The sequence below is a fragment of the Tianweitania sediminis genome (assembly GCF_017813335.1).
GTDB classification, from domain to species: domain Bacteria; phylum Pseudomonadota; class Alphaproteobacteria; order Rhizobiales; family Rhizobiaceae; genus Tianweitania; species Tianweitania sediminis.
In genome coordinates, this window is sequence record NZ_JAGIYY010000001.1 from 337,818 (window position 1) to 394,167 (window position 56,350).

The window sequence follows — 56,350 nt, forward strand, 5'->3', positions numbered from 1 at the left end:
ACGGGGCATGACCCGCATCGGCAATGTCAGCCGGTTCGTCAGTCCACTGTGTCAGCTTTAAGTCCCTGAAGTACTGATGGTTCAGGAACGGATCCTGTGCGCCGTTGAGGATCGCAAACGGCACGCTTGCGGTTCTAAGGAACCGCATCTGGCGAGGCCAATCGACGATCTGTAGCTTCCCCAATGCATAAGCACGTGCGCGGCCATCAGTGCGGGAAACCGCAGCATGAAGATGCGCTGTTCTCGGGTCCTTTGCGCCGGTGGTGGAAGTTGCAAAGTCGCGGGCTTCGGCAGCCGACAGGAAGCGCTTGCTGGCTAAAACGAAGTGGCTCGTTGCATCATAGGCCTTGCCAACATCCTCCGGCACGAGGCGGAGCGGGGGTGTTCCCGAAATGGCGAGCGCATTGATCGGATTGCCGCGGGCGGCGAGCTCGATCGCGATATAGCCGCCGAGCGACCAGCCGAACACCGACGGGTGGGATACCGCCAGCGCTTTCAGGACATCTTCGGCAACATCAGCGAAAGCCTCCACGGAGTAGTCGCGATCCGGATCGGCATTGTCCGAAACACCATGACCGGGCAAGTCAAAGGAGATTACCCGGTAGCGGTCGCTAAACGCCTTGAACTGGGCCGAGAAAGCCTCTTTCGCGGAGGAGTTCCCATGGATGAGGAGCAGCGCCGGCTTCGCCCCGCCGCTGTCCGCGACGGCAATCCTGCCATGGCGGGTTTCAACCATGCGCTCGCTCGCACCTGTCAACGCCTCACGCGCGGTCTTACCCGTCCGTCGACGGAAACGCGCCAGCGCCTGGGTGCGAAACACATCGAAGCCTTCGCGGGCGGTTTGTACCAGTGCCCAGAGGCCCCCCGGATAGAAGACGAGGATCACGATCAACAGCAGCGACATGATAATGTTGCGCCAGGCGCCATAATCGGCGAGCGCCTCAGACACCATCGTGACGAAGAAGGCGGCAAGGATCGGCCCCCAGATGGTACCGGCGCCGCCAAGCAGAAGCATGCTCAACAGCAGGCCAAGCAGGCCCAGCCCAAAATTGTCGGGTGAGGCCACGCGCATGTAGGAGCCATACAGGCCGCCGGCGACGCCGCTGATCGCCGCGCTAACGGTCAGCGTGTAAAGTCGGATACGTGTCTCGGACATGCCACGGGACACGGCGTAATATTTGTTGTCCCGCATTGCCACGATGGCGCGTCCCCAGCGCGAGCGGGTTATCTTGTACAGAAGTACGGTTGAACCGATCAAAAGGGTCAAAGCCAGGTAATAGTAACCGATCTTGCCGTCGCGGCTCATGCGGTAGCCGAACAGTTCAAGGCCTGGCAGGCTCACCATGCCTGATGTTCCGCCCGTGATCTGCGATTGGCTGATGACGATCTGGTAAAGCACCTGCGAGGCTGCGATCGTCACCAGGATGATGTAGATGCCGGACAGGCGCATGATCGGGAGCGTGATCAGCGCCGCAATCAACCCCGCCGATCCTCCAGCTGCAAGGAGGCCAAGCCAGGGTGACAGGCCGAGTGTCCTAGCGACAACGCCATAAGCATAGATGCCGACGGCAAACAGCGCCACATGGGCGAAGTTGAACAACCCGCCGAAGCCGAGGCTCAAATCCCAGCTTGCCGCGACAATTGCGAAGATGAATGTGAGCACCAAGAGGTGGTTGAGGTAGTTGCTGCCGGCAAGGAAAGGCAACACCGCCAGTGCAACTACCGAGACGAGCGCTGGGACGAGGCCGGATGAGCGGTTGAAGGACGGGCTGTAGCGCATCAGACCGACTTCCTGTGCTTGCCGAATAGTCCCTCCGGCTTGGCAACCAGAACGACGATCATGATGACGAAGAGCACGGTCGGGCTCCAGTAAAGGCCGACTGCGTAGGTCATGAATGCTTCAAGCAGGCCAACGATGAAGGCGGCATAGATTGGCCCGGTGAAGCGGGCGATGCCGCCAAAGATGACGACGATCAGCGCCTTCATCAGAGGATCCGACCCCATCAACGGGTTCATGAAGCGGATCGACCCAATCAATATACCGGCGATGGCGGCGAGCGCCGCGGAAAGGCCGAAGGCCACGGCATAAAGGCGGACGACGTCGATGCCCATCAGCTGTGCTGCTTCACGGTTCTGGGCGACCGCCCGCATGGCGCGCCCAAGCGGCGCTCGCTGCAGGAAGATGCCGAGCGCGGCGAGGATGAGAAGCGACACGGCGACTGCGGCAGCCTCATTGCGCGAAATCACGAGACCTATGATTTGGATATCTCCGGTGAGAACTGCTCCCAATTGCTTGTTGCGCGGCCCCCAGGCAATGTTGATCAGGTTCTCCAAAATAGTGGCGCCCGCGAGCGTGGTAATGACGGACTTCACCACGATATCCGGACTGCGCTCGAAGGGCTTGATCAGCAAGTAATAAACGGCCGTCCCAATCAGGAACATGCCGATCACGGAAACCAGCGAACCGACAACAAAGCCCGCGCCGAAGGCGTCGGTGCTCGCAATCTGCCAAGCGATGTAAGCGCCCAGCGCAATGAAAGTGCCGTGAGCGAAGTTGAAGATACCGAGCGTGGTCCAGACAAGAGCAAGGCCGGTCGCCATCAGCGCGTAAAGCGCACCCAGGACGACACCCCCGAGCAGGATCAGAGCGATTGTGTCGAGGGTCACTGGTGATCCTCCCCGAACATGAGCTTCATGATTTCCTCGTGGGTCGGCATGTCCGCCTTTTCTATGCGCCGCGAAATGCGCCCATGGTCGAACAGGTACAGCACGTCGATCAACGACTCCAGGAAAGCGATGTCCTGATCGACGACGATTAGCGGAACACCGGACTGGCGAATGGTCAGGATAGCTTCCGACAATTCGCCGCGCAGCTTCGGTGAAAGGCCAAGAGTTGGTTCATCGAGGATTAGGAGCTTGGGTGCGGCCATCAGACCCACACCTATCGCAACCATCTGGCGCTCGCCGCCGGACAGGAAGCGGATCTTGGATGTGCGCCGCTCCTTCACGCGCGGGAACAAGTGAAAAACGTAGTCGAGCCTTTCAGACGCTGAGGCACGGCCCGAGGAGGCATAAGGGGCGATCGACAGCGTTTCGGCCACGGTCATATCTGGGAACAGAAGGTTGCCCTGCGGCACGTGGATCAGTCCTGCCCGCGCAACGGCCTTGGCGTCCATACGCCGGCGCGTAACCGCGTCATAATTGAAGTTGCGCCAGCGGCGGCTGCCGCGTGGACCAGGACGATTGAGCTGCACGCCCTCGAAGAAGATGTTGCCGTCCCACGGATCGATGATGCCGCTCAATGTGCGCAGGAAAGTCGTCTTGCCATGACCGTTCGGGCCGAACAGGCCAACGGCGCCCCCCTGCGCCAGTTGAAGGTCGATCTTGCGGAAGATCTGCAGCGGCTCGTAGCCGCCGTCGAGGCCGCGAACATCGAGAAGAAGCGGTTGGGTCATTTCGCAGCTTGTCCCAGGTAAGCCTCGACAACTTTCGGATCAGCCACGACCTCCGTCGGTAGCCCTTGCGCGATGACTTTGCCTTGATCGAGCACGACAAGGCGGTCGCAGACAGTCATCAGAAGGGGCAGAACGTGCTCGATTAGCAGGATCGATATGCCGGCCTCGCGCAGCTTCAGGATCAACGCCTTCATGTGTTCGATCTCGCCAGGCGTGAGACTGGAGGCGGGTTCATCGAGAAGAAGCACGCGCGGCGACATGGCCAGCGCACTCGCCATCATCAGCGTTTTCCGGAAAAAGATCGGCAGCGTTGCGGTGGGAGCATTGTGCAGCGTCTGCGGGAAGCCTACCGCGTCCAGCGCCGCAATTGCGGCAGCTTCGTTTTCGCGGTCGCTGCCACGTCGGCCACTATGCTCCACCGACACAAGCACGTTGTCGACCGCGCTCAGCGACGGAAAGATGCTTTCGCGCTGAAAGGTTCGGGCTATGCCTGAACGGCTGAGCGCCTCGGGAGCGACACTCTGAATCTCATTGCCTTCGAAAACAACGCGGCCGCTGTCCGGACCAAAGGGGATGCCTGTCAGGATGTTGAAGAGCGTGCTCTTGCCACTGCCGTTGGGCCCGGCGATGCCAAGGATTTCCCTTGCTTCCAGCGTGAAGCTAACGCCGCCCACCGCGCGTAAACCGCCGAAGGACTTGGTGAGATTTTCTGCCTGTAAGATCATTGTCCGCCACATGGAAAGGGTGGGCGTCAGCCGACGATGCTCGCGATCGAGCGTCTTCGCTACGCAATCACAATCCGGCGGGCGTCACAAACGCCCGCCGGAAAGCTCTTACTGCTTGATCCAGGGCGGCAGCTTGAACTCGCCGGTAGCGTATTTGGCAGGCGAGATCAGCGTGCGCTGACCATCCCAAATCTGCCAGAAGGTGACCGGGATATGATCGTCGTCCTGCACCGCAAGATGGGTAGCGGGATCAAAGGCGACAGGACCGGGCGCAGCATCGAACGTAACCTCACCGATCGCTTGCCCGATCGCATCGTGGTCGGTGGGGTCACCGACTTTCTCCAGCGCCTGGAAATAGATCATCGCTTCTTCGTAAAGCGCGGAACCATAAACGCCGGGCTTCACGCCGAACTTGTCGGTCAGCTTCTTGTTGACCTCCTGCCCTCGTGGCCAGTTCGGAGAGTCGATGGCGCCGCCGATCAGGTTGTAGAGCACCCCGTTTGACTGCTCCTTTGTCAGATCGACGAACTCGGGCACCGAAGGTGCATACTGGAGGAAAACGAGACTCTGCGTCGGCTGGTCGAGGAACTGCTTCAAGAACAGCGCTGAGTTGGCTGGCTGATAGTCTGTGTTGACAACCAGGGCGGGTGGATCCTGCTGCACCTTGGCGAGGCTCGCGCGCCAATCGTTGACGGGACCGAACGGCACCATCTCGTCAACGGTGACAGTCCATCCTGCCGCGGTGAAGGACGTCTTCATGCCTTCGGAAATCGCCTTGGAATAGGGATTGTCCGAGGAAATCATTGCGATCTTCTTGTTGGCCGCCTTGAACGTGCCATCGGCAATCAGCTTTTCGACAAGCGGCAGAACATCCGTCTCATAGCCCTTGTAAGATGGCGAAAGCGACCAGCAGCAGCCATAGTTGTCTGGATCCTTCGCAACGATCTCCGCGAATGGACCCGCAGGACCGGACGACAGGTAAGGCAGATTGGCGTCGGCGAAGAGATCTACTTCGAAAAGCGACAGGCTGGCATAGCCGGTCAGCACGACTTCGATGCCGTCCGTATTGATCAAGCGTTGCGCGGCATTGCTGACGTTGTCGGGCGATCCGTCCTTGACGTCGGCTGTAACGATTTCAAAGGTATGGCCTGCGACGCCGCCCTTGGCATTCTGTTCCTCCACCGCGAGTTCGACTCCACGGATAAAGTCTGCACCGTCGGAAGCCGATGGTCCGGTCAGTGGCGCCAGAACACCGATCTTGACGACGTCGGCGGCTGCCGCATTCAACCCTGCGAATGATGCCGCCACACTGACCGCTCCCGCTGCCAGGTAGGTCCTTAGATTGCGCGTCTGCATGATGTGTCAGTTCCCCTCATTGTTGATGATGTTGTTTGGCAGGATTGCAAAAGAACGAAGCCTCCGCTCGGCTAGACTGACGCTTCGCAAACGAGGACCCGCTATGACCAAGACCCCCTCTGAGATCGAGCTGCTTGATCGGCTTGTTGGCTTCAACACAGTTAGCAGCCGCTCCAACCTCGATTTGATCGACTTCGTGCGGTTCTATCTCGAAGGTCTGGGTGTTTCGAGCACGATCCTTCCAGATGCGAGCGGCAAGAAAGCAAATCTTCTGGCCAGCATCGGACCGGTCGATGTGCCCGGCTATGTGCTCAGCGGTCACACCGACGTTGTGCCCGTGGAAGGTCAGGAATGGTCTCGCGATCCCTTTATGATGTGGCGCGAAAACGATCGACTTTATGGTCGCGGGACCACCGACATGAAGGGTTTCGTCGCCTGCATGCTGGCGCGGGTCCCCGCAATGCTGGCGGAGCCGCTCGCAGCGCCATTCCATCTGGCGCTTTCCTACGATGAGGAGGTCGGCTGCCTCGGCGCCTATGGTCTTGTCGATCACATGGTCGAGACGCTGCCTGAGCAGCTCGCCGTGTTTGTCGGCGAACCCACCGAGATGGGTGTCGTTGGCGGTCATAAGGGTAGCACAGGGCTTTTGACGACCATTGCTGGCAAGGCGTGCCATTCCTCGCGTCCTGATCTTGGCGTGAACGCCATTTTCCACGCAATGGACTTGATCGGGGAACTTCGCCACTACGCCCAGGAGCTTCGTGCGACGCCGGACGCGGGTTCGCCTTTCGAACTGCCCTACACAACGGTAGGCGTCGGCGTGATCCAAGGTGGCACGGCGCGTAACGCCATCCCCGGCGATGTGCGATTCCAGTGGGACATTCGTGCCACGAAGGCTGGTATCGTTGAGACCCTCGTCGATCGCTTCCGGGCTTATAGCGATGCCAAGGTGTTGCCTGTCATGAAGGCGGGCTTCGAGGGCTCGTCCATCAGCACTGAGTTCGCCTATGACGTACCGCCGCTCGTGCCGAGCGAAGGCTCGCTTGCGGAGACACTGGCGAAGCGCTTTGCCGGCACCAACCATGTGGGCACCGTGAACTACGGGTCGGAAGCCGGCATCTTTCAGCGTGCCGGAATGCCAACCATCGTTTGTGGTCCGGGCCGCGACAGCGAAGCGCACATCACTGATGAGTGGATCGCGGTTGAGCAGATGCAGCGCTGCACAGCTTTTCTGGATGGCCTGATCGGCCATGCCCGCAGGTCCTGAAAAAACTATGACAGCGCCTGAGTTCATTTCTAGAGCCGATAAAAGCGCTTGGCGTTGTCATGAAACAGCGCCGCCTGCTCCTCCAGATCGAAGCTCGCTGCGATCGCCTTGAAGGTGTCGTAGATCTGATCGTAGCTCATCTGGATTCTCGAAACCGGATAATCGGTTCCGAACATTGATCGCTCGGTGCCGAAGCAGTCGATGCAGTGCAGAGCCACGTCCCGCACGCTCTCCAACGTCCAGTCGTGATCGTAGGCGCCAGGATTCGAGATCTTGATTGCGATGTTCGGGCAAGTCGCGATCAACTTCAGTCCGTCACGCCAGCGCTGCATGCCTTCGGCATCGCGATCGATGGGGCTGCCACAGTGATTGATGATGATCTGCAGGCCGGGCAGATCGCTGGCAATCTCCCGAACAATTTCGGCCTGGTAGGGATACATCATCAGTTCAAGGTTCAGCCCGTGCGACTGCAGAGCTGCTACGTCGCGCCGCCAAGCAGCGTTACGGCCAAGCTCCGGATCTGTCACGAAGCACTTCTTGGGATCCGGATGCCAGCTGAGGATGCCGCGAATGCCTGTGACGCGATCGAAGGAGGCCTGTTCGGCGATGACGCTCAGGGCGTTTTCCTGGCCGAGGGAAGCACCCCCGACATAACGGACGGCAACGCCGTTCGACTTATCGAGAGTTTCGAGCCAACGGGTTTCGCCGACCGGATCACCCGCCCAGAGCGCCTCGATGTGTACGGTCGCCACCACATTGTGCTTGCTGGCGTCGCGCGAATAATCGGCCGGCAGATAATCATGTGCGATCTGCTCAAGTCCGGGAAGCGCTTGGACCGTAGGGTCGGACGGCAGCAGCCACGGGTGCTTGCCCATCGAAAGATCCCACAGGTGATGATGCGGATCGATAACGGGTCCCGAATACATGTGCCTCACCCCTCAGTTCGGCTTCATTTGCTGGTTGGTCCAGGTGTTCGCGATCTTCGCCGCAACTGCCTCTAACCGGCCCAAACTTGTATCTGCTTGGCCTCTTCAGGCTTCGTATTGTGAAAATCGGCCATCAACGAGGTTGTTTGATCAGATCACACTTGCGCACGCCTCCACCGCAGTGGCGTGAAACCAGTCAGCTTGCGAAACGACGTCGTGAAGTGGCTTTGATCAGCGAAGCCACAGCACAAGGCGATTTCGGCCAGTGAGAGGTCCCTCTCGCCCAACAAAGCCTTGGCGCGGTCCACACGCTTGGCGACGATCCAGTCATGTGGCGTTTGCCCCTTCGATTGCCGGAAGATCCGGGCGAAGTGCCGTTGGCTCCAGCCCGTGACGCCTGCCAGGTCAAGAACCGGAAGATTACCGTGAAGATGTGCGTCTACATAGGCTTCGAGCGTAAGCCAGTCCCGCGCTGAGAACGCGCTGACCGTCCCCGTGGGCTGAACGGGCGCTGCCCGCTCGAGAAGATGAAAAATCAGCGCCTGGATCAGATCGTCAGAGGTAGACCGCCGCTGCGACTTACCCGGACTGCTGATCTCCCAAAGCCGATGCAGTATCCCAGCGACATACGGGTCCTCGCCAGAAGCGCCTGCCAAAGGTGCGAAGCTTGAAGCCAAGTCCGAGGGGCAATCCGGCCCTACAAGTTTCTGAACCAGAGGTACGGGTATCGCCAGGATTATCAGCCGACGATCACCCCCTGCCCGCCAGCGGCTGCCTGTTCCGGGCGGCACCACGATGAGGTCCCCCGTCCGGGATGATCCGGTTTGCCAGCCGAGCCCCATGTTCCATTCGTAGCTACAGGCAGAGCGCAAGGGTGTGGAAACCACCAGTTCATCGATCGGCGGATCGGCAAGTTCGTGGCGTTCCTGTTCAACCAGGATGAGGCTGGACTGCAGGGTGCCCCTGACGGAACGATGCTGCTGCGGAAACAAACCGTATGCGGATTGCTGGTAGAAGTCCGCGTAGGTGCGGTAGGTCTCTTCGCAGTTCTTTCGCACGGCGTTCGAGAACAGCGCCGTCTGTGAAGCATGGATGTGGGTGGGCCGCATCGTCTAACCAGTCACTTTGAGCTGAGCCTTGCAACGGCCTTTGCAAGACGCTTGATACCCTCGACGATCCGCTCCGGCGAATTGAAGGTGAAATTGATGCGCATAGCGCCATGGTTCCGGCCAGTGACGTCAAAAACGCTGCTGGGCGTGATGCACACGCCTTCTTCCAGTCCCACTCGCATCAAAGCGTCCGTATCGAGGTCCGGGTCGCGCGCAACAGCCCAGACGAACATGCCGCCCTGCGGCTTTTGCCAGGTGAAGGACGCCGCAAGATGGTCACTTAGCGCCTGGCACAGGGCGTCCCGGCGCTCGCGGTACAACGCAAGGATGCGGGGCTGCATCCGCTCCGCCAGGCCCGCCTCCATCGCCATCAAAGCTATTCTTTGCGTCAGGCCGCTGGTGCACATATCGGAACCCTGCTTGGCCATGACCATGGCAGCGATCATTTCCGGCGCGGCGATCACCCATCCAATCCGCAAACCTGGGGCAACTTCTTTCGACAACGTCCCGGTATAGATCACCGGGCCCCGATAGGGGTTGTTCCCGACAGGGCCTTGCCGTTCGCCTGACAGCGACAACAAGCGCGGCAAAGGTTCGCCCTCATAGTAAAGTCCGCCGTATGGATCGTCCTCCACCAACCATGTGCCCGTGAGATGCGCCGCCTCCACCATTGTCCGTCTCTGGTCGACATCCACCAGGCGGCCGCTCGGATTGGAAAAGTTGGGCACGGTGTAAACGAACTGCGCGCCGGAGAAGACTTGGTTGTAATCCTCTGAACCATCTGGCGTGAAGGGCCGGTACTGCGGTCGGTAAGGCTTCCAAGCGTCGATTGCGCCCAGGTAGGTCGGAGAATGTGCGGTGATCCGGCCGCTGGGCTCCAGCAGCACCTTTCCTACAAGGTCGAGGGCCTGCATCCCTGCCGTGGTGACCAATACGTTCTCACGCGTCAGTTGCACATGCGCGTCGCTGAAGCGCGCGGCCAAGCGATCTCGCAGTGCCGGCAGTCCGTCGATACGACTATAACCAAGCACTTCAGGACCATGATCGCGTACCGCACGAGCCGCAATGTCGGCCAGCTCTTCAGCCGGATAGGTGGCAGGATCCGGCAACCCGCCGGCCAGGTTCACGATATCCGGTCGCCCCGCAACCGATAAAAACGTTTTGGTGACTTCGTTAGTCGTCGAAAGCCACCCTGCGAACGGGGGCCGTGGGGCGGAGGCAGCTTGGTCCTCCGAGGCAAAAGCGGAGCTGCTGATCACGGCTGACCTCACCTTGTCAGACGAGTGGATCGGGTGCTGCGGAATGCGGACGCCCTTCCTGGAGGATCATGCGGCCGTCCGAAGCTGCTGCGCGCCTGAACTCCGAAACGCGCTGATATTCAGGATCGTTGTACCAGGCTTCAGCTGACGCGCGGTCAGGGAACTCAAGTATCACCATGCGCTGTTCAAACGGATCACCCTCAGACGTGGTTACCGGCTCGCCGCGAGTGAGAAACTTGCCACCATGTCGTGCAAGCGTGCTTGGCGTCACATCGGTATACTTCTTGTAGGTCTCGGGATCGTGCACCGTCATGGTGCAGATCATGTAGGCCGCCATCGCTGTCCTCCTCGAAGTGCCTTCCCAGATTACCGCCTTGTTTGGAGCAAATCCCGCTAAACATGCGCGCCAAAATTGCGGTTCGTGGCATTTTCCTCTATGCTTGAGCCGACGGAGAGAGGATGCCGCCAATGGATGCGTTGGATGCGATTGATCATCGGATTCTGCGTGAGTTGCGCGCTGATGGACGCATCTCGACCGTTGATCTTGCAAGCCGCGTAGGCCTTTCCCCAACACCTTGCGCACGACGCGTAAAGCGCTTGGAGGATGCCGGCGTGATCCAAGGCTACACCGCCAAGATCAATCCCGCGGCACTGGGCCTTGCAATCTGTGTAATGGTTTCTGTCCGGCTCGGTAAACAAGGTCCCGAGGGCGCAGGGGAGTTTCTCCGGGAGGTCAGCAAGCACCCGGAAATCACGGAATGCCTGCTGGTGACCGGAAACATCGACTATCTATTGCGGGTCTGGGTGAAGGACATCCCGGCCCTCCGCGACTTCATCAGCAATGTGCTGCAGTCAATCCCCTCCGTCGCCGAGACGTCCACCATGGTGGTGCTGAATCTGAGTTAGTACGGCCGCTTTTTACTAGCTGACGATCCGGAGATCTAGTTCAGGGTCTGCGACAGGATGTGTAAGCTGCCGTTTGCACCTGCTAAGTGCTACCAATCGATGATGCCGTCATTGCCGGGCGGCAGCGGCCATCAGGCGGTCTGGCCTCTGAAGGGGCGGCACTCCCGATCTGCGTGATGGCTACAATCAGTTGAAAGCAACGGAACTCATAGGGTTCCCAGGCTGCCCCGGTGGAAAATCAGCGGAGCCTCTTCGCGCAGGATCTGCACACCGAGTACAGATCCGAGCACAAAGTCGTGGTCGCCCGCTTCGAAGACACGATGAAGATCGCAATCGATGGCAGCCAGTGCGCCATCCAACACAAAGCCGCCTGTCGGCGCTTCCGTCCAGTTGATCCCGTCCAGCCGCCCTGGTCCGCGCTTCGACACTTGCTGGCATAGCGCAGCCTGATCAGCAGCCAGAACGTTCACGCAAAACCGGCTGGCCTCGCGGATGGTCGGCCAAGTGGTGGAACTGCGCGCCGGCAGGAAGCCAACCAGCGGCGGATCAAGCGAGACGGAGGTGAAACTCCCCACGACCATCGCGACTGGCGATCCGTCGAGATCACGCGCAGCGACAACGCACACGCCGGTCGGGTAGTGCCCCAGAACGTTGCGAAACTGGCTCTGATTGATCACGCCCATTTCGTCTCCTCATCTTGCCGTGTAGCCGCCATCAACCAAATGGTGGCTTCCGGTCACAAAGCTTGCCTCGTCGGACAAAAGCCAAAGAACGAGGGCTGCAACTTCATCAGCCCGCCCCAGGCGAGACAACAAATGTCGTGCACCGATGTCCTGTCGGCGGGCTTCGTCGAGCCGCCCAGCCTGCAAAGGCGTGTCGATATAGCCGGGACCAACCGTGTTGACCCGAATTCCCTGCGGCGCACCGTCGATGGCGGCCGCACAAGCGAGGCCAAGAAGTGCATGTTTGGAAGCGGTGTAGTGCGCGAAGCCACCAACACCAACGCTCCCCATAACGGAAGACACAAGAACTGCCGCGCCGCCCCCGTTCGCGGCCATTCCCTTGAAGGCGGCATTCAAGGCGTAGAACACGCCGTCCAGACTGACCGCCATGACGCGGCGCCAGTCTTCCACGGGCATGGACCCGACCGGATGCTTGGAGCCGGTGATCCCGGCAGATGCAACAAGCAAACCCGGCGCTCCGAACACGCGCTCGGCCTTGTTGAATGCGGCTTCTACCGCCGCTGGATCGCTCACATCCAAGGTTAGTGCAAGCGCCCGCTCCGTTCCGAGTTCGGCGGCGAGGGCCGAAGCGCGGGGAGCATCGGCGTCGGCGATCACCACGAGCGCGTCCTCGCCCGCCAGGCGACGCACGCAGGCTTCGCCAATGCCGGAAGCTCCACCCGTGATCAACGCGACCTTCTGCGCAAAACGCCCCGCCATGCTCAGCCCTGCAGGTCGCCCATGGTAGGGTTGTAGCCGATGCAGTCATATCGCGCGAAGCCACCGGAGGTGAACGGATCACCTTCTAGGAACCTGTGTGCGCTCGCGGCGTCCGCGGCTCGCAGCACAATCACGCCTCCGGTGGCGGGGTCTCGCCGGCCCGCGGAAATCACGTCGGCGGACGAAACGGCCGCGCGCAACCAACTGCGGTGCGCATCCAACGCATCGGCAGTGATCTCCTTTAGGTACTCACTTGGACAAACAAAAATCATCGGCAGCTCCTTCTTCAAATCGCCACGCGACCGCCGTCGCAGGCAATAATCTGGCCGGTGACGAATGCGGAATGATCGGACGCCAAGAAAAGGGCCAGTCCTGCGATGTCTTCCGGCGTGCCAAGGCGGCCGAGCGGTGTTGCTTCGAGGCGCTGCACCACGCCCGCATTGCCAAGCGCGGGCGCCAGCATCGGCGTGTCAATGGCGCCCGGTGCGATCGCGTTGACGCGGATGTTGTGCTCGCCCAAGGAGGCCGCCAGTGCCCGCGTCAGCGCCACGAGCCCGCCCTTGGAGGCGGTGTAGGCGTCGATGTTCTTCTGCCCCACGATGCCTGCGATAGATGCGTTGAAGATTATGGACCCACGCTTGGCATCCACCATCTCCCGGCCGAGAAAGCGCGTCATGAGAAAGGCGCCCGTCAGATTGATGCGTATGATATCGTTCCACGCCTCAAGCGTAGTTTCGAAGATGGACACCATCGGATATCGCGCCGTTTCCGAGTAGCCGATACCCGCGTTGTTGAAGAGGATGTCCGGCACGCCGTGCTCGGCCAGGATGCGGCTGCAAGCCGCTTCCACCTGGCTGGCGTCGCCGAGATCACACACGATGAAGGTTGCCGAGCCGAGGTGCGACAGCTCCGCCGCGGCGGCCTCGCCCTTTTCCGCGTTCCAGTCCACGATCACCACCCGCGCACCTTCCCGCAGGAAAAGACGCGCGGAGGCAAGACCCTGTCCGCTCGCACCACCGGTTATCACAGCAAGCTTGTTTGTGAGCTGCATGCTTTTTCCTCCCGCGCCGATCTACGGCCGCTCAGGCGGCATTACGGTGTGACGCGCGATCCATGGCAAAATCGTCCGCAGCACCTCATGCGGATAGTCGAGCACCATGGAGTGGCCGCCCCTTCCCAGTACCACCAGATCGCTGGCTGGGATCAGGCTTGCTATCTCGGCCGACTGAGCCACCGGTGTGAGGATGTCTTCTGCGCCAACTAGCACTAAAGTCGGCACCGAAACCTTAGGCAGTCCGGCCCGGGAGTCATAAACCCGGATGCCTTCCCCTTGCGCTTCATAACCCGCATAGCTTGTTGGCCAAGGGTTTCGCACCATTGCGTCCACCAGCGCGGCTGTGCGGTCGTGATCGGATAAAATCAGCGGCGACAGGGCCCATGGAAGTGTCATTGTCATCAGTGCTTCCGCCGGTGCGCCGCTGCGCCGCAGCGCCAGTTGCGCGTCAAGCCACCGCTTCTGCACCGTGGTGTAGGCAGGCAGCGTGTTGAGGAGCACTGCGCAGCCGACACTGTGTTCATAGCGGATAAGCAGCGATTGCAGAACTGAGCCGCCGAGCGACCATCCCACCACGGCAGGCGCTACCAGGCCCAGATGCGCGATCAGCCCGGCCACATCGTCGGCCATAGCATCCATCGTGTAGGGCCCTGGCGGCACGCTGCTGCGGCCCGTGCCTCGGTTGTCGAAAACGACGGTGCGGTGATGCTTGCGAAATTCGCCTATGACCCCCGCCCAGGCCAGCATGTTCTGACCCAGGCCGGAGATCAGCAAGAGCGGCGGCCCTTCGCCTCCAATCTCAAATTGAAGTTCGATGCCGTTCACCTTGGCGCGGTCGGAGATGGTGTCAGGGGTCATGGCAGGTTTCCTCAGTCGAGGAACTCCCGCAGCGCTTCAAGGAATGCGTCTTCCGTCTCCACCATGGGCAGGTGCCCGGCTCCCCGGAGGATCTTTACCTCAGCGCCCGGGATCGCCGCACCCCATGCTTCAGCATAGACTGGCGGAACAAGTCCGTCGTCGGATCCATGCAGAACAAGTGTCGGAACGCGCAGATGTTTCAGCCGACGGGCCAATCCGCGATCCGGGATTGGCCACATGAATTTGGACGCGGAGCCCAGGTTCTGGCTGCGGTAAAAGATGTAGTGCTTGGCATCACCCTCGAAGCTGTTGGTTTCTCTCGGCGCCCGGGCTGGATCGGCCCATTTCGCTTCGTCGAAGGCCTTTTGCGGGATCGCGAAAGGATCGGGCATGGGATGGTCGTCGAGCCATAAACCGTAGGCATCCACCAGCACCAACCGCCGCACCAGATCCGGGCAGGCGACCGCGACTTCGGCGGCAAACATCCCGCCCAGTGAGTGGCCAACCAGATCAACCGCTCCATGCTCTGCCACGATCGGGGTCAGCCAGGTGCGATAGTGTAGGATGAGATCCAGGATGTCGGTCAGATCCGTGAAACCGCCGGACTGACCGAAGCCCGGATGCTCTGGCGCCAGAACCGTGCGTCCCTGCGCCAATCGCTTCAGAAAGGATGCGGCTCCCGGATGCTGCTCGAAGCCGTGGAAGAAAACCAGCGGCGAGCCTGAACCGCCCATGAAGACGCGGTAAGAGGCATCGCCCAGATCTTCCATGCGGGAATGGATGGTCGCGTCCATCATGCCGCCTCCTGAACGGGCGCTGCATTGCGCACCGCTTCTGGCGTCCATCGGTCTTCGTAGTTGTTCCAAAGGTTACGAAGAAAGGGCTGCACCTTGGTGGCCAGAAGATGGGTGTTCATCGAGGCTGTCTCTTCATCGAGATTGCCCATATGAAGACAGCCAATGAGTTGACCAACGCGAAGTTGCTTGACCATTTCTTCCAGCCTTTGGCGGACGCGCTCTGGGGAGCCGGCGATAATAAAGCCGTGCTTGTCGTAGTCCCAAAAATCCATCTCACCGCGATTAGCGCGGGCCTTTTCTTCCGGTGGCAATTTCTCGTTGGTTTGCGCGGCAAAGCGGCCCATGGCTTCAACCGACTTCTGCGTGCGGTAGCCTGGTCCGGTTTCGAACCCCGGATGCACGTACCGGTTGCGATAGAAATACTTCACGGCTTCCGAATACTTCGCCTCGGCTTCCGCATCGGTCTCGGCGCAGCAAATTAGCTGCGTGAAGGCCAGTTGGAAAGGATTGGTGTCATAGCCCGACTTGGCGGCGTGTTCCCACCACGCATCCACCAGCGGCTTTGCGGAATGGAGCCCGGAGAAGGAAAGCTGGCCGTAGCAGTAATCGTTCTTGAGCGCCAAATCCCAGGTTTCGACGCTGCCTTGCCCCGGCACCCAAACCGGAGGGCGCTTCTGCACCGGCCGCGGCCAAAGATTTACATATCGCAGCTTGGTGTACTTGCCGTTGAAGGCAAATGGTTCGTCGGCGGCCCACGCCCTTTGAATAAGGTCGCGCGCTTCATGAAAGCGCTCCCGCAGCTCAACGGGCGACACCCCATAGCAGTACAACGTGTCCATCGGAGTGCCGAATACGAAGCCCGAAATCAGACGGCCGTTCGACAGGCAGTCAATCCAAGCCATCTCCTCCGCAACCCGGATGGGCGGATTATAGAGGGCGAGGGAGTCGCCGATGATCAGGATGGCTGCCCGACTGGTTGTGTTCGCCAGAGCTGAAGCGAGCAAGTTGGGCGAAGGGGTCAGCGCGAACGGCGTTTGATGGTGCTCGTTCATCGCAAGGCCATCGAAGCCCTGCCGGTCTGCCTGCTGCATCAGGCGAATGAACATACGGGTCATGTCGCCGACGACCGCAGGGTCGCACCGGCTGATCGGCGTGGTGACCCAGCTCGACTCCCCGGTTTGGCGGAAGTTCGTGGGCAGGTCCGGGTAACTCGCTTCTGCGAACCAATGAAGTTTCATGATCGACTCCTCCGTTCTGCGACCAGGTGAGGCGGTTCTCCCGTTCCGCGGCATGGCCGGCGCCACTTTGTGGCGAGCTGGCTGCGATGGTCTCTCCGATCAGGTCCTAAGTCAAGCCACATATTCCATAATGTGTAGAGTTATCGGGCTTGGCACCTTTCTCGCGCTAGTTACTTCCACATTATGGAATATTTAACCGGTAAGGCTCGGTAGAAACAAGATGATCAGCGGAAAGGTCACCAGAAGGCAGAGGATCAACAGGTCCACGGCGATGAACCAGGTGACACCTCGGAAGACGGTTCCGAGGGAGATACTCTTGTCGACCACGCTTTTGATGACGAAGACATTCATGCCGATTGGCGGCGTCAACATGCCGATTTCGAGGATCTTGGTGAGGAACACGCCGAACCAGATCGCGTCGTAGCCGGACTCTCCCACAATCGGCAAAACCACCGGCAGGGTCAGCATCATCGCCCCGATCGGCTCCAGAAACATGCCGAGTATGAGGTAGATCATAGTGATGCCGAGGATGATCAGGATCGGATCGGCGCCGAGGCTGAGGATGAGCTGTGTCAGGGCTTCGCCTGAGCCAGAAAGGGCAAGAAACCGGGTCAACATGCTTGCGCCGATCGCGATGATCATCAGCGAGGCAGTCGTGACGAGCGTATCGGTAGTCGCCGCGCGGATTGCGCTGAAGGTGAGCCGCCCCGTCACCATAGCGACCAGGGTCGATAGAAGCGCACCCATCGCGCCCGCTTCCGTCGGCGTGAAGAAGCCGCTGAACAGGCCGCCAAACACGCCAGCCATGATCACGAGCACAGGTGCGGTTTGGCCGAGAGCGCTAAGACGTTCCGCAAAGGTGAAGCGCTCAGCCACCGGGGGTGCCAGCTTTGGATTGAGCGTGGCGCGCACCATGATGAGCGCTGAATAGGCAAACAGGGTCAGCACCCCAACAACTAGTCCGCCCATGAAGAGCTTTCCGACGGGCGCTTGAGCAATCACCGAGTAGAGGATCATGATCAAGGAAGGCGGAATGAGCGCTCCGATCGTGCCACCTGCCGCAACCGAACCAGTGGCTAGCGCCGCATCGTAGTTGTACCGAGTCATCTCCGGCACGGCGATCTTGCCCATGGCGGCCGAACAGGCCACCGACGAACCCGTTACAGCGGCAAACCCCCCGCAACCGAATACCGAAGCCACTGCGAGGCCGCCTGGAAGTCCAGAAAGCCAGACACGCGCAGCGGTAAAGAGACCTTCCGTCAGCCGGGCGTGATAACAAATGAAGCCCATGAACAGAAAAGCTGGAATTGAGCTCAGGACCCAGTTGGCCGAGAAGTGAAAGGGAATGATGCCCAACGATCCCCAAGCGATGCGCCAACCGAGCAGGGCCCAAATTCCACAATAAGACACAGCTATGAGCGCAAGTCCGATCGGCACGCGCAACAAGATCAGCGACAGGAGGCCGGCGACGAAGTAGATGCCGATCTCGACTTCAGACATTTTCGATGTCCTCTCGCACGGTCACTGAAGCGGCCTCGAGCTTTTCTTCGAAGGGTTTTCCGGTCAGCAGGCAAAGGAGCTTGTAGACACTGGCAAGTGTGGCGACGCCGAAACCGATTGGCAGCATGAAATAGCTTGGCCACACGGGGAGCTGATCACCGCCGGCGATGATCAAAGCGGAACCGCGCCTGAAGTTTGACATGGCTTCGATCCAGCTGCGCCAGCACATTAACGCCAGCACAATGATCGCCAGCACGGTCGCTAAAACGATCAGCACGTGAACCACGCGCTTCGGCAACAGTTCGGTCACGACCTCAACCGAGATATGCGCGTCGCGACGCTCCACCATGGCAAGCGCAAGGAAGGTGATCCCGATCATGTAGAAGTAGGACACCAGCTCGATGGTACCCTTGATGGGCGCGTTGAATAGTCCGCGCATCACCACGTCTGCTGAAACATGCAGGATGAGAAGCATCACCAGAATGGATGCGACGAAGCTGAGTGCGCTGGAGGTGCCGCGCATCACACTGGAGAGGAACTTCATGGTTTTCTCCGAGATCGGGCTTGAATGAGGCCCGAAGGGCACGCAAGTCGAAACGCCCCGGCCATAATAGCCGGGGCGGATGCCTCACATACCGTGCTGCGCGACATCGACCTTCTGGAAGATCCGATCCCAGAACAGCGTGCGCAGGTCTTCACGCGAGTCCACGCCATCAACAAGGCCAAGCCACTCATCGTAGAGCGCGGTGAATTCCTTGGCGATTTCATCGGCTTCCTGGACACCGAAGTCGGTGCGATAAGTTTCGATCGTGCGTGGAAGGTCTTCTTCCGTGAAGGTGCGCATCTTTGCGAGCACCTCGGGGTCACCCTTGATCAACTGGATGTTGCGGTCGGCGGCCACCTTTTCATTGGTGACCGCGTCAGCGTAATAGCCCCAGGTGATATCCGCCGAGATCTGGCTTGCACCCCACAGCGCTGCTGCGCGCTGCTTTTCGTCCAAAGCCTGCCAGCTGTCGCGGTTGTAGTTGTTGATCGCAACATTGGACGATAACCCGCCCGGTACGTCGACAGTCACCGCCTTGGCTACGTCTGCAAGGCTCATATTGGTGAGCTCTGGCAGAGAAAGCTGGGTGCAGTCCGCAACGCCCTGGCTCAAAGCTTCATAGGACTCATTTGGCGGAAAGGACACAGGTGCGGCCCCCAAATAGGTAAACATGCGTCCGACCACCGGATGACTGACCCGGATCTTCATGCCCTGTAGGTCGGCCATGGTTTTGATTGGCTTGTTGCAGATCGCCATATTGATGGAGCTTGTCGCGCCGCCCATGTAAACTTGGTTCTGGCCAGCGAAGTCCTCCAGGCAGCCCGGGCAATGCAGCATCGTGTATTCAGTCACGGCGCCTGCATAGGCAACGCTTTCCTTGCCCTTCGTTTCCCGCAGATTCACCATAAGCTGCATGTCCTGCATCAGCATGTAGCGGGGGTAGTCGCGCGGTGACAGTGAGGCCACAACATAGGCGATGTCCGCGAGACCGTCGCGCAGGCCGGGACCGGCCTCTGCGAGGCTGAGAAGCGAAAGCGCGAAATTGCGGATGGTGAGTTCGCCTTCAGAGCGTTCTTTGATCGCAGCCGCGTAGTCGTCGGCTGCGCGCCCGACCGTTGAAGCGGCCGGGTATCCGAACGCGTAGTTCAGTTCGGTTGCACTGGCGGTTCCCGCGGTGAGTGTCGCGGCAAGCAGGCTCGCGATGAGTGGCGAGACCTTCATTTTGATTCCCATGGTTTCCTCCCTGAATTGGTTTATCGGATCGGGTTGCAGACGGTCCTCCTCGACCAGTCCACCAGCCCCGCTCGCACGAGGCAAGCTCCTGCCTAAACTCCACATAGTGACACATCAAGATTGCAACTTGTTGTGCCTCGACTGTCAAGCGGGATTTTCAATCTCCAGCTGTCCTTACTGATTGTCACAGCGGAACTTTGCTGTTGCCGGCCTCTGAACGGTGTTTATTGGATCGGATCCGCCTAGCAAAGGTGGGATCGCTTTTTGAACTTTGTTGTCGCATAGTGGAAATTCTCCTCTTGGAGGGCGTTCCGTGGAGGACAGGGATGCTGTTGAATTTTCACGATTATCGCGCCCAAGCGAGGAAGCGCCTCCCGCGCTTCCTTTTCGATTACATCGATCGTGGTGCGGAGGACGAAACAGCCCCGCGCCAACACCGGGCGGATCTCGATGCCTTGCGATTTCGGCCCGACATGCTGACTGGTCACGCCACGCGCGACCTTTCGGTCGTGGTTTTCAACAAGCAACTTCCCTTTCCCTTGATCGTGGCTCCGACGGCTCTGGCCGGCCTTGTGCTGCACAATGGCGAAATCGCCTTGGCGCGTGGCGCGGAAACCTTGTCGTTGCCTTACTGCGTGTCCACTCAAGCCATCACCTCGATTGAGGCGATCCGCGCGGGGGCGCCCGAAGCAGACCTTTGGTTCCAGCTGTATGTTTGGAAGAACCGGGAACAGATGCGAAGCCTGCTGCAGCGCGTCGCCGGTTGCGGCATCGACACGCTCGTGGTGACGGCGGACACGCCGGTCCTGCCGAACCGAGAATATAACCTGCGCAATGGTCTCACCACGCCGCTCCAGCCAAGCTTCCGCGTCGCGCTTGATCTGGCGCTTCACCCTCGCTGGTCGTTGCAAGTCCTTACGACTTATCTTCGACAGGGTGGCCTGCCTCAGCTCGGAAATTATCCGCCGGCATTTCGCACAAGGGTGGGGCGCGCAGCCATGGCCGCGGATTTCACGATCGACCACTGCTTGAGCTGGCGGGACATTGCCGAATTGCGTCGTGCCTGGTCTGGACGCCTGCTTGTGAAGGGGATTCTGACCGTCAACAACGCTGAGCAAGCCTTCCGTGAAGGAGCGGATGGAATTGTCGTATCGACGCACGGGGCGCGCAACTTGGACAGCGTGGTGTCGACCGCCCGCGCCTTGCCGCCCATCGCGGACGCTGTGGGGGACAAGCTGACGCTTCTTGCCGACAGTTGCATCCAGCGCGGCAGTGATGTCATCAAGTACTTGGCTTTGGGTGCGCGTGCCGTGATGCTTGGCCGTGCGCCTCTTTGGGGCTTGACCGCAGGCGGACAAAAGGGTGCGGAGGCAATGCTGACGCTGCTGGGACGCGAAATCGACCTCACGCTGGCGTTGCTTGGCCGCGAAGCACTGAGTGACTTGGAAGGCTGCATCGACAAGGAGGATGGCGGTGATGCAAACCCACGATCAAACTGCAGCTTGGCTGCTCGATCAGCACTCGAACAAGTCTGATTTCATTCCCTTTGCGCAATCGCACGGCATCATGGATGTCGACAGCGCGTATGCGGTGCAGGATGCTTATGTCCGTAAGATGCAGCAATCAGGGCTCGGAGCAATCCGCGGCTGGAAGATTGGGCTGACGTCGAAGCGCATGCAGGCGATGTGCGGGATCGACCAACCGGTAGCTGGTGCAATCCTGGCAAGCCGCGTTTACCCATCGAACTCGCAGGTCTCCCACGCGCGGTTCGGCCGTCTCGGGCTCGAGTTCGAAATATGCACGCGGCTTGGCGCTGATTTGCCGCCTCGCAACGGTCCCTGGAGTTTCGCTGAGGTTCAGGCCGCTGTGGATGGGGTGGCTGCGGCGGTGGAATTGATTGACGATCGCAAGGCAGACTACACCCTGCTGGAGGTCCAGGCGCTGATTGCCGACAACTCTTGGAACGCAGGCGTCATTCTCGGGAACTGGACCTCGCCTCCAGCCGATCTAAACGCGCTCGAGGGCGTCGTCACGCTAAACGGCGCCGAGCTTGACCGTGGCTTCGGCCGGGACGTCCTCGACGGTCCGCTGCACGTGCTTCACTGGCTCGCCAATCACCTTCGAGCCCGCAAGAAGGGCCTTTTCGCAGGTGAGATCGTGATGACGGGCAGCCTCATTACGACCTCCTTTCCGGAGGCGGGGAGCCACTATTGCTTTGAGCTCGGCGACTTGAGCCGCGTGGAGCTTCAGGTAGGCGTTTGAGGAGCGTTTCTCAGCGCAGATCGAGCGCCGCTCCAATCCGATCGGCGGTCATGCGCAGAATGCTCACGGTTTGGCTGAGCTTTTCGTTGCGCAGTCGTTCCCGCGTTGACACGAGAGCCAAGTAGAGGCTGGGACTGGCCTTGTGGGTGGCGACCACCACCGCGATACCCCGCAGCCCTTGCAAAGGCTTGTCGACGATATCGGCATAGCCATGGGCGCGAGCGAACGCCACGCGTGCCAGGATCTCCTCGCGGCTGATTGGCCAAAGCGCATATTGTGGTGCCGAAAGGATTTCGTCGATCTCGGCATCGCTTAAGGCGGCAAGGAGTGCGACGCCACCCGTCCCCACCCCGAGCGGCAGGCGTTCGCCTGCATCCACGATGCGGGAGAGGATCTTTTCCTCACCTTCCGCATGGCTGAGTGCGACGGCCTCCCACCGGGCACGCATGCCCAAGATCGCAGTCATGCCAGTGTCCGCGGAAAGCGCCCGCACATGGGGCAAGCAAAGCTCAACGACTTCGCCATGGAAGTTCGAGGCGAGCCCCAGTTCGTAAGCCAGCGGCCCTAGTCGGTACAGCCGCCCCTGGGCATCCTGAACAACGAACCCTTCGTAGATGAGCGCCATCAGAATGCGACGCGTCGTTGGCTCCGCGAGCCCCGTTGAAAGAGCAATGTCGCGCAAGCGTCGTCCGCCGGGCATGCCGCGCGGGATTGCCCGCAGCACATCGGCGGCTCGGGATATAAGTTGCGTACCCTGAGGAGGGTCTTGTCGGGTCATCGAGGCTAATACCAAGGCTCTTCTAGAACGTGGAAGCCATAGGTCTTCTTGAGCTGAAATGCCAAGGGATTGGAAGGGCTTTGCTTCGCTTGATGAAGGTCGACGGCTTTTCTTCAGCTCTCTTTCTCGCAACGTCGAGGTATCCCGCCGAAGTGAATAGGCCGGCCTGTGTTGTCAGGACAGTTATCTTTAAGCGAGAATGGTCCTCCTCAAGCACAGCCGCACATGTCAGAGCCCGACATCGGGTTGGTTCAAAATCTAGCTCTCCCGGACAGCGACTAATTGCGCTACCAGATCGACCCTCAGGGGGTGCCGATGAGATCAAGACCTTCATGGACCGCAGAATGCGACGATCTTGCGCGTTTCGCTCCGGCACCCCTGTATGAGCGGATCAAGCGCTTGATCTCTGAACGGATCACGCTGGGTCACTGGCAGCCTGAGGAACGCATTCCGTCTGAAAACGAACTCGTGCGAGATTTGCTCGTTTCGCGCATGACTGTCCATCGGGCTCTGCAGGAACTGACCCGTGAAGGGTTGTTGATGCGCATTCAAGGCGTTGGGACCTTCGTGGCGCCGGCCAAGCCTGAATATTCTATCTTTGAGATCCGCAACATTGCGGAAGAGATTGCCGAGCGGCGGCACGAACACAGCTGTGAAGTCCGGATGGCCCGCGAAGAACTCGCTACACCTAGGACTGCAGAAGCGTTGACGGTTCCACCCGGTGCCCCCGTCTTTCACACGATCTGCGTCCACTACGACAACGGCATCGCGGTTCAGATGGAGGACCGATACGTTAACCCGCAGGCTGCGCCTGATTACCTTGCCCAGGATTTCACCAAGATCACGCCCACGCTTTTCCTGACCCGCGTCATCACGGCGACAGACGTCAAGCACGTGATTGAGGCCATATCGGCCGACGAGGAAACGGCCCGGTGCCTGGACATCGGACGTGACGAACCATGCCTGCGCATGATCCGTACAACGTGGGCTAACAAACTCCCCGTAACCCACGTCGTCCTAACGCATCCGGGCCGTCGATACCGACTGAGCGGTGTCTTTTCGCCGGCCAAAGCATGAACCCGAGGCTTGCGGGGACTTGTATAGACAACTAGGGTCAAACTTTTCTATCCAGCTGGCCGCCGGAGACGACATGGACGCGATCAACTTCACCTTCCTCAATCGTTCCACCGTCGAACAGGCGGCCTTGAGCGACGATGAGATTCTTGCGGCCGTGGAAGCCGGCCTGAAGGCGCAGGGCGAGGGAGAAACGGTCATTGAGCCGCGGATGCACCTCGTCCCCGAAGACTCTGCCAAGGGCCACTTCAACGTCCTGCGCGGCTATGTGAAGCCGCTCGGCTATGCCGGCGTGAAGATCGTCGGGGACTTCGTGGACAACTACAAGCGCGGCCTGCCTTCCGAACTTGCGGTGCTCAATCTGTTTGATCCCGAAACTGGCGTTCTGCGCGCCATGCTTGACGCGACCTCCATCACGGACATGCGGACCGGCGCGATGACGGCCCTCGGCGCGCGCTATCTTGCCCGCAAGAACAGCAAGGTGCTTGGCCATATCGGTGCGCGCGGCACGGCGTACTGGAACGTGCGCCTTCTCAACCACCTCTACGACTTCGACGAGATCCGTGTTCATTCGCGGCGCCCGGAAAGCCGCGAAGCCTTTGCCCGCAAGCTCGAAGCCGATCTTGGCAAGCGCATCGTCGTGACCGACGATTGGGAAAGCTGCGTGCGGGACGCCGATATCGTGGTGGAAGCGTCGCGCCTGCCGGAACCGACGCCACTGCTCAAGACCGAATGGATCAAGCCCGCCGCTTTTGTCGTGCATTACGGGACGATGAGTGCCGTGGAACTGTCGCTCACCGACATCATGGACAAGATGGTGGTGGATGACTGGGGCCAGTGCCGCAAGGGCCTGCCTTACGGCGCCCTGCGCCCGCATGTGGAATCCGACCGGCTCACGGAAGACAACCTCCATGCCGAACTCGGCCAGATCGTTGCCGGCAAGAGGCCGGGCCGTGAAAACGACGAAGAAACCATCCTGTTCTGGCATCGCGGCCTGAGCCTCAGCGACATCGCGCTCGGCGATGCCCTGCTGAAGAAAGCGGCGCGCATGGGCCTCGGTCAGGAAATCAACTTCGCCTGAGGCGGCAGGGGCAAAGCGGTGTGACGCGTGATGGACGTTCCGCAGCATCTGGTCGCGAACGCCCGCATGTATGCGGTTTCCCCGGCTGTTGAGGCCGCTTGGGAACACTTGTTTTCCTGGGTTTCCATGCGATCGGGCATTCCGCTCCAGCCGCTCCGCCATCCTGCTCCGGCTCCACTCGAAGAGCTTTGGGCCCGCCCGGATCTGGGCGCCGTTTTCATGTGCGGTCTCCCGTTCGCCCGGTCGACTCCTGCGCCGACGCTGGTTGTTGCGCCGGTGCCGCGCCGCTGGAACCAACCAGTCTACGCAACCGATCTCGTGGTCCGCAGCGGCAGCCGCTTCCGTAAGTTGGAAGACACGTTCGGCGGCCGCATCGGCTGGACCGTGGAACACTCGCAGTCCGGCTACAATGCCCTGCGCCATCATCTTGCGCCACACGCCCGTGGCGGTGCGCTTTACCGCGAAAGTGTCGGACCTCTGCTGACACCGCGGAACGCAATCGCGGCCGTACTGGAAGGCCGCGTGGACGTCGCCCCTCTGGACGGCTATTTTCATGATCTGGCGCGGCAAAACGAACCCGGGCTTGTCCGTGATCTGCGGGTCATCGACACAACCGATCCCACACCGATCCCGCCGCTGGTGACAAGAACCGCGCTCGATCAGGGCAATCTTGAGGCACTGCGGCAGGCGTTTCTCGCCGCAAGTGGGGCGCCTGAACTCTCACCCTTTCTGCAGATCCTAACCCTGCAAGGCTTTGCCAGGGTATCGCCGCAAGCTTATCGTCTTCTGCTCGACCGGGAGGCAGAAGCAACGCTGCTCGACTATCCAGCGATCACCTGATCAAACGTCAGGTCGCTGGACGCGACCGGCTGCGGGACCGCCAATACGTCACACCGATAACGAGCAGCGTGATGCAAAGGATCGCCAGGCTGATCGGTCGCGTGACGAACACCGACCAGTCCATCTGGTGCACGGTCAGCGCATCGCGGAGGTTTCGCTCCACGATAGGTCCTAGAACAAGGCCGAGCACCACCGGTGCCATCGGCATGCCCAAGCGCATCAACACAAAGCCGCCGAAGCCGAGTACCAAGATCATCAACACGTCGAAGCTCATGTTGTTGACCGAGAACGCGCCGGCCGCACAAAACACCACGATCAACGGCACCAGAATGCGCTGGGGGATTCGCAGCAATAGCGGCAACCAGCGACGTGTTCCAAGTCCCACAACCAGGATCGCCAGGTTGGCAAGCGCAAGGAGGATCAGGATCTGCATGAAGAGCTGGCCATGCGTGGCAATAAACAGCGGTCCCACTTCGATTCCCTGGATCAAAAAGGCGCCGATCAGGATTGCAGTCACTGTATCGCCGGGGATGCCGAGCGTCAGAAGCGGTACCAGTGCGGCACCTGTCACGGCATTGTTGGCGACTTCGGAAGCAAGCACGCCGCTTTCCGATCCGTCCTTGCTGCCGACCTTCGGGTCGCCACGCGCTGCTTCGCCATACGCAATCCAGGACGCTATGGTCGGGCCGGTTCCAGGCAAAAGTCCGATGCCGATGCCGATGGCGCCGCTCTTCAACACCAGCCACCAGCGGCGCAGTACGAGGCCGAACACAGCCAACGGCGCGGCCTGCTCCTGGCGTGGCAGCTCCTGTCCGTGTTGACCAGCCATAGCCTGGGCAAACACTTCGGTGATCGCGAAGAAAGCGATCAGCGCGGGCAACAGCGCGATTCCGGTTAGCAGGCTGAAATTGCCGAAGGTGAGCCGCTCCATGCCGCCAACCGGATCGATGCCGACGAGACCGAGCACCATGCCGAGCACCGCGCCAAGCAGACCGCTGACAAGCGAGCCGCGAGAGATTGCGGCAATGCAGGTCAGGCCAAACATGCCGAAAACGGCATATTCTACGGAGGTGAAGCGCAACGCAAAGGAGGAAAGTGTTGGCGCAGCGAAGGCTAACACCAAGATAGAAAGGAAGCCGCCCATCGCTGAGCCGATCACCGCCAGACAAAGAGCAAGATCGGCCTTTCCTCGCCGCGCCAGCGCGTGACCGTCTAAGGAGGTCGCCGCATTTCCGGGCGCGCCTGGCATGTTGATCAGAATGGCGGGTATGGAGCCTGCGAAATAGCCGGAACAATATAGCCCAAGCAGCAGCGCCATGGAGGAAGCAAAATCGAAGCCGAACGTCAGGGGCGTGGCAATTGCAATGCCGGCGGTGGCCGTCAACCCCGGCGCAGCGCCGAATACCATTCCCAGCGCGGTGCCGACGATCAGCCACAGCCAAACGGACGGACTGGCAAGGATCAGCGCTGCCTGGGCGAACTGAGACAGATCCATCAGATCCAAACCGGCAGGAGAATGGTGAAGCCGAAGCGAAAAACGATCCACATGCCGAGTGCGCCGAGGACAGGCACGAGAACAAGCTCCAGCGGCTTGCGCGCGCCCATCAGCATGATGCCGGCGAGGAGGAACAGTGCGGTGCCTAGCCGGAAATCGGTATGGGGAAAGGTGATCAGGTAAAGTGCAGTGGCAAGAACGAAGCCGGCGAAGCGGGCGGTCGCAAGCGGTGCCAGGGAGTTTTTCAGGGTATTGGAACGCGGCCGGGCAAGCAGAAGAAGGCCCAAGATCGCCATCACCCCCGCAAGAACACGGGGAAAGAATTGGGCCGACAGCGTGGTTACAAACCCGCTGGTTGGGATGAAATAAGATGCCCAGAGAAGAGCGAGCCCGGCGATAACAGCCAGTGCTCCGAGCAGCGTGTCGCTCCGCACCATCTTGGAGACTGGCCGCTTACTTGACGAGGCCGAGTTCGGTCAGGATGCGGCGGTTCTGTTCCACGCTTTCATCGATGCGTGTTTGGAAGGCATCCGCGGCCATGTAGTTTGGCTCGAAGTTCAGCTTCTCGTAGAGTTCCGTAGCCTTATCGCTCTGCGCGACCTTTTCTACCGTCGCGCGTAACGCCTCCGTCGGGCCCTCGGGCGTTTGCTGGGGAACCACGAGTCCGAACCAGACACTTGCGTTGAAGTCGAAACCAGCTTCTTTGAAGGTCGGCGCATCCGAAAGAAACGGCAGCCGCTCCGGGGTTGCGACTGCCAGCACACGCAATTGGCCTCCGTCTGCAAGCCCGATGTAATTGCTTGCGCCAACGAATGCGAAATCAACCTCCCCCGTCAGCGCTTTGGTGATCGCGCCCCGACCACCTTGCCCGCCAACATGGTTGAGCGTCAGACCGTTCTTGGATGCGAAGTCGGCCATACTAACATGCTGGGTGCTGCCGGGTGCCGGTGTCGAATAGCTCAGCGTCCCGGCCTTTGCTGCTTCGACCAACTCGCCAAGCGTCTGATAGGGGCTTGATGCCGCGACTGCCAAGCCGATCGGCTGATCGACGAGGTTGGCAATCGGCTTGAAGTCGCTGGTCTGATAGCCCGACGTTGACAGGATCGGACGCGCGGTCAGCGCGCCAGTGGACGCCATCAACAGCGTCTGCCCATCAGCGGGACTGCGCAACGCTTCTGCAGTGCCGGCTGCACCGCCGCCGCCTGGAATGTTTTGAACGATCACCGGCGAGCCAAACTCATTGGCCATGACATCAGCCAAGAGACGTGCAGTTCCATCAATCGCGTCGCCAGCTTCGAACGGCACAATTATGCGAACTGGACCAGACGGATATTCTTGGGCGTGAACAGAGCCGGAAGCTGCGAGCAGACCAGCAGCGACAAGGGTTTTCCAGAAGCGCATGCCAATCTCCGCTTTCGTGAGGTGATGGAGTAACTTGTATAGACATCTACCTGCGCTTCAAGCGTGTTTCTCAACGAGCCGGCCTCTTCAGCAACCAGCTGTGCTCCCCGCACGATCGTGTATCGTTCCAGTTTCCGTGGTTTGCCCCAAAGGCTGTCCAGGCCGAACAAGAACTAGCAGGCCGGTGCAAAAGCGTCTGCATGGGTTTCCATGGGGCCGATCCTCGAAGTCTATTATCGAGAACATGCGGATGACCATTATCTTGGAGCAGAAGAGCACATGAACGTCATTGGCGCTCTGGCTGGGCAGGACGGCCCAGCCGCCGCGAAGCCTTCGCAGGTGACCTGATGGGCGGCGGCGAGGAGATCCTCGCCTGCCTGGCAAAGCGCAAGGTCAAGGGGCGCAAAGCTGACGTCAACGGAGCGCCGTGGCTGAATCAGGATTCAGATTGGAGCTAACCTGACGACTGAAAAAGAGGAAAGTGGTGCCGCTTGCGTGACTCGAACACGCGACCCCCGCATTACGAATGCGATGCTCTACCAACTGAGCTAAAGCGGCAGCACCGACGGCAAGCCGGCGGATTGGCCGGGGTGATAACCGGAACGCTGCGGGAATTCAAGCCGCTGCATGCAAGCGGGGCGCCTTTCTTGCACGAAGCCGAGCAAGCAGGCTAAAGCCAAATTCCGGGATCCCGGGTGAAGAGAAGGCTTCCTCATGGTCGGGCGAACATCCTTCGGTTTTCTTGGGCGCTTCGGGCGCTCCGCAGATCTGCGGGCTTTCGATGAAGGTCTGCGGCGATGCGACGTTCACCCCGCGCAGGTTCCGGAAGGCGCCAAGCTTGCGGCCGTGCGGCTCGTTCAGCAGTTCTCGCCCGACGCAACCGCGTTGCCGGATGCCGCTTATCGCGAAGCTGCCAGCCTGCTTGCCTTTTGCATCCAGGGCGAAGCGCGGCTGGGGGAGATCCTCGGGCCGGAGGAAGCAGCGCTCCTGTCGCATCGGCTTCAAGCCGCGACGGACTCTGAAGGGCGTCTGGATGCCGCGCTGGTTCTGCTCGCCCTCCATGCTGGGCTCGTGTCGCCCGACGTTCGCGCCGAATTTTCACTGCGGATCGTTCAGGAATGACGCAACACCCGGTGCTCCCGCCATTCCGCGCCATTGAACCCTATCGGCAGGCGCGTTAACCATCAGCGGAAAAGCAGGCGGAGAGGCGAGCTTGGAACCACTCGAAAAGGCCATCCGTTCGGCACTGGACAAAGGCAACGCCGCCGACAGCACCTTTCGCGAGAAAGTGTATCGTTCGGCATTTTCTGCGCTGGAGCGTGCTCTCGCCTCGCCCAACATCCCTGAAAGCACGATCGCTGTCCGCCGAACCGGTCTGCAGGAGATCATCACGCGCGTGGAAAGCGAGCATCGGCGCGCAGCCGCCACTCCGGGCGCAAGCCAAACGCCGCCACCGGTGGAGCTTTCCGCAAATGATCGGCCTGGTGATGGGGACCCGGATTTCCGCGCGCGGCGCGAGCCGATCGCACCCGCCCCGCGACCTGACGCGCCGGCGGATGAAGCCTCGTCGTTTCCATCGTCGCCGCGAGTTGATCCGTCCCAGTCCGAGCGGCTCGACGAATACCGGATCGATGCCGATCTCGACGAAAGCACCGTGGTTGGCGAAACGCGGGCGGTGCGACGGCAACGCCGCCCGTTTGCCTGGCTGCTCATTCTCGCCACCGTAGTTGCCCTTGCAGCCGTTGCTGCCTGGTGGACGCTCGGCAGCGGCCTGCTGGTGCCGCAAGCAGAACGCGATGGCGCGGTGCCGAACCCCTCGCCCGTTCAAGACGATGAAAGTTTTGATCCAGCCGGGCAGACCGGCAGCAGTGCTGCGCCGACGCCGCTCGGCCGAGCGCGCAACGACCCTAACGCGGTTGTGCTTTTTTCACCCGAAGAGCCCGGTGGCGTAACGACGCCGGGTGATGCCGTTGCAGAAGTGGTGGGTGAAGGAGAACAGGCACTGCTGCGGATCCGCTCGGGCGCTTCGGGATCGGCGGTGGCTTTCAATGTGCCGCAAGCCGTGCTGCAGCAACTTGCCGGGCGACGTGCCGTGTTCGTCGTGTCGGCCCAAGCCGAAGAAGGGCGGCCGACGCAGATTTCCGTCAGTTGCTCCTTTGGCGAATTGGGAGATTGCGGGCGGCAACGTTACGACGTCACCATTGAACAGGCCGACTACATCTTCGACGTGGATATGCCGGCAGTACAGCCTGGCGCGGACGGAACGATCACGATCGTCAGCGACGTTTCCAGCAGTGGCAAGGCGGTCGATATCTACGGCATCCGCGTTTCCGTCGACTGATCACGCGTCCAGCAACGACTGCAACGTTTCAAGCCGATCGGCTTCCGCGGATGGCTTGTCCCAGCGCAACCGGCTGATGCGCGGAAAACGCATCGCCACGCCGGAACGGTGGCGGGTGGACCGGTTCAGCCCCTCGAACGCCACTTCAAACACAAGGCCGGTTTTGGTGTCGGCCCGCACGGAGCGCACCGGGCCGAAGCGTTCAACCGTATTGTCGCGAACGAACTTGTCGATCTGCTTCAGCTCCTGGTCGGTGAAGCCGAAATAAGCCTTTCCAACAGGCACCAGCTCGGGCGCGTCTTCCGGGCCGGTCCAAACGCCGAACGTGTAATCCGAATAATAGCTGGCGCGTCGGCCGCTGCCGCGCTGGGCGTACATCAACACGGCATCCACCGTGTAGGGATCACGCTTCCACTTAAACCAGGGGCCCTTGGGGCGGCCTGGCAGATAGGGGGTGTCCCAGCGCTTGGCCATGATCCCCTCGATGATCGGATGCGGTGGGCGCTTGCGCTTTTCGTCCAGCTCTTCCCAGCTGGTGAACGGCACGAAGCGCGACACGTCAAACCGATCCGGATCAAGCGCTGCCACAAACGCTTCCAGATGCTTCCTCCGCTCCACGAAAGCCAGCGGGCGAAGGTCCTCATCGCCGGCCTGCAGAATATCGTAGCAGCGCACGAAGACCGGATACTGCGCCTGCACTTTGGGGGACACGCTTTTGCGGTTCAAGCGCTGCTGGAGATCGGAAAAGGTCGCCGTGCGGCCGGTTGGGCTACCGACAAGCAGTTCGCCATCCACCACGCCATTGAAGTGCACCGCATTCATCAGGTCCGGGAAGGAACCGGAGTTATCATCGCCGGTGCGCGAATAAAGACGCCGCGCGTCGCCGCTTGCGACGATCTGGACGCGGATGCCGTCCCATTTCCATTCCGCGCAATAGTCCTTCGGATCAAGCCGCGGATAATCGGCTTCGGTCATCGGATTGGACAGCATCACCGGCCGGAACAGCGCCTGCGCCGTTGGCACGGGCTTGTCGGCCCGTCCTTCCAGCCAGGCAAAGAGATCACCATAAGGCGCGTGGAGCCCGTGCCAGAGTTCCTCGATCTCGTTGATCTCGATGCCGCCAAGATCGGCCAGGGCCTGCTTGGCAAGCCTTGCGGAAACACCGACGCGCAGCTCGCCCGTGGCGAGCTTGATGATCGCGAAGCGCTCCGAAGCGGTGGACTGATCAAGCAGCGCCGCCACCACGGCTGGCGCATCGGAGCGACTGACCTGGCTGAGCTCGCGGGCGACTTCCGCCAGCGGAACCCCATCGCCAGCACCTGCATTTCCGGTCGGCCAAACCAGGCTGATGGTTTCGGCGAGGTCCCCGACGAAGTTGTAGGAATAGCCGAACAAGACGGGGTCCATCCGCTCGGACACCATTGCGCGCAGGATTGCCGGCTTCACGGACGGGAAGTCGAGATCGCCGATCAGCGCGGCCAAGGCCAGCCCGCGGTCCGGATCGGGGGTGGCGCGAAAATAATCCACCATCAGCTGAAGCTTGCGGTTGCGCGACGGCGTCAGGACGAGGCGATCGAGGAGTTCGGCAAAAGCGCGCATCAGTCTTCCGCCTCATCCTCATAGCCGACAAGGTGAAGCGGCTGCGCCCGCAACCCGTTGAGTTCGCACCAGCGCACAAGCGCTTCCTCGCGGCCATGGGTGACCCAGATTTCACCTGCGCCGGTTTCCTCGATGGTCACGCAAAGCTCGTCCCAATCGCAATGATCGGAAATGATCAGAGGCAGTTCCACGCCGCGCTGGCGGGCACGCTGGCGCACCCCCATCCATCCGGAGGCGAAGGCTGCCACAGGATCGGCAAAGCGGCGCGCCCAGCGGTCGGCGAAGGATGACGGCGTGCCGACCACGACCGTGCCGGCAAAGTCTTTCTTGGAGCCTTTTTCCAGCGTCGCCGGCAAAAGCGCGCCCAGCGCCACCCCTTGTGTCTCGTAATAATCGCAGAGCTTCTGCAGGGCTCCGTGGATGTAAATCGGCTCGTCGTAACCGGCGTCCCGCAGTTCGCGGATCACACGCTGCGCCTTTCCCAACGCATAGGCACCGACCATGTGCGTGCGGTCGGGGAACTGCCGCACGGAGCGAAGCAGCTTGGCGATCTCGGCCTTGGAGTCGGGATGGCGAAACACCGGCAAGGCGAAGGTGGCTTCGGTGATGAAGATGTCGCAGGGCACCAGTTCGAATGGCTGGCAACTCGGATCATGGCGACGCTTGTAATCACCAGACGCCACAATGCGCAGGCCTCCACACTCGACCGCGATCTGCGCGGAGCCAAGCACATGGCCGGCGGGATGGAAGGTCACCGTGACGTCGCCGACCTTTTGCGGCACACCCCAATCGGCGGGTTGGCTTGTTTGGGCGAAATCGGCTCCATAGCGGATCGCCATGATGTCCAGCGTTTGCTGCGTGGCCATCACGGCGCTGTTGCCGGGTCGCGCATGATCGCCATGGCCATGCGTGATCAACGCACGGGGTACGGGCCGGACAGGGTCGATGTATAAATCGCCAGGAGGGCAATAAAGCCCTTCCGGTCGGGGATGAAGCAGGTCATGGCCGCGCATGATCACCTAGATGTGGCGCCGAGGCCCTTGCGCAAGTCTGCGCCGCACAGCATAGGCGGCGACCCTCGTTTCAGGCACTCCTATGGTTATTGCCTCGCTTTCTTCCGGTGACCTCCTGGCCGACCGGCGCGCCGATTATGCCGAAATGCTGGCGGAAGGCGGTGACCTTGTGGCCGCCGCCGAGCTGATGGCCGCCGCCATGGAGCTCGCACCCGCCTGGGCGGCGGGATGGTTTCGCCTGGGCGAGTTGCGGGAAAAGGGTGGCGACATGCGCGGGGCCGCCCAAGCATGGCGCGAGGCATTGCGCCTCGAACCGGCCGACCGCTTGGGGGCCACGCTGAAGCTCGCGCTGATTGGCGAAGCCAGTGTCCCCGAAACGCCGCCGGCCGAGTTCGTGGAAGCGCTGTTCGATGATTATGCCGACCGCTTCGATGCCTCGCTCCTCGGCAAGCTCGATTATCGCGTTCCGCAGCTGATCGAGGCCGCCATACAAGGCAGCGGCCGATCCCGCTTCAGCCATGGCGTTGATCTTGGTTGCGGCACCGGGCTGATGGGGGAGAAACTGCGGCCGATCTGTGAGCGCCTCGATGGCATTGATCTTTCCGCCGAGATGCTGCGCAAGGCTGAAGCGCGCGGTGTTTATGACCGCTTGATCAAGGGCGACATCAGCGAATGGGAAGCCGGCAGGTGGGTCGACCTCGTCACGGCTGCCGACGTCTTCATGTATGTCGGGACACTCGACACCGTTTTCCGCCAGGTGGCGGGCATGCTGGCGCGGAACGGGCTCTTCGTGTTTTCTGTTGAAGTGTCGGACGGCGACGAGCTCGTGCTGAGGGAGTCCCGCCGCTACGCCCATTCGCAAGCCTATGTCGAACGTGAACTGGCCGCCGCCGGCTTGCAGCTTTGGGCGATCACCCGCGAAACGATCCGGCAGGATCGCGGCGAGGCGATCAAAGGGCTGGTGGTGGTGGCAGCACCAAGCTGAACGTCAACAGCGTCTGTGGCGTAGCGGGCTGCCGCACCCTATCTTTCCCGCGTGACAAAAGCCGCCGCGGTTCCCCTGCCTCTCGACCCAACACTGCCGGCGCGGTTGCCCGAGCCGTTTCTGCGCTGGTTCGCCAAGAAGGGCTGGGCGCCGCGGCCGCATCAGCTTGATCTGCTTGGGCGGGCGCAGGCCGGACGCTCCGTGCTTCTGATTGCGCCGACCGGGGCGGGGAAAACCTTAGCCGGATTCCTGCCGAGCCTGACCGACCTTGCTGAGCGGCCCAAGAAGAAACCTGGCGAGCCGGGCCGCGGCGTCCATACGCTTTATATCAGCCCCTTGAAGGCGCTGGCCGTCGACATCGAGCGCAACCTGACGACTCCGGTGACGGAGATCGGGCTGCCGGTGACGCTGGAAACCCGGACCGGTGATACGCCGCAGTTCAAGCGACAGCGCCAGAAGCTCGCGCCACCTAATATTCTCCTCACCACGCCGGAACAGTTGGCGCTGCTCATTGCATCTCCTGACGCGGATCGGTTCTTTGCCGACCTGCGTTACATCGTCCTTGACGAGTTGCATTCGCTTGTGACGTCCAAGCGTGGCCAGTTGCTGTCGCTGGGTTTGGCGCGGCTGCGCAAGCTACGACCCGATCTCCAGGCGATCGGCCTTTCGGCCACGGTGGCTGAACCGGACGAACTACGGCGCTGGTTGGTGAGCCAGAACGACCTCCAAGAGATGGCGGATGTCATCACCGTGCAGGGCGGCGCGAAGCCTGACATCACCATTCTCCAGTCGGAAGAGCGGGTTCCCTGGGCCGGACACACCAGTCGTTATGCCATTCCCGAAGTTCTTCAGGCCATCAAGGATCACAAGACCACGCTCCTTTTCGTGAACACGCGATCGCAGGCCGAGATGCTGTTTTCCGAACTGTGGCGCATCAACGACGAAACGCTGCCGATCGCGCTCCATCATGGCTCGCTCGACGTGTCGCAGCGCCGGCGCGTGGAAAAGGCCATGGAAACAAACAGCCTGCGCGCCATCGTTGCGACCTCTACGCTCGATCTCGGCATCGATTGGGGCGACGTGGATCTCGTGATCCATGTCGGCGCGCCGAAGGGGGCGAGCCGGCTGGCCCAGCGCATCGGCCGCTCCAACCACCGCATGGATGAGCCCAGCAAGGCGATCCTCGTGCCGGCCAATCGCTTCGAGGTACTGGAATGCGAGGCGGCACTGGAAGCGAACTACCTGGGGGCGCAGGACACGCCCCCGCTGGTCGACGGCGGCTTGGATGTGCTGGCGCAGCATATCCTTGGAATGGCCTGTGCGGCACCTTTCGATGCCGATGTGCTTTATGCCGAGGTCTGTAGTGCGGCGCCTTATGTCGATCTGCCGCGCGACCAGTTCGACCGTGTGCTCGATTTCGTCGCAACCGGCGGGTACGCGCTGAAGAGCTATGAGCGCTACGCCAAGATCCGGCAAACCAAGGAGGGGCTTTGGCGCATCAGCCATCCGCGCTTTGCGCAGCAATATCGGCTCAACGTCGGCACGATCATCGAAGTGCCGGCCTTGAATGTCCGCTACACCAGCAGCGGACGGCGCGGTCCCGCGCGCGGCGGCATGACGCTCGGCAAGATCGAGGAAGCCTTTCTCGAAACCCTGGTCGCCGGCGACACCTTCCTGTTTGCAGGCAAGGTGCTGCGTTTCGATGGAATTCGCGAGAACGAGTGCTACGTTTCGCCGGCTAACGACCGGGATGCGAAAGTGCCATATTATGGTGGCGGCAAGTTTCCGCTGACTACCTATCTGGCCGAAGTGGTGCGCGGCATGTTGGCCGATCCGGACCGTTGGAAGGAGTTGCCGAACCAGGTGGCAGACTGGTTGCGCTTGCAGGCGGAAAAATCCGTCGTCCCCCGCGCCAATGATCTCCTGATCGAGACGTTTCCACGCGGCAACCGGTTCTACATGATGATCTACCCTTTCGAGGGGCGAGCCGCGCACCAAACGCTCGGCATGCTTCTGACAAAGCGGCTCGAGCGCGCCAAGCTCAACCCGCTTGGCTTCGTTGCGACCGATTACGCGCTGGGCATCTGGGCCCTCGATGATCTCGGCCATGCCTTCCGAAAAGGCAAGCCGAAGCTCAGCGACTTGTTTGACGAGGACATGCTTGGCGACGACCTCGAGGACTGGATGGCGTCGTCCTATCTGCTGAAGCGTACGTTCCGCAATTGCGCGCTGATTTCAGGGCTGATCGAGAAACGTCATCCCGGCCAGGAAAAGTCCGGGCGGCAGGTCACGGTGTCGGCCGACCTGATCTACGATGTGCTGCGCAGCCATGAACCGGACCACATCCTCCTGCAGGCGACCCGTCAGGATGCCGCTACGGGACTGCTCGACATCCGGCGTTTAGGCGAAATGCTGTCGCGCATCCGCGGACGAATCATGCATAAGGACCTCGAACAGATTTCGCCGCTGGCCGTGCCGATCATGATGGAGATCGGCCGGGAGCGTGTCCACGGCGAAGCCAACGAGATGCTGCTTGCCGAGGCGGAAGACGACCTCGTTGAAGACGCGATGGGGTCCGGTTGGACGGAAACGAAACCATGAGGGCGCCAGCGCCCGCCGGACGGATCCGCGTTGCGGGACAGCAGGGCCTTTGCGACCGTTCGGGTGCCCTGTGGTTCGCCGACCTGTCGCTGCTCGTTGTGTCCGACCTCCACCTCGAAAAGGGCTCCTCCTACGCGCGGCGCGGATCCTTCCTTCCTCCTTATGACACCGCAACCACGTTGGCGCGTCTCAGCCAGGTGGTGGAGCGCTTTGACCCGCAAACGGTGATCAGCCTCGGCGACAGCTTTCATGACGGGGGCGGCGCGGCGCGCATGCCCGAGCCGTTCCGCCAAGCGCTGGCTACCATGCAGAAGGGCCGTGACTGGTATTGGATCACGGGAAACCATGACCCCGATGCGCCGAAGGGTGTGTGCGGTGAAAGCGTGACAGAGATCGCGCTCGGAGGGCTCACCTTCCGCCACGAGCCGACGCTCATTTCCGTTGCCGGGGAGATCGCAGGACATCTTCATCCCGGCGCGCGCATCGTACAGCGTGGCCGCTCGGTGCGGCGACGCTGTTTCGCGGGGGATGGCAGGCGTCTCGTGATGCCGGCCTTTGGCGCCTTCACTGGTACCTTGAACGTACTCGACCGCGCTTATCGCAACCTCTTCGATTGGTCGAGCTTCCGGGCTCATATGATGGGCGACGCGCGCATCTACACGATTGCGCCGACAAACCTCCACCCGGGCTGACTTCGACGCCCGTATACCTCAGTCGCGGCTGAAGATCAGACGTCCCAGCCATCCTGTGACGATCGCAAGCGCCACCGCGAAGATTCCGTATAAAAGGCTGTAGTCATGCGCGGCTCGATAGATCGACTGTTCCAAGCCTGACTTCTGGATGGCGAGGTATGCGGAGGTTTCCCGCACAAACAAACCCTGCTTGAACAAGAAAGCACGTGCGCGGTGCGTTCCGAGCGGCACGTTGGGCGCCAGTTCAAGCGTTGCGCGAAACAGGTTGGGCGACAGAAACTGCACGCCGCCGATGCGTTCACTGTAAAGCCCGGTGGTTTCCTTGCGTTCGCGCAAGGCCGCCGTGAATTCTTCGATGGTGATGGGGAGTGCATCGCGATCGCGTGGCTGCAGGTACATGTAGTCTGCGCCCAGTGACAAACGCTGATAGGTTGCCGGCTGGGCGATGTCCTGCAGGGGCCGCGTCGTGGCCACCGAATAGGAGATCGGGACGTTCACGAAGGTTTCCGATTGCGTGTTGATCCACATGCCAAGCACGCGATCCTTGCGGCGCACCACCACAGGGCGCGCCGGGCCTTCCAGAACCACCACCACATCATAGCGATTCTGCCGGGCAAATTGCGGATCGACGTCGTTCAACGCGCCGAAGATGGTGAGATCCGCGCCGGAAAAGTCCGTCGTGATGGTGATGCGGTCCGTCGACAGGCCGATCTGGATGTTTTCGGCGTAGGCTTGCTCAGGCTGCACAGCCGTTTGCGCCTGCGCCGAAGTCAGCAACAGCCCAAAGGCGAGGACAGAGAAAAGGAGCCGCTTCACCGTCAGAACTCCCCGAGAGGACCTAGCGAATAGATATCTGCCGGCTGCACAAAGAGATCAAAAGCCAGCCGCAGCGCCACGGCGACGACAAGGAGCGCCAGCAAAAGCCGCAACTGCTCGCCCCGCAGCTTTTGCCCCGCACGGGCGCCATATTGCGCACCGGCAACGCCGCCGAGCATCAGAAGAAGCGCCAGAACCACATCCACGGTCTGATTGGTGGCGGCATGGACGATCGTGGTGAAAGCCGCCGTGAAGATGATCTGGAACAGCGAGGTCCCGATCACCACGTTGGTGGGCACCTTGAGGAGGTAGATCAGCGCGGGCACCATGATGAAGCCGCCGCCGACACCCATGATCGCGGCCAGAAAGCCGATGCCAGCGCCGAGCACCAGGACCGGGATCACGCTCACAAACAGCTTGGAGGCCCTGAAACGCATCTTCAAGGGTAAACGGTGCACCCAATGGTGCTGACCCGCCCGCTTTAACGAGGCCGGCGCGCCGCTGCGCTGTTTGCGCAGCGTGTTGACGCTTTCCACCAGCATCAGACCGCCGACGGTGCCGAGAAATGCCACGTAGAGCAGCGAAATGAAGAGATCGAGCTGACCCAGGCTTCGCAGCCAGGAAAACACCACGATGCCTATGCTGGACCCGAAGATGCCGCCGACCAGCAACACGAAGCCAAGCTTGAAATCGAGCGTACGGCGGCGGAAATGCGCCAGAGCGCCGGACATGGACGACGCGATCACCTGGTTGGCGCCAGTGGCAACCGCAATGGCAGGCGGAATGTTGTAGAAGATCAGAAGGGGGGTGATCAGAAATCCCCCACCCACACCGAACAGGCCGGACAGGAATCCGACGGCACCACCCATGAGCAGGACAACGAGACCGTTGACCGACATCTCGGCGATGGGGAGATATATGTTCACCCCTCGACTTGCCTCCTGCGCTGAAATGAAATCGGTCCCGCCGGGCGGCAGGACCGAAATGGTGTGGCACAGTTCTAACCGCTAAAGTGCGGCAATGTCACTTTTCAGGCGTCGTTCTTCGTACCGTCAGCGACAAAGCCATCCTTATTTCTTTGACAGAAGCGCGCGAACCAGCGGTTCGTTGATTTCACCGTCGGCGGTCAGGCCGTTGGCCGACTGGAAGGCGACGATCGCCTTCTTGGTTTTGTCGCCCATCAGCCCGTCGGGCGTACCGGCATCGAACCCGTTTTTGTTCAGGATCAGCTGGATGTTTGTGACCGCCTGCTTCATGTCGACGCTGGCCGTCGTGTCCTGCCCCTCGCGCCACTCGTTGGGAACGTCGACGTCCGACACTGCGGGGTCCTGCGGCTTGGCACGCCAGGCTGCGACCTCGGCGCGGGCACGCTCGAGTTCCTCGGGCTTCAGGATTGCGGCGACTTCGTCGCGCTTGGCTTCGGCGTCCTTGTCGCCATCCGCCGCAACAAGGGAAAACCACTTGTAGGATGCCGCCAAGTCCTGCGGCATGCCGACGCCCTTGGCGGCCAGGATGCCTAGGTTGAACTGGCTGTCTTCGACGCCGTAGTCAGCCGCCTGCTTGAACCAGCGCACCGCTTCCGGGTTGTTTGTTGTGCCGTCGGCGCCCATTGCGTGAAGCACGGCGAGGTTATGCATGGCGCTCGGATTGCCCTGCGCTGCGCTGGCTTCATAGAAAGCCTTGGCTTTCGCAATGTCGCGATCGACGCCCAAGCCCTTCTCGTAGAAATTGCCTGCGCGATATTGAGCCGGTGCATAGCCAATCTCGGCGGCGCGGAGGTACCATTCGGCCGCAGCCTTCATGTCCACGGCACCGTTGCGTCCTTCCGCAAAGCGGGAGGCGATTTCATAAAGCGCCTTGGCATCGCCGGTTTCCGCCGCTTCGCGAAGCGCAACAGGACCTGCCGTTACAGGAACGGTGATGGGCGGCAGGCTTTCGGCTGCAGCTGGCTGAACTCCGGCCTGCTCGTTGAGGTCGAGAGACGGCATCCCTGTCGACAGGGCAGCAACGGCGACGGGTTGGTCGGGCTGCGCAGGCTCCTCGAGAGCAATCGCCGGCTTCTCGGCCACGGCCGGAAGGACAGGCAGTGCGGCAGGAGACTGAGGCGCAACGGCCGCTTCAACAATCATCGGAACCGCTTGAGCCGGAGTTGATGCGGTCACGACATCTTCGGGCCCGCGTGGCTCATCCAGCGCCAGGTTCTTGTTTTCGCCAGCTTCCACCGCAAGTTCGGCTGGCAGCGGCGCCGGGGTGAAGGTGTCCGGTGAAGGCTTCGTTTCGGCAGCCACCAGCATGGGCGGTAGCGGCGGCTCTTCGGTTGCCAGCGCCACCCTCGGCGCTTCAGGGGGGAAGAAGTCGTCCAGGAGCGCCATGCGCGGCAAACCGTCCGAGAGGTAAGCGCGGCCAAGCTGAAGACCACCCATGCCGACGAAAACGGCCGCGGTTGCCATCAGAACGGTTTTGCGGCGCAGGCCAAGCATCTTGCCGAGCTTGCTGCGATTGCCGTCCGAGCTGTCGCCGCCGCGCTTCTTGATCACCGCTTCGGCGGCGGCAGCCTGGGCCGCCCGACGCGCCGCGGCGATGAAGTCGGACTTTGCGGCATCAATGTCATCCTTGCGGCCGATCGGTCCACGCTCATCGCGCACGCGCTTCATGATGGCGTTTAGATCGGGCGCACCACTGCCCGGCTCAAGCGGCTGGTTGGCGATCATCGGATCAAGCGGCTGGTCGAGCGACGGGAAGCCCGGTTCGTCGCGCGGCGCAGTTGCCTGAGCCGGAGCGTCGGTGTCGGTACGCTTGTCCTTGCGGCCACGCAGCGCCTTTGTGAGGCCACCCAGCACCGACCGCTTGTCGTCGCTGCTCTTTGCAACTGGCGCCTGAACATCGGGCGTAGGCTCGATCGGTGCCTCGATCGCCGCTTCTTCGGCCGGATCCTCAGCGAGGTCGCCGGTCAGCAGGGTCACATCGTCAGCGGCAATGGACGGTGCGTCGGCGACGAGAGGCTTGGCGGGAGCGGTCTCTGCGTCGTCACGGGCGTCTTCCACGCGCTCATCATGGACGCTCGCCTGCTCCATGGAGCTGAGCCGATCCACGATCTTGATCAGCGTGTCGTGGATGGCCTCAAAGGTCTTGGAGTTGCGCTCGTCCGACTTGCGGGTCAGCGCTTCCAGCGAGCGAAGCTCGTCCGACAGGCCGACGATCGCCTGCGGATCCGGCGTGCGGTCGGCCCATTCCGCGACAGCCTCCGCGGCGGCACTGCGGGCCGCGCCAATCAAGGACTGGTGCTGGCTGGCAATGGTGCGCTCGATCTGGTCGAAGCGGGGCGCGAGGTCTTCAAAGTCCGGCAGGGCGTGCGCCGGCTGCGACAAGCGAAGCGACATTTCCGCCACCTGCGCTTCCAGCCGGCCGATGATGCCCTCGTCGATGCTGGAAGACTGGCGCAGCGATTCATCGAGCCGCGTGGCGATCTCGCCCAGCCGTTGTTCCAGTTCGCGGATGCTTTCTGCTTCCGGCCCGGTTGCAACGCGCTCGTCCAGGCGTGCCGCGAAAACGGCGAAGCGCTCGTCCATCATGGACAGGATTTCGCCCTGGTCCGGACGCTGTTCGGCATGCAGGTCGAGCCGTTCAACAATGGCGTCGAGACGCGCTTCCAGATCCTGCAGCAGGAGGTTGCCCTGTTCCACCGAATCGGTTTGGCGGCGGTCGAGCGTTTCTGACAGAACCGAGAAGCGGCGTTCCAGGCCTTCAAAGATCGCGTCAACATCGGGGCTGTCCGGCGCCATCTCGAGCCGTTCCACGATCTGGGCCAGCTGCGCGCTCAATCGCTCGACGGCCTGTTCGGGAAGTGCTGCACGAGCCGCGAGCTCGTCCACGCGGTTCGACAGGGACGAGAGCTGCCCCATGACTTGGGCGGAAGGGCGATCTTCCGTCAGTTCCTCGATCTGGTGGGCGAGCGAGGCCATGCGCGCTTCAATGCGCTGAAATGGTTCGAGATCAACAACGGCCGGCTGGCTGCGGCCAAGCGATGCGGCAATTGCGCGGGAAATCTCATCCAGCCGCTCGCCGATCATATCGATGGTTTGTTCGCTTTGCGCATCCTGCTTGCGCGAGAAGTGCTCCAGGGCGCCAGCCAAGGTGCGAACGCGCTCGTCCAAGGCGCTGACCGAAGTCGATTCCGGTAGCACGTCGACGGCCGCGGCAATCTGCTCCAGCCGGATCACCAGCGCTTCAAAGGCCGAGGTGTCGCCAACGGGGCGAACCGCCGCCACCTGTTCTTCGAACTTCTGCATGCGGCGATCGAAACTATCGCCCACTTCGCGCAAGGTGTCTTCGCGCGCCAGTGACTGGATGGAAACCTTCACCTGCTCCAGTTCGGACCGCAGCAAACCAACCTTCTCGTCGTCGCTGCGACGCGACAGGTCGGTGATGGCACCCGACAGACGGTCGATTTCTCCCAGCAGACCTTCACCGGCAGAGCCCTGCCGCGCTTCAACGGCGATCCGCTTCACGTCACCGCGCAGGTCTTCGAATTCGCGGCTCAGCGAGGCCGACATCTGCTGGCGCATTTCGTCGCGGAGAGCCTGAAGCTCCGAAGCGATCTGTCCAACAACAGCCACTTCATCACCTGCGCGCCGGGTGCGATCCAGATCCTGCGCCACGGTTTGGAGGCGACCAGCCGGTGCATCGGCTGCGGTCCGCTCGGCTTTCTTTTCGCCGACGGCTGCCGATTGCGGGCGCGGCTCAGAAAACGGCGACGGGCGTTCCAGATGGGCCTCGAGTGCTTCCAGCGTGCGGGTCAGGTCGTCGAGCGATCCGTTTCCACGGCGCTGCCGCCCGGTGTTGAGGGTGTCGAGATATGATCGCCTGCTGGTCATGAAACCGCCCGCCTAGTACATCAAGTGCTACTGCTGACGCGCACTAAGACACTGTCTAGATTGCCGGGACCTTGCGTCATTGCGAAAACAGCAGCGGTTCGAATCAGAAAACAGTGTGTTTCCCGACACGCGATCCTGAACAATGCGTTACCTGCATCCTCCGGACCGCCGACAGTCGCACCATTCCCGCCATATAGTTAACAGGGCGTTAAGCGGCGTCGCCTTCGACGCTCCGGACGCATAGGAGCCCTTCGCAAATGCGGGTTCCGTTGCGTTGCATACGGGTAGGTTCAACCTATATAAACGAGGAATCGGACCACCAGACTTGCAAGCTTGCCAAGGCCGACGGCGCTTCTCCGCGTTGCTTCGGCATCCGGTCCGTTCGTGAACCCACACCAGCAGAAGAACAAGAAAAACAATGGCACATATCAGCGACCGCATTCATGCGGACGAACAGCTTCCTGTTGAGTTGAGTGCAGACGGCGAACACGATTTCGGTGATGCGCGGCGCATCGGCGACGTGGCCAAGGAATTTGGCGTTTCACTTCGCACCCTTCGCTTCTACGAGGACAAAGGCCTGCTTGATCCCGAACGTGTTGGCAGCATGCGTTTGTACCATCGCCGCGATCTTTCCCGCTTGCGGCTGATCCTGCTGGGCCGAAAGGTTGGGTTTTCCCTGCGCGAGGTCAAGCAACTGATGGATCTTTACGATCCGAGCGGCACCAATTTGCGGCAGATGAAGGCGGTGGTTGAGCGGTCGACACGGCAGCTCGGGCGGTTGGAGAAGCAGCGGGCCGAGCTCGATTCGGCAATTTCCGCCCTGCAGGACGTCATCACCACCACGCGAGAAAAGCTATCGGCTCTGGCAAACTCGAAGCCGAACTAGCGGCGCTTCTATTGACGTTTACGCAAACGTCAATATTTTAGCTGGCCGGGCAGGCATCGGTGCGCCCGCCCTATTCCAGTTGAGTTCCGGAGGTCGACGATGCCTGTGTTCCGTGCGCCCGTAGAGGACACCAAGTTCATCCTCCGGGATGTGCTTGGTTTGGCTCGCTACAGCAATGTGGCAGGCTTTGAGGAAGCCACGGACGACGTGGTGGATGCCATTCTCGAAGAAGGCGCGAAGCTTTCGGAAAACGTGCTTCACCCGTTGAACCGGGTTGGCGACGAGCAGGGCTGCACGCGCAGCGACGATGGCGCGGTCACCACCCCTGCCGGCTTCAAGGACGGCTATGATCGCTATCGTGAAGGTGGCTGGATGGGTCTCGCCGTACCGGCTGAGTTCGGCGGCCAGGGTCTGCCTTACACGCTCCATACGGCGGTTGCGGAATATATGTCGTCAGCCAACATGGCCTTGATGATGTATCCGGGGCTGACCCAGGGCGCGATTGCCGCCATCGTCGAGCATGGATCCGAGGAACAGAAGGCCACCTACCTCCCGAAGATGGTGGAGGGCACCTGGACCGGCACGATGAACCTGACCGAACCGCATTGCGGCACGGATCTCGGCCTGCTTCGCACCAAGGCCATGCCAGCCGGCGACGGCACCTACAGGATTTCCGGCCAGAAGATCTTCATCTCGGCCGGTGAACACGACATGGCCGAAAACATCATCCACCTCGTGCTGGCCCGCATCGAGGGCGCGCCGGCCGGCGTGAAGGGCATCTCGCTGTTTATCGTGCCCAAATACAAGGTCACAGCCGACGGCGGCGTCGGCGAGCGCAACACGGTGTCGTGTGGCTCGCTTGAAGAAAAGATGGGCATCCACGGCAATTCCACGTGCGTCATGAACTATGACGAAGCCGAAGGCACGCTGATCGGCGCCGAGAACGGCGGCCTGAAGGCCATGTTCGTGATGATGAACGAAGCACGCCTCGGCGTGGCGTTGCAGGGCCTGGCGGTCGGCGAGATCGCTTACCAGAACGCGGTGGCGTATGCGCGCGAACGCCTGCAGGGCCGCTCTCTGTCTGGCGCGAAGAACCCGGACAAGGCCGCCGATCCCATTATCGTGCATCCGGATATCCGCCGCTCGCTTCTCACCATGCGCGCCTACACCGAAGGCGGACGGGCACTCCAGCTTTGGACTGCGCTGAAATCGGATCTCGCCAACCGGGCGGAAGACGAGAAGGAGCGCGAACAGGCCGACGATCTCCTGAGCCTGATGACCCCGGTGGTGAAGGGCGTCCTTACAGACAAGGGCTTCGACCACGCGGTTGCCGCGCAGCAGGTTTACGGCGGCCACGGCTATATCGAGGAACATGGCATGAGCCAGTTCGTTCGGGATGCCCGCATCGCAATGATCTATGAAGGTGCCAACGGCATCCAGGCGCTGGATCTGGTTGGCCGCAAGCTCGGCATGAATGGCGGCCGCGCTGTTCAGGCCTTCTTCAAGGAAGTCGGCGCGTTCTGCGAGGAGAACAGGTCGGACGAACAGATGGCGCCGTTCACCAAAGCGCTGAAAAAGGGGCTCAACGATCTGCAGGCGGCCACCATGTGGCTGGTGCAGAACGCCATGCAGAAGCCGGATAATGCGGGTGCCGCATCCACCGACTACATGCACCTCTTCGGCCTGGTCGCGATGGGCTATATGTGGGGCCAGATGGCGAAGGCAGCACAGGAAAAGCTGGCTGGCGGCGCAAACGGATCTTCGTCGTTCTTCGAAACGAAGCTTGTCACTGCGCGCTTCTTCAACGAGCGGGTGTTGCCTGAAACGGCAACGCGTCTTGCGCGCATAACGGCCGGCGCCGATACTCTGATGGCGTTGCCCGAAGAAGCCTTTTGATCTAGGAACGGCAGCATTCGCCTAACATGCGTTAGGTCGAAATCTGCCGGTTCTTGAGCTGATCTGGAGGAGACAGTCTTGTCCGAAGTTGCCACCATCCTGGGACTGCCGACGCCTCGCTGGGCGCAAGACGATGTCGCCATGTTGTACGACATGTCGGCGCGGTTTCTGAGCGAGGAGATCGCACCGCGTTACGATGAGTTCGAGAAGAACGAGATCGTCGACAAGGAAAGCTGGCGCAAGGCCGGCGCCGCGGGCCTGCTGTGCGCATCGGTTCCGGAAGAATATGGCGGCTCGGGCGGCACTTACGCGCATGAAAGCGCCATTGCGGAAGCGATCGGGCATGTCGGCGTGGATGGGTTCGGCATCGCGCTCCACAATGCGATTGTCGCTCCTTACATCGTTCATTACGGCTCGGAAGAACAAAAGAAGCGGTGGCTGCCGCGCATGGCGACCGGTGAGCTGATCGGCGCCATCGCCATGACGGAACCAGGTGCGGGATCCGACCTTCAGGGCGTGAAAACCAACGCGCGCAAGGAAGGCAACCAGTATACGCTCAACGGCTCCAAGACCTTTATCACGAATGGTCAGAACGCCAACCTAATCATCGTTGTCGCCAAGACGGACCCGTCCAAGGGTGCCAAGGGCACGTCGCTGATCGTGGTGGAAACCGACGAAGTGGAAGGCTTCGAGCGTGGCCGCAACCTCGACAAGGTCGGCTTGAAGGCGAACGACACATCCGAGCTCTTCTTCAACGACGTGCGCGTGCCGACCGCCAACCTCCTCGGCACCGAAGAGGGGCAGGGATTCATTCAGCTGATGCAACAGCTGGGACAGGAGCGGCTCCTGATCGGCGCTCAGGCCATCTCGATGATCGAGCGGGCGCTTGCGGTCACCATCGACTACGTGAAGGAGCGCAAGGCCTTCGGTAAGTCGATCCTCGATTTCCAGAACACGCAGTTCAAGCTGGCGGAGCTGAAAACGGAAGCCAGCATCGGCCGCGTCTTCTACAATGATTGCGTCCAGCGCCATCTTGATGGTGGGATCGACGCCACCACCGCATCCATGGCGAAGTACTGGCTGACCGACCTGCAGTGCAAGGTGGTGGACGAGTGCGTCCAGCTGCATGGCGGCTACGGCTTCATGAACGAATATCCGATCGCCCGCATGTTCCGCGACGCCCGCGTCCAGCGCATTTATGGCGGCACCAACGAGATCATGAAGCTTTTGATCGCCCGGAGCCTTTGAGCCATGTCCACGCATACAGCCACGATCCGGTGGAAGCAGGACGCCGACGATCATTTCAACCTCGGCCGTTATACGCGGGTTCACGAGATCGCGTTTTATGGCGGTACAACCATCCAGGCTTCCGGTGCACCCGGCAACGTGCCGGCCCAGTTCTCATCCGAAATGGCGGTCGACCCGGAAGAACTGTTTGTCGCCTCGTTGTCGTCCTGCCACATGCTGTGGTTTCTTGATTTCGCCCGGCGTGCGGGCGTCGAGGTCCAGTCCTATGAAGACCAGGCCGAAGGCGTCATGGAAAAGGGCGCCGACGGCCGCATGTCGATCACCAAAGTCAGCTTGCGCCCGCGTATCGATGCCACTGCGCCTGCCGATCAGATCGCTCAACTTCACCACCAGGCGCATGACGCCTGTTTCATCGCCAACTCGGTGAAGACGGTTGTGACCGTCGAACCGGCCTCTTAGGGATCAAAACCATGGCTGATGCTTATGTTTACGACGCCGTCCGGACGCCCCGCGGCCGCGGCAAGAAGGATGGTTCGCTCCACGAGGTGCCTGCCGTGCGCCTTGGCGCCAAGGTGCTGGAAGCCGTGCGCGATCGCAATAACCTCGACACGGCGCAAGTGGACGATATCATCTTCGGCTGCGTTGATCCGGTCGGCGAAGCCGGCTCTGTGATCCCGCGTTCGGCCGCTTTCGAAGCCGGCTACGATTTCAAGGCGCCGGGAATGCAGATTTCTCGCTTCTGCGCGTCGGGGCTCGACGCCATCAACCTCGGCGCGGCCAAGATCGTCGCGGGCTCGGACGACATCGTGATCGCCGGCGGCGTGGAATCGATGTCGCGCGTTGGCATGGGCATGTCCGGCGGCGCTTGGTTCATGGATCCGTCCGTCGGCTTGCCAGGCTGGTTCATGCCGCAGGGCGTGTCAGCCGACCTGATCGCCACGAAATACGGTTTTTCGCGCGATGACGTCGATGCCTATGCCGTGGAATCACAGAAGCGCGCCGCCAAGGCTTGGGAACAAGGTCGCTTCAAGGATTCGGTGGTGCCGGTCACAGACCAGAATGGCGCGGTGATCCTCGACCGTGACGAGCACATGCGTCCTTCCACGGACATGCAGAGCCTCGCTTCGCTCAACGCGTCCTTCGTGATGCCGGGCGAGATGGGCGGTTTCGACGCCGTGGCCGTGCAGCGCTATCCCGAACTCGAAGGCGTCAACCACGTCCACCATGCCGGCAACTCGTCGGGCATCGTGGACGGTGCGGCCGCCGTGTTGCTTGGCTCCAAGAAGGCCGGCAAGGCGATGGACCTGAAGCCGCGGGCGCGGATCAAGGCTTTCGCAAATATCGGCTCGGAACCGGCCATGATGCTGACCGGCCCGGTTGATGTCACCGAAAAGCTCCTGAAGCGGGCCGGCATGAAGCTGTCGGACATCGACATCTTCGAATTGAACGAGGCCTTCGCCTCCGTGGTGCTGCGCTACATGCAGGCTTTCGACATCGATCCGGATGATATCAACGTCAACGGCGGCGCCATTGCCATGGGCCATCCGCTCGGCGCGACAGGCGCCATGATCTTCGGCACCGTGCTCGACGAGATGGAGCGGCGCGACCTCAACACCGCGTTGGTGACCCTGTGCATCGGTGCTGGCATGGGCACTGCCACCATCATCGAGCGCGTCTAAGCCCATGCCTCTCGTCGCGTTCCGAAACGAGCAGCGTTCAGGCCGCCTGCCTGAACGCCCGTTCCGTTTCGGGCGCGAGCCCCGGCAGGCTTTCAAAGCCCGGCTTGGCAAACCAGTAGCCCTGGAACAGGGAAACGCCGGCCGCCTTCAAAACAAGGAACTCGGCTTCGGTTTCGATGCCTTCCGCGAGGACCTCAATGTCGAGCGTCCGGGCGATATGCATGAGGCCACCGATGATCGCCTGGCGCGCCCTGCTCGTGTCGATGCCGCGGATCAGATCCATATCAAGCTTGATCAGGTCCGGCTGGAACTCGGCCAGGAGCCCAAGCCCGGCATAGCCGGCGCCAAAATCGTCGATAGCCGTCACGAAGCCTTGGCGACGATATTCCTCGATGATCGACTGCAGGTGCCCGGTATCACGGACCATCTCGTTCTCCGTGAACTCGAACATGATGGCTTCGCGCGGAAACTGGTGCTTGCGCGCCGCAGCCAGCGTCGCCCGCAGGCAGGCCGACGGCTCGTAAACGGCATTGGGCAGGAAGTTGATCGACAAGCGCGGCGGCTTGCCCGCGCCTTCCGGGTAGAGCCGCGAGGCAAGCTCGATTGCCTTGACCCGGCACGCCTGATCGAACTTGTAGCGCTGCTCAGGCTGAACGCGGTTCAGTATCGACGCCGCGCCCTCGCCGCCCGTTCCGCGGATCAGCGCTTCATAGCCCCAGACTGCCGCTGTTCGCGTGTCGAAGATCGGCTGGAAGGCCATGGTGAAATCGAAATCGAGTTTGACGCCGGAATGGCATCCCTGGCAGGCGTTCAAAGCCATGATCTCCTTGTTCGGTGCCATGCATCAAAAGCGCTAAGTCCTTGCGGAAGCTTCAACAAACGCAAGATTTCGCCGGCATCTGATCTTTTTCGGATCCGAACTTATCAAATGTTATCCAATCAACGCGAAGAAGAGGCCCGAAGCTCATGACCTTTGTGAACTTCACCGTCGAAACGGATGCCGATGGCATCGCGCTTGTCACTTGGGACATGCCGAACCGCTCCATGAACGTCTTCACCGAAGAGGTGATGCAGGAGCTTCAGGCAATTATCGACCAGGTGGCATCGGACGATGCGGTCAAGGGCGCCGTGATCACCTCGGGGAAAAGCAACTTCTCGGCCGGCGCCGACCTCACCATGCTCAACCGCATGACGGGCGAGTTCGCCCGCCTTCATGCGGAGGACCATGCCAAGGCGGTGGATTTCCTTTTTGACGTCGGCGGCGCCATGAGCCGGCTGTTCCGAAAGCTGGAAACATCCGGCAAACCCTGGGTGTCTGCCATCAACGGCATCTGCATGGGCGGCGCTTTTGAATTGTCGCTGGCGTGCCATGGGCGTGTGGTGGCGGATTCCGACACGGTGAAGATCGCCCTGCCGGAAGTGAAGGTCGGCATTTTCCCCGGTGCAGGCGGGACCCAGCGCGTGCCGCGCCTGACCAACACGCAAGATGCGCTCCAGATGCTCACCTCCGGCCAAACGCTGTCGGCAAAGAAGGCCAAGGGCATGGGCCTGGTGCATGAAGTGGCCGCAGCGGACACCATCGTCGCCACCGCGAAAAGCATGATCAAGAACGGACTGAAGCCGGTCCAGCCGTGGGACGAAAAGGGCTTCAAGCTTCCAGGTGGGCCGGTTTACTCGGCTGCCGGCGCCAATCTGTGGCCACCAGCGATTGCGATCCTGCGCCGCGAAACAGCCGGCAATTACCCGGCCGCCGCAGCGATCCTGAAATGCGTGTATGAGGGCTTGCTGGTTCCGTTCGACACCGCCCTGAAGATCGAGCTCCGGTATTTCGTGGAGATCCTGCAGACCACGGAAGCGGCGATGATGATCCGCTCGCTTTTCGTTTCCCTGCAGGAGCTCAACAAGGGCGCGCGCCGCCCGGCGGGCCAGCCGGAAAGCAAGTTCACGAAGATCGGCGTTCTGGGCGCTGGGTTCATGGGGGCAGGCATCGCCTATGTCACGGCCAAGGCCGGCATCCCGGTTGTGCTTCTTGACCGCGACATGGATGCCGCCAACAAGGGCAAGGCGCATTCGGAAGGCTTGATGGACGGGCTCATCAAGAAGAACCGCGCCACGGCCGAAGACAAGGACAAGCTTTTGTCCTTGATCACGCCAACCGCGGATTATGCCGACCTCGATGGCTGCGACCTCATCGTCGAAGCCGTGTTCGAGGATTCCGAGATCAAGAAGGCGGTGACCGAAAAGGCGGAAGCGGTGATCGCAAAGGATGCGATCTTTGCGTCCAACACCTCCACCATCCCCATCACCAGTCTGGCGAAGAATTCGGCGCGCCCGAAGAACTTCGTCGGTATCCACTTCTTCTCACCGGTCGACAAGATGAACCTGGTGGAAATCATTCTCGGCAAAGAAACCGAGGACAAGGCCGTCGCAGTCGCGATCGACTACGTCCGCGCGATCAAGAAGACGCCGATCGTGGTCAACGACACACGCGGGTTCTACGTGAACCGTTGCGTGCTGCGCTACATGTCGGAAGCCTACAAGATGCTGATCGAAGGCATCCCGGCTCCGATGATCGAGAATGGCGCCAAGCTCGCCGGCATGCCGGTCGGGCCGCTGGCGCTGACCGACGAAACCGCCGTGGACCTCGCGCAGAAGATCATGAAGCAGACGGTGCGCGATCTCGGCGAAAAGGCCGTGGACCCGCAGCAACTCGCCCTGATCAACACGATGGTCGACAAGCATGGTCGCTTCGGCCGCAAGAACGGCAAGGGCTTCTATGACTATCCGGCAAAGCCCGCGAAGAAGTCGCTGTGGCCGGGCCTGAAGGACCTTTACAAGCAGAAGAAGCCCGAAGACATCGACATCGAGGAAATCAAGCAGCGCCTTCTCGTGACCATCGCGTTGGAAGCGGCGCGGGTGATGGAAGAAGGCATCGTGACCGATCCGCGCGAAGCGGATGTCGGCTCCATCCTCGCTTTCGGCTTTGCGCCCTACACCGGCGGTGCCCTGTCTTACATCGACGGCATGGGCGTGGCCAAGTTCGTGAAGCTCGCCAAGACGCTGCAGAAGAAGTACGGCGCGGACTTCAAGGCGCCGAAGCTCCTGCTCGACATGGCCGACCAGGGCGAAACCTTCTACACGCGCTTCGATCCGTATCAGGGATCTGAAAAAGAAGCGGCCTGAGCTCCGATGTATGTTTGGGCACGGCTGGCGCGCACGCTTCTTTCCGGAAGCCGGCGCGGAGCCTACCGGATGGGCGGCGAAAGCCGCCTCCGGTTCCGCTGCCTGCCGTCCGACATCGACAGCAACCTGCACCTGAACAACGCCCGCTACATGATGCTGGCCGATGTCGGCCGCATCGACATCTTCAACCGCAGCGGCATGATCAAGCTGGCGCGGGCGCAAGGCTGGGCGCCCATGCTGGGCGGCCTGCAGAGCGTGTTCGTGCGCGAAATTAAGCTTTGGACCCGCTTCGAACTCGTTTCCACGCTCGAAACATGGGCCGGCACTCAGGTGATCGGGCGCCATCGCTTTGTGCTCGACGGCAATGTCACGGCCGCGATCGTGATGACCACCGGCGGTGTCTACGACCTCGCCAACCGCCGTTTCGTGCCCATTCAAGACCTGGTGGATCGGCTGGACGCCGAGGTCACTCCCCGGCCGCCCTCGGAAGCGGAAGAGATCTTTATGTCGTCGCATGCGGGGCTGCGTGCCATCGCCAAGGCGGAGGGTGGAAAGCCTACCCTAGACAAGGAGAAGCGAGCGGGCTAAACAGCGAATCAGGACTTTTTTCCTGTTCACGAGACGCCTGCAATGCTCTCCCACGAAAAGGTCTGGGCGGCAATCGACGCGCTGGCGGCGCGGCACTCGCTGTCTGCCTCGGGTTTGGCAAAGCGCGCCGGTCTTGATTCCACGGCCTTCAACAAATCGAAGCGGCAATCGGTCGATGGTCGGCCACGCTGGCCTTCCACCGAGTCCCTTTCCAAGATCATGGCCGCCACGGGGGCGTCGCTGGACGAATTCATGCGGCTGGTGAACAGCCTGCCAGATGGCCTTTCTGCGCAATCGCAGGCGGTCCCCGTTCTGGGTTTTGCGCAAGCCGGCGCTGGCGGCTTTTTCGATGATGCAGGATTTCCGACCGGCCAGGGCTGGGACAGCGTCGATCTGCCGACGCTGCTGCCTAAAGGCGGGTACGCGGTGGAGGTGCAGGGGGATTCCATGCTGCCGCTTTACCGCCACGGCGACCGGCTCATCGTGGATCCCGGTGCCATCATGCGCAAGGGCGACCGGGTGGTCGTGAAAACCACGGGCGGCGAGGTGATGGCCAAGGTGCTGGCGCGGCAGAACGCCCAGGCGGTCGACCTTCATTCCCTCAACCCCGCCCATCCAGAACGCACGGTCCCGGTGAGCGAAATCGAGTGGATGGCGCGCATTGTTTGGGCGAGCCAATAGCGATGCAGCGGCGTTTGGGTTCAGCCCAGCACACCGCCCTGATCGGCGGCGGGCTCCTCCTGTTCAGCGCAGCGATCTTTGTGTCCGGTCAACAGATCAAGGCGCGCGAAGCGGCACCCGCGTTTAGCGTTGGCGACGCCGTGTCTGAGACGTCAGATGAAGATGCGGCCGCCATGGCTGAAGCGGCCGGCATCGTGGACCAAGATCCCGCACCGACGGATGATGGCGGCGCAGTTGTTTTCCTCGATCCCGCCGAAGAGGTCGCATCCGCCGCGACCCAGCCGGCGGCCGTGGACGAGAACTGGACGGAAAAGCTCCTTTACCGGCCGGTTCCCACCGCCGCGGGACTGCTGCAAGCCCAGGGCTACAACATCGAACTCGACGGGCTGACCCCACTTGATCCCGATGAACGGTGCACGGGCTCGGATGGCCGTGAATGGTTTTGTGGAGCCGCGGCACGAACCCAATTTCGCAATTTCCTGCGCGGGCGCGCCTTGTCTTGCGCCGTTCCAGACGAAGCGCCGGCTGCGCCAGTGGTGACACGCTGCACGGTAGGCGGCGAGGATCTCGGCACCTGGCTTGCCGCGCAGGGCTGGGCACACGCAGAAGAGGGCGGCCCGCTCGCGCAACTCGGTGAGAAGGCGCGTGAGGCGGAACACGGCATTTATGGCAACAAGCCGGCTCTTCCGCCTGTGGTGATCGAGCCCGGCAGCGCCGCCCCGCCACCTTCCTTCACCGGACCGGCACTGGTGGCCCCCAACCGAACCGCACCGCTGCGGGAAGGCAACTTTCCGCCGCCGCCTTCCCTGCCCTCGCAGTAAAGGGTCAGCTCAAAGGGTCAGGCGAGCGTGCCGTCCAGCGCCTTGGCGATCAGAGCCCGCGTTTCCGCAATGCCGTACAGGGCGGCAAACGAACCGAAGCGCGGCCCGCGCTCCTGTCCGATCAGCACCTGATAGATCATCGCAAAGAACACGACCGACACGCCCGGCCCGCCTTCCGGGCTCTTTTTCGTGTGATCCTGATAGCGCTCGATGCGACGCGCGACATTCAGCGCGGCGTTCTGGATCGCTTCGCCGTCCGAGCCGGCGGGCAGTTCGCCCAGCGTTTTTGACAATGCAGTCAGCGCTTCGCGCTCGACCTCGTCTGGCCCGCGGAAGCTCTTGGTCGGCTTCACGAAATCATCGAAGTAGCGGATGGCGTAGCCCGTCAGCCGGTCGAGCTCGGGATGCGTTTGCGCCGTCACGCCCGGCGCGTAGCGGGAAATGAAGCCCCACAGCACCGCCTTGTCATGTGCATTGGAAGCGCTGACGAGGTTGAGCAACAGCGCAAACGGCACCGGCAGCTCAAGATCCGGCGGGTTGCCGTTGTGAATATGCCAGACGGGGTTGTCGAGCCGTGCCTTGGCGTCCTGCCGGCGGTAAGCCGACAGGTAGGTGTAATACTCGTCGACCGCCTTCGGGATCACGTCGAAGTAAAGGCGCTTGGCCGTGCGTGGCTTCTGGAACATGTACAGCGACAGGCTCTCGGTCGGCGCATAAGCCAGCCACTCGTCGATGGTGATGCCGTTGCCCTTGGACTTTGAGATCTTCTCGCCCTGCTCATCCAGGAACAGCTCGTACACAAAATGCTCGGGCGGCTTGCCGCCCAGTATGGCGCAGATCCGGTCATAGATCAGCTGGTTGGTCTGGTGGTCCTTGCCGAACATTTCGAAATCAACGTCGAGGGCGGCCCAGCGCATGCCGAAATCCGGCTTCCATTGCAGCTTTACGTTTCCTCCGGTGATGGTCAGCGTGGTTTCCTCGCCGTCCTCGTCATCGAAGGTGATCGTGCCAGCTGCCGCATCCACCGCCTTCATCGGGACGTAAAGAACGCGACCGGACTTGGGTGAGATCGGCAGAAATGGGCTATAAGTCGCCTGGCGTTCGGCCCCCAGCGTCGGCAGCATCACCTTCATGATCTGGTCGTAGCGCTCGGCGGCCCGGATCAGCATCGCATCGAAGCGACCGACCTTGTAGTAGTCGGTTGCGCTGGCGAACTCGTAATCGAAGCCGAAGGTATCGAGGAAGCGCCGCAGCATTGCATTGTTGTGGTGGCCGAAGCTCTCGTAATCGCCTCCGAACGGGTTCGGCACCACGGTCAGCGGCTTGTGCAGATGCGGCTGAAGGAAGGCGCGATCAGGGACATTGTCCGGGATCTTGCGCATGCCGTCCATGTCATCGGAAAAGCAAAGCAGCCGCGTCGGCACCTTGTCTTCGGTCAGCACGCGGAAGGCATGGCGCACCATGGTGGTGCGCGCGACTTCGCCGAAGGTGCCGATATGCGGCAGGCCGGATGGGCCATAGCCCGTCTCGAACAAGATTGCGGCAGGCCACTCCCTCCCCTCGTAGCGCTTGATGATCTTGCGCGCTTCTTCAAACGGCCAGGCTTTGCTGACGCCTGCTGCCTCAAGAAGCGCCGGATCAATCTGCAAGCTGGTGGGAAGCGCGGAAGCCATGGTCGAGTTCCTGATAGGGGAAGGCGTTCGCTTAAGCGGCCAGGTGGATGGCGTCAATGCAACAGCCCTCGCCAGCCGCTTGCGGATTGGGGCAAGCCGAACGAAACATCTCCCCTTCAGCGGGAAGATTGGAAAACCAATCGTGTCCGGCCTTCAGCGTCGGCACGATGTTTC

General features: G+C 61.3%; 52 protein-coding genes and 1 tRNA gene (1 of these 53 running past the window's edge). 22 read left to right on the top strand and 31 right to left on the bottom strand.

Annotation, left to right across the window (positions count from 1 at the left end):
• From J5Y06_RS01570 to J5Y06_RS01590, 5 genes are all read right to left on the bottom strand, one after another.
• Positions 1-1,780 carry the 5' portion of an alpha/beta fold hydrolase gene (locus tag J5Y06_RS01570; RefSeq protein ID WP_209333355.1) on the bottom strand. It extends 107 nt beyond the left edge of the window, so only the first 1,780 of its 1,887 coding nucleotides appear in the window; its start codon is at positions 1,778-1,780; its stop codon lies beyond the left edge, outside the window.
• Positions 1,780-2,667, bottom strand: a complete 888-nt coding sequence (locus tag J5Y06_RS01575; RefSeq protein ID WP_209333356.1) for a branched-chain amino acid ABC transporter permease — start codon at positions 2,665-2,667, stop codon at positions 1,780-1,782. Before J5Y06_RS01575 ends, J5Y06_RS01570 begins: the two co-directional genes overlap by 1 nt.
• Complete coding sequence (locus J5Y06_RS01580) at positions 2,664-3,455, bottom strand: ABC transporter ATP-binding protein (protein WP_209333357.1); 792 nt, start codon at positions 3,453-3,455, stop codon at positions 2,664-2,666. The genes J5Y06_RS01575 and J5Y06_RS01580 overlap by 4 nt, the downstream gene beginning before the upstream one ends.
• Positions 3,452-4,180, bottom strand: a complete 729-nt coding sequence (locus tag J5Y06_RS01585) for an ABC transporter ATP-binding protein (RefSeq protein WP_209333358.1) — start codon at positions 4,178-4,180, stop codon at positions 3,452-3,454. Before J5Y06_RS01585 ends, J5Y06_RS01580 begins: the two co-directional genes overlap by 4 nt.
• A gap of 108 nt (positions 4,181-4,288) precedes the next feature.
• A complete protein-coding gene (locus J5Y06_RS01590) occupies positions 4,289-5,536 on the bottom strand; it encodes an ABC transporter substrate-binding protein (protein WP_209333359.1) in 1,248 nt (415 codons plus the stop codon).
• Between the two features lie 103 nt (positions 5,537-5,639).
• Here J5Y06_RS01590 and argE point away from each other — a divergent pair, with 103 nt between their 5' ends.
• Positions 5,640-6,803, top strand: a complete 1,164-nt coding sequence (gene argE, locus J5Y06_RS01595; RefSeq protein WP_209333360.1) for an acetylornithine deacetylase — start codon at positions 5,640-5,642, stop codon at positions 6,801-6,803.
• 29 nt (positions 6,804-6,832) lie between these two features.
• Here argE and J5Y06_RS01600 read toward each other — a convergent pair whose 3' ends face one another.
• The 4 genes from J5Y06_RS01600 to J5Y06_RS01615 all read right to left on the bottom strand — a co-directional run bounded on the left by J5Y06_RS01600 (position 6,833) and on the right by J5Y06_RS01615 (position 10,434).
• Positions 6,833-7,729, bottom strand: coding sequence for an amidohydrolase family protein (locus J5Y06_RS01600; RefSeq protein WP_245247517.1), 897 nt, complete (start codon positions 7,727-7,729; stop codon positions 6,833-6,835).
• Between the two features lie 155 nt (positions 7,730-7,884).
• The gene (locus J5Y06_RS01605; protein ID WP_209333362.1) at positions 7,885-8,838 is read right to left on the bottom strand and encodes a helix-turn-helix domain-containing protein; all 954 of its coding nucleotides are present in this window, start codon (positions 8,836-8,838) and stop codon (positions 7,885-7,887) included.
• An 11-nt stretch (positions 8,839-8,849) separates the two neighbouring features.
• Positions 8,850-9,965: an aminotransferase-like domain-containing protein gene (locus J5Y06_RS01610; protein WP_209333363.1), complete on the bottom strand. Its 1,116-nt coding sequence runs from the start codon at positions 9,963-9,965 to the stop codon at positions 8,850-8,852.
• Between the two features lie 148 nt (positions 9,966-10,113).
• Entirely contained in the window at positions 10,114-10,434 is a 321-nt protein-coding gene (locus J5Y06_RS01615; protein ID WP_209333364.1) for a DUF1330 domain-containing protein, read from the bottom strand.
• A 131-nt stretch (positions 10,435-10,565) separates the two neighbouring features.
• Here J5Y06_RS01615 and J5Y06_RS01620 point away from each other — a divergent pair, with 131 nt between their 5' ends.
• A complete protein-coding gene (locus J5Y06_RS01620; RefSeq protein ID WP_209333365.1) occupies positions 10,566-11,003 on the top strand; it encodes an Lrp/AsnC family transcriptional regulator in 438 nt (145 codons plus the stop codon).
• A gap of 206 nt (positions 11,004-11,209) precedes the next feature.
• On the opposite strand, the gene J5Y06_RS01625 is transcribed toward J5Y06_RS01620, so the two are convergent.
• From J5Y06_RS01625 to J5Y06_RS01670, 10 genes are all read right to left on the bottom strand, one after another.
• Positions 11,210-11,686 (bottom strand): flavin reductase family protein, encoded by a 477-nt coding sequence (locus tag J5Y06_RS01625; protein WP_209333366.1) that lies wholly within the window; start codon positions 11,684-11,686, stop codon positions 11,210-11,212.
• A 9-nt stretch (positions 11,687-11,695) separates the two neighbouring features.
• Positions 11,696-12,445, bottom strand: coding sequence for an SDR family NAD(P)-dependent oxidoreductase (locus tag J5Y06_RS01630; protein WP_209333367.1), 750 nt, complete (start codon positions 12,443-12,445; stop codon positions 11,696-11,698).
• 2 nt (positions 12,446-12,447) lie between these two features.
• A complete protein-coding gene (locus J5Y06_RS01635; RefSeq protein WP_209333368.1) occupies positions 12,448-12,735 on the bottom strand; it encodes a YciI family protein in 288 nt (95 codons plus the stop codon).
• Entirely contained in the window at positions 12,732-13,496 is a 765-nt protein-coding gene (locus J5Y06_RS01640) for an SDR family NAD(P)-dependent oxidoreductase (RefSeq protein ID WP_209333369.1), read from the bottom strand. The genes J5Y06_RS01635 and J5Y06_RS01640 overlap by 4 nt, the downstream gene beginning before the upstream one ends.
• Positions 13,497-13,517: 21 nt before the next feature.
• Positions 13,518-14,357 carry an alpha/beta fold hydrolase gene (locus J5Y06_RS01645; RefSeq protein WP_209333370.1) on the bottom strand — a complete coding sequence of 280 codons (840 nt, stop codon included), beginning with the start codon at positions 14,355-14,357 and terminating at the stop codon, positions 13,518-13,520.
• Between the two features lie 11 nt (positions 14,358-14,368).
• Positions 14,369-15,154, bottom strand: coding sequence for an alpha/beta fold hydrolase (locus J5Y06_RS01650; RefSeq protein WP_209333371.1), 786 nt, complete (start codon positions 15,152-15,154; stop codon positions 14,369-14,371).
• On the bottom strand, positions 15,151-16,392 hold the full coding sequence (locus J5Y06_RS01655; protein ID WP_209333372.1) for an LLM class flavin-dependent oxidoreductase: 1,242 nt from the start codon (positions 16,390-16,392) through the stop codon (positions 15,151-15,153). Before J5Y06_RS01655 ends, J5Y06_RS01650 begins: the two co-directional genes overlap by 4 nt.
• 192 nt (positions 16,393-16,584) lie before the next feature.
• Positions 16,585-17,892, bottom strand: a complete 1,308-nt coding sequence (locus J5Y06_RS01660; protein ID WP_209333373.1) for a TRAP transporter large permease — start codon at positions 17,890-17,892, stop codon at positions 16,585-16,587.
• The gene (locus J5Y06_RS01665) at positions 17,885-18,436 is read right to left on the bottom strand and encodes a TRAP transporter small permease (protein WP_209333374.1); all 552 of its coding nucleotides are present in this window, start codon (positions 18,434-18,436) and stop codon (positions 17,885-17,887) included. The genes J5Y06_RS01660 and J5Y06_RS01665 overlap by 8 nt, the downstream gene beginning before the upstream one ends.
• Positions 18,437-18,520: 84 nt before the next feature.
• On the bottom strand, positions 18,521-19,669 hold the full coding sequence (locus J5Y06_RS01670; protein WP_209333375.1) for a type 2 periplasmic-binding domain-containing protein: 1,149 nt from the start codon (positions 19,667-19,669) through the stop codon (positions 18,521-18,523).
• A 326-nt stretch (positions 19,670-19,995) separates the two neighbouring features.
• On the opposite strand from J5Y06_RS01670, the gene J5Y06_RS01675 reads away from it, so the two are divergent.
• Together J5Y06_RS01675 and J5Y06_RS01680 are read left to right on the top strand one after the other, a co-directional pair.
• Positions 19,996-21,204 (top strand): alpha-hydroxy acid oxidase, encoded by a 1,209-nt coding sequence (locus tag J5Y06_RS01675; protein WP_209333376.1) that lies wholly within the window; start codon positions 19,996-19,998, stop codon positions 21,202-21,204.
• A complete protein-coding gene (locus tag J5Y06_RS01680; RefSeq protein ID WP_209333377.1) occupies positions 21,146-21,931 on the top strand; it encodes a 2-keto-4-pentenoate hydratase in 786 nt (261 codons plus the stop codon). Before J5Y06_RS01675 ends, J5Y06_RS01680 begins: the two co-directional genes overlap by 59 nt.
• Before the next feature lie 10 nt (positions 21,932-21,941).
• Here the strand turns inward: J5Y06_RS01680 and J5Y06_RS01685 are convergent, their stop codons facing one another.
• Entirely contained in the window at positions 21,942-22,709 is a 768-nt protein-coding gene (locus J5Y06_RS01685; RefSeq protein ID WP_280818989.1) for an IclR family transcriptional regulator, read from the bottom strand.
• Between the two features lie 315 nt (positions 22,710-23,024).
• Here J5Y06_RS01685 and hutC point away from each other — a divergent pair, with 315 nt between their 5' ends.
• From hutC to J5Y06_RS01700, 3 genes are all read left to right on the top strand, one after another.
• Positions 23,025-23,786, top strand: coding sequence for a histidine utilization transcriptional repressor HutC (gene hutC, locus J5Y06_RS01690; protein WP_209333379.1), 762 nt, complete (start codon positions 23,025-23,027; stop codon positions 23,784-23,786).
• Positions 23,787-23,859: 73 nt separating this feature from the next.
• On the top strand, positions 23,860-24,864 hold the full coding sequence (locus tag J5Y06_RS01695; RefSeq protein WP_209333380.1) for an ornithine cyclodeaminase family protein: 1,005 nt from the start codon (positions 23,860-23,862) through the stop codon (positions 24,862-24,864).
• A 30-nt stretch (positions 24,865-24,894) separates the two neighbouring features.
• Positions 24,895-25,704 carry a phosphate/phosphite/phosphonate ABC transporter substrate-binding protein gene (locus J5Y06_RS01700; protein ID WP_209333381.1) on the top strand — a complete coding sequence of 270 codons (810 nt, stop codon included), beginning with the start codon at positions 24,895-24,897 and terminating at the stop codon, positions 25,702-25,704.
• Positions 25,705-25,711: 7 nt separating this feature from the next.
• Here J5Y06_RS01700 and J5Y06_RS01705 read toward each other — a convergent pair whose 3' ends face one another.
• Genes J5Y06_RS01705 through J5Y06_RS01715 form a run of 3 tightly spaced genes read right to left on the bottom strand, consistent with a single transcriptional unit; the run spans position 25,712 to position 28,600 of the window.
• Positions 25,712-27,199 (bottom strand): tripartite tricarboxylate transporter permease, encoded by a 1,488-nt coding sequence (locus J5Y06_RS01705; protein WP_245247518.1) that lies wholly within the window; start codon positions 27,197-27,199, stop codon positions 25,712-25,714.
• The gene (locus J5Y06_RS01710) at positions 27,199-27,636 is read right to left on the bottom strand and encodes a tripartite tricarboxylate transporter TctB family protein (RefSeq protein WP_209333382.1); all 438 of its coding nucleotides are present in this window, start codon (positions 27,634-27,636) and stop codon (positions 27,199-27,201) included. Before J5Y06_RS01710 ends, J5Y06_RS01705 begins: the two co-directional genes overlap by 1 nt.
• 16 nt (positions 27,637-27,652) lie before the next feature.
• Complete coding sequence (locus J5Y06_RS01715) at positions 27,653-28,600, bottom strand: tripartite tricarboxylate transporter substrate binding protein (protein WP_209333383.1); 948 nt, start codon at positions 28,598-28,600, stop codon at positions 27,653-27,655.
• Between the two features lie 210 nt (positions 28,601-28,810).
• Between J5Y06_RS01715 and J5Y06_RS01720 the strand changes: the two genes are divergently transcribed.
• Positions 28,811-28,948 (top strand): hypothetical protein, encoded by a 138-nt coding sequence (locus tag J5Y06_RS01720; protein ID WP_209333384.1) that lies wholly within the window; start codon positions 28,811-28,813, stop codon positions 28,946-28,948.
• Between the two features lie 134 nt (positions 28,949-29,082).
• Here J5Y06_RS01720 and J5Y06_RS01725 read toward each other — a convergent pair.
• A tRNA-Thr gene (locus tag J5Y06_RS01725) sits at positions 29,083-29,158 on the bottom strand.
• Positions 29,159-29,314: 156 nt separating this feature from the next.
• Between J5Y06_RS01725 and J5Y06_RS01730 the strand changes: the two genes are divergently transcribed.
• On the top strand, positions 29,315-29,722 hold the full coding sequence (locus J5Y06_RS01730; protein ID WP_209333385.1) for a hypothetical protein: 408 nt from the start codon (positions 29,315-29,317) through the stop codon (positions 29,720-29,722).
• A 91-nt stretch (positions 29,723-29,813) separates the two neighbouring features.
• Entirely contained in the window at positions 29,814-30,941 is a 1,128-nt protein-coding gene (locus J5Y06_RS01735) for a hypothetical protein (RefSeq protein ID WP_209333386.1), read from the top strand.
• On the opposite strand, the gene J5Y06_RS01740 is transcribed toward J5Y06_RS01735, so the two are convergent.
• Positions 30,942-32,540, bottom strand: a complete 1,599-nt coding sequence (locus tag J5Y06_RS01740) for a cisplatin damage response ATP-dependent DNA ligase (RefSeq protein ID WP_209333387.1) — start codon at positions 32,538-32,540, stop codon at positions 30,942-30,944.
• Entirely contained in the window at positions 32,540-33,553 is a 1,014-nt protein-coding gene (locus J5Y06_RS01745) for a ligase-associated DNA damage response exonuclease (RefSeq protein ID WP_209333388.1), read from the bottom strand. The genes J5Y06_RS01740 and J5Y06_RS01745 overlap by 1 nt, the downstream gene beginning before the upstream one ends.
• Before the next feature lie 82 nt (positions 33,554-33,635).
• Here J5Y06_RS01745 and J5Y06_RS01750 point away from each other — a divergent pair, with 82 nt between their 5' ends.
• Genes J5Y06_RS01750 through pdeM form a run of 3 tightly spaced genes read left to right on the top strand, consistent with a single transcriptional unit; the run spans position 33,636 to position 37,831 of the window.
• Positions 33,636-34,538 (top strand): methyltransferase domain-containing protein, encoded by a 903-nt coding sequence (locus J5Y06_RS01750; RefSeq protein ID WP_209333389.1) that lies wholly within the window; start codon positions 33,636-33,638, stop codon positions 34,536-34,538.
• 51 nt (positions 34,539-34,589) lie between these two features.
• Positions 34,590-37,139, top strand: a complete 2,550-nt coding sequence (locus J5Y06_RS01755) for a ligase-associated DNA damage response DEXH box helicase (RefSeq protein WP_342453351.1) — start codon at positions 34,590-34,592, stop codon at positions 37,137-37,139.
• Positions 37,136-37,831, top strand: a complete 696-nt coding sequence (pdeM, locus tag J5Y06_RS01760; protein ID WP_209333390.1) for a ligase-associated DNA damage response endonuclease PdeM — start codon at positions 37,136-37,138, stop codon at positions 37,829-37,831. The genes J5Y06_RS01755 and pdeM overlap by 4 nt, the downstream gene beginning before the upstream one ends.
• 18 nt (positions 37,832-37,849) lie before the next feature.
• Here the strand turns inward: pdeM and J5Y06_RS01765 are convergent, their stop codons facing one another.
• The 3 genes from J5Y06_RS01765 to J5Y06_RS01775 form a co-directional block, all read right to left on the bottom strand.
• Positions 37,850-38,647 carry a TIGR02186 family protein gene (locus J5Y06_RS01765; RefSeq protein WP_342453352.1) on the bottom strand — a complete coding sequence of 266 codons (798 nt, stop codon included), beginning with the start codon at positions 38,645-38,647 and terminating at the stop codon, positions 37,850-37,852.
• 2 nt (positions 38,648-38,649) lie between these two features.
• Positions 38,650-39,573, bottom strand: a complete 924-nt coding sequence (locus J5Y06_RS01770; protein ID WP_209333391.1) for a sulfite exporter TauE/SafE family protein — start codon at positions 39,571-39,573, stop codon at positions 38,650-38,652.
• 144 nt (positions 39,574-39,717) lie between these two features.
• A complete protein-coding gene (locus J5Y06_RS01775; RefSeq protein ID WP_209333392.1) occupies positions 39,718-43,521 on the bottom strand; it encodes a peptidoglycan-binding protein in 3,804 nt (1,267 codons plus the stop codon).
• Between the two features lie 418 nt (positions 43,522-43,939).
• Here J5Y06_RS01775 and J5Y06_RS01780 point away from each other — a divergent pair, with 418 nt between their 5' ends.
• From J5Y06_RS01780 to J5Y06_RS01800, 5 genes are all read left to right on the top strand, one after another.
• Positions 43,940-44,407: a MerR family transcriptional regulator gene (locus J5Y06_RS01780; RefSeq protein ID WP_209333393.1), complete on the top strand. Its 468-nt coding sequence runs from the start codon at positions 43,940-43,942 to the stop codon at positions 44,405-44,407.
• A gap of 99 nt (positions 44,408-44,506) precedes the next feature.
• Entirely contained in the window at positions 44,507-46,303 is a 1,797-nt protein-coding gene (locus J5Y06_RS01785) for an acyl-CoA dehydrogenase C-terminal domain-containing protein (protein ID WP_209333394.1), read from the top strand.
• A 141-nt stretch (positions 46,304-46,444) separates the two neighbouring features.
• Positions 46,445-47,551 carry an acyl-CoA dehydrogenase family protein gene (locus J5Y06_RS01790; protein ID WP_209334323.1) on the top strand — a complete coding sequence of 369 codons (1,107 nt, stop codon included), beginning with the start codon at positions 46,445-46,447 and terminating at the stop codon, positions 47,549-47,551.
• 3 nt (positions 47,552-47,554) lie between these two features.
• Positions 47,555-48,010 (top strand): OsmC family protein, encoded by a 456-nt coding sequence (locus J5Y06_RS01795; protein WP_209333395.1) that lies wholly within the window; start codon positions 47,555-47,557, stop codon positions 48,008-48,010.
• Between the two features lie 11 nt (positions 48,011-48,021).
• Positions 48,022-49,230: an acetyl-CoA C-acetyltransferase gene (locus J5Y06_RS01800; protein ID WP_209333396.1), complete on the top strand. Its 1,209-nt coding sequence runs from the start codon at positions 48,022-48,024 to the stop codon at positions 49,228-49,230.
• A gap of 37 nt (positions 49,231-49,267) precedes the next feature.
• Here J5Y06_RS01800 and J5Y06_RS01805 read toward each other — a convergent pair whose 3' ends face one another.
• Positions 49,268-50,071: an EAL domain-containing protein gene (locus J5Y06_RS01805; RefSeq protein WP_245247519.1), complete on the bottom strand. Its 804-nt coding sequence runs from the start codon at positions 50,069-50,071 to the stop codon at positions 49,268-49,270.
• Between the two features lie 125 nt (positions 50,072-50,196).
• Between J5Y06_RS01805 and J5Y06_RS01810 the strand changes: the two genes are divergently transcribed.
• Genes J5Y06_RS01810 through J5Y06_RS01825 form a run of 4 tightly spaced genes read left to right on the top strand, consistent with a single transcriptional unit; the run spans position 50,197 to position 54,503 of the window.
• Positions 50,197-52,413: a 3-hydroxyacyl-CoA dehydrogenase NAD-binding domain-containing protein gene (locus J5Y06_RS01810; protein WP_209333397.1), complete on the top strand. Its 2,217-nt coding sequence runs from the start codon at positions 50,197-50,199 to the stop codon at positions 52,411-52,413.
• Positions 52,414-52,419: 6 nt separating this feature from the next.
• A complete protein-coding gene (locus tag J5Y06_RS01815; protein ID WP_209333398.1) occupies positions 52,420-53,001 on the top strand; it encodes a thioesterase family protein in 582 nt (193 codons plus the stop codon).
• 42 nt (positions 53,002-53,043) lie between these two features.
• Positions 53,044-53,682: a LexA family transcriptional regulator gene (locus J5Y06_RS01820; RefSeq protein ID WP_209333399.1), complete on the top strand. Its 639-nt coding sequence runs from the start codon at positions 53,044-53,046 to the stop codon at positions 53,680-53,682.
• 2 nt (positions 53,683-53,684) lie between these two features.
• Positions 53,685-54,503 carry a thermonuclease family protein gene (locus tag J5Y06_RS01825; RefSeq protein WP_209333400.1) on the top strand — a complete coding sequence of 273 codons (819 nt, stop codon included), beginning with the start codon at positions 53,685-53,687 and terminating at the stop codon, positions 54,501-54,503.
• Between the two features lie 17 nt (positions 54,504-54,520).
• Here the strand turns inward: J5Y06_RS01825 and J5Y06_RS01830 are convergent, their stop codons facing one another.
• A complete protein-coding gene (locus tag J5Y06_RS01830; RefSeq protein WP_209333401.1) occupies positions 54,521-56,176 on the bottom strand; it encodes a lysine--tRNA ligase in 1,656 nt (551 codons plus the stop codon).
• Positions 56,177-56,350: the final 174 nt, after the last annotated feature.

What these genes read in the sequence shown, in the direction of transcription:
- J5Y06_RS01710 (WP_209333382.1), bottom strand. Translation starts at nt 27,636, where the DNA reads ATGGTGCGGAGCGACACGCTGCTCGGAGCACTGGCTGTTATCGCCGGG.
- J5Y06_RS01615 (WP_209333364.1), bottom strand. Translation starts at nt 10,434, where the DNA reads ATGGCGGCCTACATGATCTGCACCATGACGGTGCACGATCCCGAGACC.
- J5Y06_RS01715 (WP_209333383.1), bottom strand. Translation starts at nt 28,600, where the DNA reads ATGCGCTTCTGGAAAACCCTTGTCGCTGCTGGTCTGCTCGCAGCTTCC.
- J5Y06_RS01600 (WP_245247517.1), bottom strand. Translation starts at nt 7,729, where the DNA reads ATGTATTCGGGACCCGTTATCGATCCGCATCATCACCTGTGGGATCTT.
- J5Y06_RS01720 (WP_209333384.1), top strand. Translation starts at nt 28,811, where the DNA reads ATGGGGCCGATCCTCGAAGTCTATTATCGAGAACATGCGGATGACCAT.
- J5Y06_RS01830 (WP_209333401.1), bottom strand. Translation starts at nt 56,176, where the DNA reads ATGGCTTCCGCGCTTCCCACCAGCTTGCAGATTGATCCGGCGCTTCTT.
- argE (WP_209333360.1), top strand. Translation starts at nt 5,640, where the DNA reads ATGACCAAGACCCCCTCTGAGATCGAGCTGCTTGATCGGCTTGTTGGC.
- J5Y06_RS01675 (WP_209333376.1), top strand. Translation starts at nt 19,996, where the DNA reads ATGCTGTTGAATTTTCACGATTATCGCGCCCAAGCGAGGAAGCGCCTC.
- J5Y06_RS01650 (WP_209333371.1), bottom strand. Translation starts at nt 15,154, where the DNA reads ATGATGGACGCGACCATCCATTCCCGCATGGAAGATCTGGGCGATGCC.
- hutC (WP_209333379.1), top strand. Translation starts at nt 23,025, where the DNA reads ATGAGATCAAGACCTTCATGGACCGCAGAATGCGACGATCTTGCGCGT.
- J5Y06_RS01825 (WP_209333400.1), top strand. Translation starts at nt 53,685, where the DNA reads ATGCAGCGGCGTTTGGGTTCAGCCCAGCACACCGCCCTGATCGGCGGC.
- pdeM (WP_209333390.1), top strand. Translation starts at nt 37,136, where the DNA reads ATGAGGGCGCCAGCGCCCGCCGGACGGATCCGCGTTGCGGGACAGCAG.
- J5Y06_RS01630 (WP_209333367.1), bottom strand. Translation starts at nt 12,445, where the DNA reads ATGGCGGGGCGTTTTGCGCAGAAGGTCGCGTTGATCACGGGTGGAGCT.
- J5Y06_RS01810 (WP_209333397.1), top strand. Translation starts at nt 50,197, where the DNA reads ATGACCTTTGTGAACTTCACCGTCGAAACGGATGCCGATGGCATCGCG.
- J5Y06_RS01805 (WP_245247519.1), bottom strand. Translation starts at nt 50,071, where the DNA reads ATGGCACCGAACAAGGAGATCATGGCTTTGAACGCCTGCCAGGGATGC.
- J5Y06_RS01705 (WP_245247518.1), bottom strand. Translation starts at nt 27,199, where the DNA reads ATGGATCTGTCTCAGTTCGCCCAGGCAGCGCTGATCCTTGCCAGTCCG.
- J5Y06_RS01750 (WP_209333389.1), top strand. Translation starts at nt 33,636, where the DNA reads ATGGTTATTGCCTCGCTTTCTTCCGGTGACCTCCTGGCCGACCGGCGC.
- J5Y06_RS01785 (WP_209333394.1), top strand. Translation starts at nt 44,507, where the DNA reads ATGCCTGTGTTCCGTGCGCCCGTAGAGGACACCAAGTTCATCCTCCGG.
- J5Y06_RS01670 (WP_209333375.1), bottom strand. Translation starts at nt 19,669, where the DNA reads ATGGGAATCAAAATGAAGGTCTCGCCACTCATCGCGAGCCTGCTTGCC.
- J5Y06_RS01820 (WP_209333399.1), top strand. Translation starts at nt 53,044, where the DNA reads ATGCTCTCCCACGAAAAGGTCTGGGCGGCAATCGACGCGCTGGCGGCG.
- J5Y06_RS01655 (WP_209333372.1), bottom strand. Translation starts at nt 16,392, where the DNA reads ATGAAACTTCATTGGTTCGCAGAAGCGAGTTACCCGGACCTGCCCACG.
- J5Y06_RS01730 (WP_209333385.1), top strand. Translation starts at nt 29,315, where the DNA reads ATGGTCGGGCGAACATCCTTCGGTTTTCTTGGGCGCTTCGGGCGCTCC.
- J5Y06_RS01815 (WP_209333398.1), top strand. Translation starts at nt 52,420, where the DNA reads ATGTATGTTTGGGCACGGCTGGCGCGCACGCTTCTTTCCGGAAGCCGG.
- J5Y06_RS01665 (WP_209333374.1), bottom strand. Translation starts at nt 18,436, where the DNA reads ATGAAGTTCCTCTCCAGTGTGATGCGCGGCACCTCCAGCGCACTCAGC.
- J5Y06_RS01745 (WP_209333388.1), bottom strand. Translation starts at nt 33,553, where the DNA reads ATGCGCGGCCATGACCTGCTTCATCCCCGACCGGAAGGGCTTTATTGC.
- J5Y06_RS01700 (WP_209333381.1), top strand. Translation starts at nt 24,895, where the DNA reads ATGGACGTTCCGCAGCATCTGGTCGCGAACGCCCGCATGTATGCGGTT.
- J5Y06_RS01740 (WP_209333387.1), bottom strand. Translation starts at nt 32,540, where the DNA reads ATGCGCGCTTTTGCCGAACTCCTCGATCGCCTCGTCCTGACGCCGTCG.
- J5Y06_RS01680 (WP_209333377.1), top strand. Translation starts at nt 21,146, where the DNA reads ATGCAAACCCACGATCAAACTGCAGCTTGGCTGCTCGATCAGCACTCG.
- J5Y06_RS01790 (WP_209334323.1), top strand. Translation starts at nt 46,445, where the DNA reads ATGTTGTACGACATGTCGGCGCGGTTTCTGAGCGAGGAGATCGCACCG.
- J5Y06_RS01775 (WP_209333392.1), bottom strand. Translation starts at nt 43,521, where the DNA reads ATGACCAGCAGGCGATCATATCTCGACACCCTCAACACCGGGCGGCAG.
- J5Y06_RS01780 (WP_209333393.1), top strand. Translation starts at nt 43,940, where the DNA reads ATGGCACATATCAGCGACCGCATTCATGCGGACGAACAGCTTCCTGTT.
- J5Y06_RS01645 (WP_209333370.1), bottom strand. Translation starts at nt 14,357, where the DNA reads ATGACCCCTGACACCATCTCCGACCGCGCCAAGGTGAACGGCATCGAA.
- J5Y06_RS01800 (WP_209333396.1), top strand. Translation starts at nt 48,022, where the DNA reads ATGGCTGATGCTTATGTTTACGACGCCGTCCGGACGCCCCGCGGCCGC.
- J5Y06_RS01580 (WP_209333357.1), bottom strand. Translation starts at nt 3,455, where the DNA reads ATGACCCAACCGCTTCTTCTCGATGTTCGCGGCCTCGACGGCGGCTAC.
- J5Y06_RS01685 (WP_280818989.1), bottom strand. Translation starts at nt 22,709, where the DNA reads ATGACCCGACAAGACCCTCCTCAGGGTACGCAACTTATATCCCGAGCC.
- J5Y06_RS01660 (WP_209333373.1), bottom strand. Translation starts at nt 17,892, where the DNA reads ATGTCTGAAGTCGAGATCGGCATCTACTTCGTCGCCGGCCTCCTGTCG.
- J5Y06_RS01795 (WP_209333395.1), top strand. Translation starts at nt 47,555, where the DNA reads ATGTCCACGCATACAGCCACGATCCGGTGGAAGCAGGACGCCGACGAT.
- J5Y06_RS01640 (WP_209333369.1), bottom strand. Translation starts at nt 13,496, where the DNA reads ATGCAGCTCACAAACAAGCTTGCTGTGATAACCGGTGGTGCGAGCGGA.
- J5Y06_RS01585 (WP_209333358.1), bottom strand. Translation starts at nt 4,180, where the DNA reads ATGATCTTACAGGCAGAAAATCTCACCAAGTCCTTCGGCGGTTTACGC.
- J5Y06_RS01590 (WP_209333359.1), bottom strand. Translation starts at nt 5,536, where the DNA reads ATGCAGACGCGCAATCTAAGGACCTACCTGGCAGCGGGAGCGGTCAGT.
- J5Y06_RS01605 (WP_209333362.1), bottom strand. Translation starts at nt 8,838, where the DNA reads ATGCGGCCCACCCACATCCATGCTTCACAGACGGCGCTGTTCTCGAAC.
- J5Y06_RS01620 (WP_209333365.1), top strand. Translation starts at nt 10,566, where the DNA reads ATGGATGCGTTGGATGCGATTGATCATCGGATTCTGCGTGAGTTGCGC.
- J5Y06_RS01625 (WP_209333366.1), bottom strand. Translation starts at nt 11,686, where the DNA reads ATGGGCGTGATCAATCAGAGCCAGTTTCGCAACGTTCTGGGGCACTAC.
- J5Y06_RS01695 (WP_209333380.1), top strand. Translation starts at nt 23,860, where the DNA reads ATGGACGCGATCAACTTCACCTTCCTCAATCGTTCCACCGTCGAACAG.